Source organism: Streptomyces sp. NPDC059454, from assembly GCF_042749965.1.
Taxonomy (GTDB): domain Bacteria; phylum Actinomycetota; class Actinomycetes; order Streptomycetales; family Streptomycetaceae; genus Streptomyces.
In genome coordinates this window covers 110,769-155,517 of the sequence record NZ_JBHYVC010000012.1, presented here as the reverse complement: position 1 = coordinate 155,517, position 44,749 = coordinate 110,769, and the positions used below count along the sequence as shown (strand labels likewise).

Genomic DNA, 44,749 nt, shown 5'->3' with positions numbered 1-44,749 from the left:
TCCGACGGGGCCCCGCCCCATGTGCGCTTCCCTCACTCCGTGCGCAGCGCCCCGGCCATCTTCGCCAGCTGGCCGAACGATCCCGTGCCGGTCACCACCGTGGTCGAGCCCCCGGTGCCCTCCAGCACCAGCGCGTCGTAGTGGTCGCCCTCGTAGCGCGTCCAGGTCTGCCCGTCGATCCGCTGCGTGGTCTCCGTCTTCGCGGCGCCCTGCGTCTTGTCCTCGATGAACGCCGACCGCTTGCCCGCGGACTGCTCGACCGCCACGTACTCCCCGTCGGGGGCGCGGAAGCCGAGGTGCCAGGCCTCGGAGTCGGTGCCCCGGTAGCGGACGGAGGTGGGCTTCCACGTCTCGGACAGGCCCTCGGGCGCGGCCACGGGGTAGGAGGCCGCCCGGCGGGCCGTGAGCAGGTCGACCCGGTAGTCGACCCGCTTGATGTCGGGTTCGCCGTCCTCGTGCGGGATGAACAGCCAGACCACTCCCGCGACGAGCCCGATGAGGGCCAGGGAGAGGATCATGTCCCGGGCCGTTTTCTGCACGCTGTTCGTTCCTGCCACGTCCCCTATCGTCGCAGGTGCCCGGTGCGCTCATCCGTGGGGGGCCCTGCTCATTCTGTCGGACTGGCGATAGAGTCGTGCCCCACACCCTCATCCGGCCGTCGTCGTACAGAAAGGTGCGCTCCGATGACCGAACACCATCACTTGCCGTCCGAGCTCGATGTCCCCTCCGAGGCCCCCGACCGCAACCTCGCCCTGGAGCTCGTACGGGTCACCGAGGCCGCGGCCATGGCCGCCGGCCGCTGGGTAGGGCGCGGTGACAAGAACGGCGCCGACGGCGCCGCGGTGCGTGCCATGCGCACCCTCGTCTCCACCGTCTCGATGAACGGCGTCGTCGTCATCGGCGAGGGCGAGAAGGACGAGGCCCCGATGCTCTTCAACGGGGAGCGGGTGGGCGACGGGACCGGTCCCGAGTGCGACATCGCCGTCGACCCGATCGACGGTACGACGCTGACCGCCAAGGGCATGACGAACGCCATCGCGGTGCTGGCCGCCGCCGAGCGCGGCTCGATGTTCGACCCGTCGGCCGTGTTCTACATGGACAAGCTGGTCACCGGGCCGGAGGCCGCCGACTTCGTCGACATCAACGCGCCGGTGAACGTGAACATCCGCCGGGTCGCCAAGGCCAAGCGGGTCACTCCCGAGGACGTCACCGTGGTGATCCTCGACCGGCCGCGGCACGAGGGCATCATCAAGGAGATCCGGGAGACCGGGGCGCGCATCAAGCTGATCTCCGACGGCGACGTGGCCGGCTCGATCCTCGCGCTGCGCGAGGGCACGGGCATCGACCTGCTGCTCGGCGTCGGCGGCACCCCCGAGGGCATCATCTCGGCCTGCGCGGTGAAGTGCCTGGGCGGGACCATCCAGGGCAAGCTGTGGCCCAAGGACGACGAGGAGCGGCAGCGGGCGGTCGACGCGGGGCACGACCTCGACCGGGTGCTGACCACGGAGGACCTGGTCACCGGGGACAACGTGTTCTTCGTGGCGACGGGCATCACCGACGGTGAGCTGCTGCGCGGGGTGCGGTACCGGTCGGAGACGGCCACGACCGATTCCATCGTGATGCGGTCCAAGTCGGGGACGGTGCGGAGGATCGACTCCGAGCACCGGCTCTCGAAGCTGCGGGCCTACAGCGCGGTCGACTTCGACCGGGCCAAGTGAAACGTCACTTCGGTGCGCAGGGCCTGCGGCGCGGCACGGGGGTGAGTGCGGGTGCGTGGGGGGCTGGTCGCGCAGTTCCCCGCGCCCCTGGGTGAGTCGCCCTGCCCGGCGTGAAGAGGCGCCCTCTGTGCGGGGGGAGCGCCCACGCGGTGGGGCCGCACATGCCACGACCCCGTACCTGAAAGAGCGCTCCCCGTGCGGGGGGAGCGCCCACGCGGTGGGGCCGCACATGCCACAGCCCCGCGCCTGAAAGGGCGTCCCCTGTGCGGCGGTTTCCAGGGGACGCCTCTTTCTCCTTGCGCGCGTGCGTATCAGCCCGCCGCCGCGACGCGGTCCGGGCGAGGGGCCTTCTTCAGTTCCATTTCGCGGCGCCTGCGGCGGGCCAGGACCACTCGGCGTTCGGCGGCGGTGAGGCCGCCCCAGACGCCGTAGGGCTCGGGCTGGAGCAGGGCATGCTCGCGGCACTCGACCATCACCGGGCAGCGGGCGCAGACGCGCTTGGCCGCCTCCTCGCGGGAGAGCCGGGCGGCGGTGGGCTCCTTCGAGGGCGCGAAGAACAGCCCCGCCTCGTCGCGCCGGCACACCGCCTCGGTGTGCCAGGGGGCGTCCTGGTCCCTGTCCCGCGCTGCCGCTCGCCGGTCCGGAACGGCGGCTATCTGCAGGGACGAATGCGGCGGTTGCAGCACGGTCTACTCCTGACGACGGCTTCGCAAGCGAGACACGATGCAGCAAGGCTTACCCGATGTACGCGCGCCTATGCACTGAGTCCCGAACCGTACGTCAGTGGCCCAGATGTTTGCGCATGCTCCTGTCGACCTTGCGCTGCACCCGGTCGAGGATGTCCGCCACGAGCTTGCCGCGCTTGGGCCGCGCCTCGACGCTGCCCAGCACCGCCCAGCCGTCGACGTAGACAACCGGGGCCTCGTCGTCGGTCGCGTCGAGCGTGTCCACCTCGAAGGAGCCGAGCACGCCGCCGCCCATGCCGCGCAGCGACACGTTCTCCGGGACGAGGACCTCGACGCTGCCGAAGACGGAGAACGCCTTGATCATGACCTGCTGGTGGTCGAACAGCGCCTCGCTGAGGTCGATCTCGACGCTGCCGAAGACCGCGTACGCGTGAATACGGCGGCCGGTGCGCCAGCGGCCCTTGCGGGCGGCGGCGCTGAACACCGCGACCACGTTGTCATCGGGGTCCACCGGGATCGCGCCGGTGGTGGGGCGGCTGGGGGCGGAGGCGTGCGCCGCGCGCCGTTGGTGGGCTATGGGCAGGTCCTGGAGGAACACCTCCAGCTCCCCGACCGTCTTGGCGGCCAGCACGCCCTCGACGCGCTCCGCGTGCTCGTCGGCGGTGAGGCGGCCCTCGGCGAGGGCCTCGCGCAGGAGGTCGACGGTACGGTCCCGGTCGGCGTCGGAGGCGCGCAGCTCGGCCGTCCGCGGTGCCGTGTCCGGCTGCTGGGCGTGCTTCTGAAGGTCCACGGCGCCAGCGTACCGAAACGCGATAGATCGCGACTACCCCTCGGCGGGGACAACTGAGGACAACCTCACAGGCTCACCACGAAAAGCAGGTCCTACGCTGGTGAGCGCCCGCCAACGTCGGCGGGCGGCCGTCTGTCGAGTGAGGAATGGGCGAGATGCCTGAGTTCGAGTACGCCGATCTGCTCCCCATGGGAGAGGACACCACCCCCTACCGGCTGGTGACCTCCGAAGGTGTCTCCACCTTCGAGGCCGACGGGCGGACGTTCCTCAAGGTGGAGCCGGAGGCGCTGCGCAAACTCGCCGAGGAGGCCGTCCACGACATCCAGCACTATCTGCGCCCGGCCCACCTGGCGCAGCTGCGCCGCATCATCGACGACCCCGAGGCGTCGGGCAACGACAAGTTCGTCGCCCTGGACCTGCTGAAGAACGCGAACATCGCGGCCGCGGGCGTGCTGCCGATGTGCCAGGACACCGGCACGGCGATCGTCATGGGCAAGCGCGGGCAGAACGTGCTGACGTCGGGGCGTGACGAGGAGGCCCTGAGCAAGGGCATCTACGACGCCTACAAGAACCTGAACCTGCGCTACTCGCAGATGGCTCCGCTCACCATGTGGGAGGAGAAGAACACCGGTTCCAACCTCCCGGCGCAGATCGAGCTGTACGCGACGGACGGCGGCGCGTACAAGTTCCTGTTCATGGCCAAGGGCGGCGGGTCGGCCAACAAGTCGTTCCTCTACCAGGAGACCAAGGCCGTCCTGAACGAGGCCTCCATGATGAAGTTCCTGGAGGAGAAGATCCGTTCGCTGGGTACGGCCGCCTGTCCGCCGTACCACCTGGCGATCGTCGTCGGCGGCACGTCGGCCGAGTACGCGCTGAAGACCGCGAAGTACGCCTCCGCGCACTACCTGGACGAGATTCCGTCCGAGGGGTCCCCGCTGGGCCACGGCTTCCGGGACAAGGAGCTGGAGGAGAAGGTCTTCGAGCTGACGCAGAGGATCGGGATCGGGGCGCAGTTCGGCGGCAAGTACTTCTGCCACGACGTGCGGGTGGTGCGGCTGCCGCGGCACGGGGCGTCGTGCCCGGTCGCGATCGCCGTCTCCTGCTCCGCCGACCGCCAGGCGGTCGCGAAGATCACCGCCGAGGGCGTGTTCCTGGAGCAGCTGGAGACGGACCCGGCCCGTTTCCTCCCGGAGACGACGGACGAGCAGCTCGAGTCGGAGGGCGACGTCGTCAGGATCGACCTCAACCAGCCGATGGACGAGATCCTCGCCGAGCTGACCAAGTACCCGGTGAAGACCCGGCTCTCGCTGACCGGCCCGCTGGTGGTGGCCCGCGACATCGCGCACGCGAAGATCAAGGAGCGGCTGGACGCGGGCGAGGAGATGCCGCAGTACCTGAAGGACCATCCGGTGTACTACGCGGGGCCCGCGAAGACGCCGGAGGGGTACGCGTCGGGATCCTTCGGGCCGACGACGGCCGGGCGCATGGACTCGTACGTGGAGCAGTTCCAGGCGGCGGGCGGGTCCAGGGTGATGCTGGCGAAGGGGAACCGGAGCAAGCAGGTCACGGACGCGTGCGACGCGCACGGGGGGTTCTACCTCGGGTCGATCGGCGGGCCGGCGGCCCGGCTCGCGCAGGACTGCATCAAGAAGGTCGAGGTCGTCGAGTACGAGGAGCTCGGGATGGAGGCGGTGTGGAGGATCGAGGTGGAGGACTTCCCCGCGTTCATCGTCGTCGACGACAAGGGGAACGACTTCTTCCAGGATCCTTCGCCGCAGCAGCCGACGTTCACGTCGATTCCGGTGCGGGGGCCCGGGCAGGCGTAGTTCCGCGGGGGCGGGGGTGAGGTTCTCCGCCCCCGCCGCCCCTTCCCGGGGGCGCCGCCCCCGGATCCCCGCTCCTCAAGTCCCCCCAAGGGACTGACTGCACGCCGTCCGATTATCGGGCGGCGTGTTCTTTTTTTGGACAACCTGCCCGTTCGGGCGCCCACCCCGTTGACTGGCTCAACCATCACTGTGAGTCTTCTCGCCACTCCGACATGCTCATGCCATGTCAATCCTGTGTGGCTCACCCCACAGCCACCTCCCGGAGGAGACAAGGTGAAACGAAGATTCGCCGTGGCGGGCTTCTCGCTCGCTGTCGTGCTCGGCTGCGGCACACTCCCCGCCGCGGCCGCCGGCTCCGTGCCCGCCGCGGACACCCTCGCCGCGCCCGACGTCGACGTGAACAAGGTGAAGGCGCATCTGAACGAGTTCAGCGCCATCGCCGGCCGGAACGGCGGCAACCGCCGCGCCACCGGCCAGGGTTACCGCGACTCCGTCACCTACGTGAAGGGCAGGCTGCAAGCCGCCGGATACACCGTCACCGAGCAGCCGTGCACCTCCGGCTGCACCAGCGGGGCCGGACCCAACCTGATCGCCGAGTGGCCGCACGGCGACGCCGCCAACGTGACCATGTTCGGCGCCCACCTCGACGGCGTCTCGGCGGGCCCCGGCATGAACGACAACGGCTCCGGTTCGGCCGCCCTCCTCGAGAACGCCCTGACGCTCGCCCAGCAGAACCCGGCCATGCGCAACCGGGTCCGCTTCGCCTGGTGGACCGACGAGGAGCAGGGCCTCAACGGGTCCGACTTCTACGTGCGTTCGCTGTCGTCGACCGAGCGCGCGAGGATCAAGGCGTACTACAACTTCGACATGGTCGCCTCCGTCAACGGCGGCTACTTCATCAACCACATCACCTCCTCGGCCGCCGCGCCGATGAAGGCGTACTGGGACTCGCTGGGCCTGCAGCCCGAGGAGAACACCGAGGGCGCGGGGCGCAGCGACGACTACTCCTTCGAGCAGTACGGCATCCCCACCTCCGGTTACGCGATGGGCGCCAGTGCCCGCAAGACCTCCGCGCAGGCCGCCAAGTGGGGCGGCACGGCGAGCAGGGCGTACGACCCCTGCTACCACTCTTCCTGCGACACCCTCACCAACATCAACACCACCGGCCTGGACCGCGCGTCCGACGGCATCGCGTACACGCTCTGGCAGCGGGCCGTGGACACCGGCACCGGCGGCAGCTGTGACCCCGCCGGAGTGGTCGCGAACGGCGGGTTCGAGAGCGGGACCTCGCCGTGGACCGGGACCACCGGAGCCATCGGCGCCCACTCGGGCCGGTCGGCCCACAGCGGGAGCCGGTTCGCCTGGCTCGCGGGGAACGGGTCCGCAGGTACCGAGTCGATCAGCCAGACGGTGACCGTGCCGCCCGGGTGCTCCCAGGCGTCACTGACCTACTGGCTGCACATCGACACCGACGAGTCCGGCTCGACCGCGTACGACCGGTTCACCGTCAAGGCCGGCAGCACCACGCTCGTCACCCTGTCCAACGCCAACGCCGGCAGCGGCTACGTACAGCGGTCGGTCGATCTGTCGGCGTACGCCGGGCAGACGGTGGCCCTGACCTTCACCGCCAGCGAGGACTACAGCCTGCAGACCAGCTTCGTCCTGGACGACGTGACCCTGCAGAGCGGCTGACCCTCCCCCCACGGGACTTCCCCCCACGGGACCTCCGCCCCGCCGCGCTCCTCCTGCGGCGGGGCGGAGGCCGCTCACGGGAATACGCTCGTCGGACACCGCTGCTGTGAATCTTCGGAGGTACGACGATGACGACCACGGACGACGACCGGCGCCACCGCATCGAGCACGACTCCATGGGGGAGGTGAAGGTACCGGCCGACGCCAAGTGGCGCGCCCAGACCCAGCGCGCCGTGGAGAACTTCCCGGTCTCCGGGCAGCGCCTGGAGCGCGCCCACATCGAGGCCCTGGCCCGGATCAAGGGCGCCGCGGCCGAGGTGAACGCCCGGCTCGGGGTGCTGGACAAGGACATCGCCGAGGCGATCCGGGAGGCGGCCGGTGAGGTCGCCGAGGGGCGGTGGGACGAGCACTTCCCCGTCGACGTGTTCCAGACCGGGTCCGGGACCTCGTCCAACATGAACACCAACGAGGTTCTCGCCACGCTCGCCACCGAGCGGCTGGGGCGGGACGTGCACCCCAACGACCACGTCAACGCCTCCCAGTCGTCCAACGACGTCTTCCCGTCGTCCATCCACATCGCCGCCACGGCCGCCGTCACCCGCGACCTGATCCCGGCGCTCGGCCACCTCGCCGCGTCCCTGGAGCGCAAGGCCGAGGAGTTCGCCGACGTGGTGAAGTCCGGGCGGACCCACCTGATGGACGCCACGCCGGTGACGCTGGGCCAGGAGTTCGGCGGGTACGCGGCCCAGGTGCGGTACGGGATCGAGCGGCTGAACGCCTCCCTGCCGCGCCTCGCCGAGCTGCCGCTGGGCGGGACCGCCGTCGGCACCGGCATCAACACCCCGCCGGGGTTCTCCGCCGCCGTCATCGAGGAGGTCGCCCGCGCGACCGGGCTGCCGCTGACCGAGGCGCGCGACCACTTCGAGGCGCAGGGCGCCCGGGACGGCATCGTGGAGACCAGCGGGCAGCTGCGGACCATCGCCGTCGGGCTGACGAAGATCGCCAACGATCTGCGGTGGATGTCGTCCGGCCCGCGCACCGGCCTCGCGGAGATCAGCCTGCCCGACCTCCAGCCCGGCTCCTCGATCATGCCCGGCAAGGTCAACCCGGTCGTCCCGGAGGCCGTGCTCATGGTGTGCGCGCAGGTCACCGGCAACGACGCGACCGTCGCCACCGCGGGCGCCTCCGGCAACTTCGAGCTCAACGTCATGCTTCCGGTCATCGCGAAGAACGTGCTGGAGTCGGTGCGGCTGCTCGCGAACGTCTCCCGGCTGCTCGCCGACCGCACGGTCGACGGGATCGTCGCGCACCGTGAACGGGCCCGGGAGTACGCCGAGTCCTCGCCGTCCGTGGTCACCCCGCTCAACAAGTACATCGGTTACGAGGAGGCCGCCAAGGTCGCCAAGAAGTCCCTGGCCGAGCGGAAGACCGTCCGGCAGGTGGTTCTGGAGGGCGGTTACGTCGAGCGCGGCGACCTCACCGTCGAGCAGCTCGACGAGGCGCTGGACGTCCTGCGGATGACACGGCCGTAAAGCCTCGCGCGCCGGGCGTGAACCGTGACGGGGGGTTGCGGCGTCGTACGGCCGTGGCACCTACTATCTGGCCATGGCGGAGGGCGGAGCGACGATGCGCGAGGACGCGGGCAGGGCGGCCGGACACTGGGCGCCCGGGACACAGATCCTGTGGCGGTACCGGGAGAACGGTGGCGCACGCATTCACATCGCGCGCCCCGTCACGGTCGTACGCGACGGCCCGGAGCTGCTCGCGGTGTGGCTGGCGCCCGGTACCGAGTGCGTGAAGCCGGTGCTCGCCGACGGTACGCCGGTGCATCAGGAGCCGCTCGGCACCCGGTACACCAAGCCGCGCGCGGTGGTGCGGGGCCGCTGGTCCGGCACCGGTGTGCTGAAGCTGGCGCGGCCCGGTGAGCCCTGGTCGGTGTGGCTGTTCTGGGGTCCGGGCCGGAGGTTCAAGAACTGGTACGTGAACCTGGAGGAACCGCTGGCCCGTTGGGCCGGCGGGGTGGACTCCGAGGATCACTTCCTGGACATCTCCGTGCACCCGGACCGGACCTGGCGCTGGCTGGACGAGGACGAGTTCGCACAGGCCCGGCGGGACGGTCTGGTGGACTCCGCACTGGCCACAAGGGTGCGGGCGGCCGGGCGGGCCGCGGTGGAGGTGATCGAGGCCTGGGGTCCGCCGTTCACGGACGGGTGGGAGAACTGGCGCCCGGATCCGTCGTGGACGGTACCGTCACTGCCACAGGACTGGGACCGCACTCCGGCGCATGTGTCCTCGTGAGACCCTTGCCGCGCCCCCGGGCGGGAAACGTAGGATCGTCCTCCGCAAGGGTGCGGGGCAGCAACCACCGGAACGCGCACCGGGCTTGACCGATCGTCACCGAGGGGCGGCAGGACGTGAGCGAGGGGTACGGAAACACCGGTGCCGGCCGGGAACGGCCGGCCAACGGCACAGGAACAACCTCTGACCACGCGGGAATTCCGTTCCGGGGGCACATATTCCGGGTATCGGAGTTTCGGCGGGACGAACCGCGCGCACGGCGTGCGCCGGACGGATGGACTCGACACGCGTGACGGAGCAGCCGACCTCCTTCGAGCGCCCGCAGCCGGGCGCGGACCCCGCGGATCCCCGCGGGGCGCTCCTGCGTTCCCCGTCACCGGCGCGTGTGCCGGGCACGGGGGCCGCCTTACCCGTTCAGAGCCGCTCCGGCGGTGAGCCTCCCGCGTCCGGGGCCGCGTCCCCGGGGTCGTCGGGGGCGGCGGCGCCGGGCACGGTGACGCCCGGCGGCACAGGGCAGGACCCGGTGACGGATCCCGGTTCCGAGCACTCGCAGCCGGGGGCCGGGCAGGCCGCCGGGCCGGACACACACCGGCCGCGTCCCGCGTCCGAGGGCATCCCGGTGCAGCCGGCCGCGGGTCCCGACGGCGCGGAGCGGCGTACCGGGCAGGTCGCCCAGCCCGGGCGGCCCACGCCGATGCGCCGGGACGGGGACCGGCTGCGGTTCGTCGGCGCCGCGACCCGGCGGATCGCCCGCGGCATCGACCTGGACGAGATCGTGATGGGGCTGTGCCGGGCCACCGTGCCCACCTTCTCCGACGCGATCCTGGTCTACCTGCGCGATCCGCTGCCGGTCGGCGACGAGCGGCCCACCGGCCCGCTGGTGCTGCGGCTGCGCCGCAGCGACCGGATCCCGGCCGAGCGGGACACCGAGGGCGGGTTCACGCCGGTCGCCCCGCCGGAGCCGTCCGAGCTGGACTCGGTCGGCGCGGAGCTGTGCACGGTACGGCCCGGCAGCGCGCTCGCCGAGGTGCTGCGCGGCGTACGGCCGGTGTTCACGGACGCGCCCGCGGCCCGCGCCGCGCTGCCCGAGCTGCTCGGCGAGGAGGGCGCGTCGGCCGTACCGGACGGGCAGCGGGCGATCCTCGCGCCGCTGCGCGGCCGGCGGCGGGTGATCGGCGCGGCGCTGTTCCTGCGCCGCCCGGAGCGCATCCCGTTCGAGGCCGACGACCTGCTGGTCGCCGCGCAGCTCGCCACGCACAGCGCGCTGGGCATCGACAAGGCGGTGCTGTACGGGCGGGAGGCGTACATCGCGGACGAGCTGCAGCGCACGATGCTGCCGGAGACCCTGCCGCGCTGCACCGGCGTACGGCTGGCGACCCGGTACCTGCCGGCCGCGGAGACCGCGCGGGTCGGCGGCGACTGGTACGACGCCATCCCTCTGCCGGGCAGCCGGGTCGCGCTGGTGGTCGGTGACGTCATGGGGCATTCCATGACGTCCGCCGCGATCATGGGCCAGCTGCGCACCACCGCGCAGACCCTCGCCGGGCTCGACCTGCCCCCGCAGGAGGTGCTGCACCACCTCGACGAGCAGGCGCAGCGGCTCGGCGTGGACCGCATGGCGACCTGCCTCTACGCGGTGTACGACCCGGTATCGCACCGCATCACCATCGCCAACGCCGGCCATCCGCCGCCCGTCCTGCTGGAGCTGGGCGGCCGGGCCGAGGTGCTGCGGGTGCCCGCGGGCGCCCCGATCGGCGTGGGCGGGGTGGACTTCGAGGCCGTGGAGCTGGACGCGCCCGCCGGGGCGACCCTGCTGCTGTACACCGACGGCCTGGTGGAGTCCCGGCTGCGGGACGTGTGGACCGGTATCGAGCAGCTGCGGGAGAAGCTCGCCGCGACCGCGCAGCTCACCGGGCCCGATCATCCGCCGCCCCTTGAGGCGCTGTGCGACGAGGTGCTCGACATGCTCGGTCCGGGCGACCGGGACGACGACATCGCGCTGCTCGCCGCCCGCTTCGACGGGATCGCGCCGAGCGACGTGGCGTACTGGTTCCTGGAGCCGGAGGACGCCGCCCCCGGCCGGGCCCGTCGCCTGGCCCGGCGCGCCCTGTCCCGCTGGGGCATGGAGGAGCTGAGCGACTCGGTGGAGCTGCTGGTCAGCGAGGTGGTGACGAACGCCGTGCGGTACGCCACGCGGCCGGTCACCCTGCGGCTGCTGCGCACCGACGTGCTGCGCTGCGAGGTCGGTGACGACGTGCCGCAGCTGCCGCGGCTGCGGCAGGCGCGGGCCACGGACGAGGGCGGGCGCGGGCTGTACCTGGTGAACCGGCTGGCCCGGCGCTGGGGCGCGACCCGGCTGAGCACGGGCAAGGTGGTGTGGTTCGAGCTGAACAGCGGCTGAGGCGTCGTACGACGAGGGGCGCCCGGTGTGGTCACCGGGCGCCCCTCGTGTTTCCCGTCTACTGCTCCTCGTCGTCCCCCGGGTCCTCCGGGCCCCCCGGGAGTTCGAACGTCGGCGGTGCGGAGGTGGTCGGGTCCGCCGGCGGCTCCGACGTCGGCGGCCGGCTGCTCGGCGGCGCGGACGTCGGCGGCGCGGAGGTGGTCGGCGGTGCGGAGGTGGTCGGCTCCTCGGTCGTCGGCTCGTCGCTCGGGCTCTGCGACGGAGACTGCGAGACCGACGGCGATTTGCTCGGCTTCACCGCGTTGCCCTGCTTGGTGTCCAGGTCGAACTCGGTGACCTCGTCCATGACGCCGAAGGTGTAGGCGGCCCAGATCTCCGCCGGGGGGCCACCGCCGTTGACGCGGTAGTCGACGCCGGCCGCCCGGTACATCGGGACCTGCTTGCCGCTCTTCGCGTCCTCGCCGAACAGGCCGACCGAGGTGACCAGTCCGGGGGTGAAGCCGGTGAACCAGGCCGACTTGTTGTTGTCGGACGTACCCGTCTTGCCGGCGACCTGCTGGCCGTCGCGCAGCGGGTTCTCCCGCACGGACGTCTTGGCCGTACCGTCGTCGACCACACCGGTCAGCACGGAGGTCACCGTGTCGGCGGCCTCGCGGCTGATGACCTGCTCACCGATCGGCTCGGGGAACTCGACCCGGCGGTCCTTGTGCTCGACCGACTTCACGATCGCCGGGGTGACCTTCTTGCCGTGGTTGTCGAGGGTGGCGTAGACGCCGGCCATCTCCAGCGGGCTGGCGCCCATGCTGCCCAGGGTCTGGGCGGGCACGGCCTCCATGCCCTCGGTCTCCATGCCGAGTTCGCCCGCGGTCTCCACCACCTCGGTCATGCCGACGTCGATGCCCATCTGCGCGAAGACCGAGTTGACGGACTTGTTCATCGCCTCCTGGACGGTGATGTCGCCGTAACTCCGGTCGTCCTCGTTGGGGGGCGCGAAACCGACCTCCTTGCCACCGCTCGTCACGGGGCGCTCGCTCGTGCCGTCGTACAGCGTGTTCGCCGTGATCGGCACGCCGTCCTGGGTCTCGGCGTCCTGGTCCACGGCCGCGGCGAGGATCAGCGGCTTGAAGGTGGAGGCGGGCTGGTAGTCGTCGCGGGTGGCGTTGTTCCGGTAGTGCTTCACGTAGTCCACGCCGCCGTACATCGCCACGACCGCGCCCGTCTTCGGGTTCACGGAGACGGCGCCGGCCTGGACGTCGGCGTCGACCTCGCGCTTGTCGGGGTCGAGCTTGCTGGTGAGCTCGGTCTTGACCGACTCCTCCAGCGCCTTCTGCTTCTTCTTGTCGATGTTCAGCGTGATGGTGTAGCCGCCGAGGTCCAGCATGGCGTCGGCCTGCTTCATGTCCTCGGCGGTGCCCTGGGCGACGAGCTGCTGCTTGACCGCGGTGTTGGCCGCCTCGACCAGGTACCCGGTCTGGCCCTCCATCCCGGGGGCGGCCTTGGGTTCCTCGGGCACCGGGAATTTCATGCCCTGGCGGTCGGCCCGGTCCAGCCACTCCTGCTCGACCATGTTGTCCAGGACGTAGTTCCAGCGCTCCTGGGCGAGCTTCTTGCCGGTGTCGCTGGCGATCGCCCAGTCGTACTGGTTCGGCGCCTGGAGCAGTGCGGCGAGGTACGCGCCCTGCTCGACGGTGAGGTCCTCGGCGTCGACGCGGTAGTAGGCCTGCGCGGCGGCCTGGATGCCGTAGGCGCCGCGGCCGTAGTAGCTGGTGTTGATGTAGCCGGCGAGGATGTAGTCCTTGGACTTCTCCCGGTCCAGCTTCAGGGAGATGACCAGTTCCTTCAGCTTGCGGGTGACGGTCTGTTCCTGGGTCAGGTAGTAGTTCTTGACGTACTGCTGGGTGATCGTCGAACCGCCCTGCGCGCCCTTGCCGGAGACCGTGTTGAGCACGCCGCGCGCGGTGCCCCTGAGGTCGACGCCGGAGTCCTTGTAGAAGGTCTTGTTCTCGGCGGCGACGAAGGCGCGCTGGACGTCCTTGGGCACCTTGGCGAGGTCGACGATCTCGCGGTTGTAGCCCCTGCGGGCCATGATCGAGCCGTCGCTGTACTCGTAGACGTTGCCCTGCAGCTCGGCGTCGGCGTTCCCCTCGGGGATGTCGATCACCATGTACAGCACGATGAAGGCGCCCATGCCGAGCAGGCAGAGGCCGAAGAACGTGCCGAGGATCTTCTTCCAGGTGAAGAGGCGGCGTATGCCGCTGCGCCCGGCCGCGCCCGACGAACGGCGGCCCTTGGGTGCCGCACGGCGCCCACCGCGCTGTCGTGCGCGTCTTTCTTCCGCTCGTCCCATGCGTCCGTTCCGCTCCGCTTCGTTCGTGTGTGCTCGGCAGCCACACCAGTTCGCCGCTCAGGTCAGCTCAGAAAGCTAACACCGGAAGCTGTGACAAAGGGCGGCCGATCCGGCCTTTACGGGCGTGACAATCAGCACCTGCTCCAACGGAACCGACGTACGAGAGAGGTGCGAGGTTGCCGTGACGGGGTAAAGTGATATCACTTAGCTAGACAGGCGCTAGCCGCTCGGCGAGCGCCCGGAGGAACGGGGGATCACCCATGTCCACACACGACACGCAGGTCACGGCCGATGTGCCCGAGATGCCGGCCCCGCGCGTGCGGGAGTTCGCGGCGCACAGCATCGGCGGCGGGCTGGCGCTGCTGCTCGGCCTCGTCGGCCTGCTGGCCGGCACCGCGCTGATCATCACCGCCACGGCGGTCACCGGGGACGGAGCCAAGGCCGTACTGATCATCGCCGGCATCCTCGTCGCCATCGCCGCGTTCCTCGCGATGTGCGGGCTGAACATGGTGGCGCCGGGCGAGGCGCGGGTGGTGCAGCTCTTCGGCCGCTACCGGGGCACGATCCGGCAGGACGGGCTGCGCTGGGTGAACCCCCTGACCTCGCGCAGGAAGATATCGACGCGGGTCCGCAACCACGAGACGGCCGTGCTGAAGGTGAACGACGCCTACGGCAACCCGATCGAGCTGGCCGCGGTCGTGGTGTGGCGGGTGGAGGACACCGCGCAGGCCACCTTCGAGGTCGACGACTACATCGAGTTCGTCTCCACCCAGACCGAGGCGGCCGTCCGGCACATCGCCATCGAGTACCCCTACGACGCCCACGACGAGGACGGCCTCTCGCTGCGCGGCAACGCGGAGGAGATCACCGAGAAGCTCGCCGTCGAGCTGCACGCGCGCGTGGAGGCGGCCGGTGTGCAGATCATCGAGTCCCGCTTCACGCACCTCGCCTACGCCCCCGAGATCGCCTCGGCGATGCTCCAGCGGCAGCAGGCGGGTGCCGTCGTGGCGGCGCGGCAGAAGATCGTGGAGGGCGCCGTGGGCATGGTGGAGTCGGCGCTGGCCCGGATCGCCGAGCAGGACATCGTGGAACTGGACCCCGAGCGGAAGGCGGCGATGGTGTCCAATCTGATGGTGGTGCTGTGCGGTGACCGCTCCGCGCAGCCGGTCCTCAACACGGGGACGCTCTACCAGTGACGACTCCGTCCGGGGGTTCGGCCCCCCAGGGCCGGCCGCGGCGCAAGCAGGTGCTGCTGCGGCTGGACCCGTCGGTGCACGAGGCGCTGGCGCGCTGGGCCAACGACGAGCTGCGCTCGGCCAATGCGCAGATCGAGTTCCTGCTCCGGCGTGCGCTGGCCGAGGCGGGGAGGCTGCCGGGTGACACCGGCCCCCTTCCCCGCCGGGGCCGTCCCCCCGGGGGCGGAGCCCCCGGATCCCCGTCGGCCTGAACGGCCTCGTCCTCGAACTCCCCCGGGCGGGCCGCCGACGCCCCGCCCGTCCCAGTGGCGGAACCGTGACAATCGGCTCCCACCAGCGCACTCCTACGCCCCGCCATGGCCCGCACACTCCGCGTATACACATCGCGTATACACCGTGTGTAGAGTGCTCCGCATGTCCATCGGTCACACCCTCCTGGGACTCCTGGAGTCCGGCCCGCGTCACGGTTACGACCTGAAGCGGGCCTTCGACGAGAAGTTCGGTCACGACCGGCCGCTGCACTACGGCCAGGTCTACTCGACGATGTCCCGCCTGCTGAAGAACGGGCTCGTCGAAGTCGACGGCATCGAGGCCGGCGGCGGCCCCGAGCGGAAGCGGTACGCGATCACCGAGGCCGGCATCACCGATGTCGAGCGCTGGCTCGCCACACCGGAGAAGCCGGAGCCGTACCTCCAGTCGACGCTCTACACCAAGGTCGTCCTCGCCCTGCTCACCAGCCGGGACGCCGCCGACATCCTCGACACGCAGCGCTCGGAGCATCTGCGCGGCATGCGGATCCTCACCGACCGCAAGCGCAAGGGCGACCTCGCCGACCAGCTCATCTGCGACCACGCCCTGTTCCACCTCGAGGCCGACCTGCGCTGGCTGGAGCTGACCGCGGCGCGTCTCGACAAGCTCCGTGCGGCGGTGACCCGGTGACCACGCCCTCTCCCCCCGGCTCCCTGCTCGTCGCGCAGGACCTGCGCAAGGCCTACGGCCCCACCACCGCGCTCGACGGCGCCGCCTTCTCCATCCACCCCGGCGAGGTCGTCGCCGTGATGGGACCCTCCGGCTCGGGCAAGTCGACACTGCTGCACTGCCTCGCCGGGATCGTCACCCCCGACTCCGGGTCGATCACGTACGACGGCCGTGAGCTGACCGCGATGAGCGACGCCGAGCGCAGCGCGCTGCGGCGCTCGGAGTTCGGCTTCGTCTTCCAGTTCGGGCAGCTCGTGCCGGAGCTCACCTGCGTGGAGAACGTCGCCCTGCCGCTGCGGCTGAACGGCACGCCCCGCAAGGAGGCCGAGCGGGCCGCACTCACCTGGATGGAGCGCCTGGAGGTCGACGACGTCCGCAAGAAGCGGCCCGGCGAGGTGTCCGGCGGCCAGGGCCAACGGGTCGCCGTGGCCCGGTCACTGGTCACCGGCCCCCGGCTGCTGTTCGCCGACGAGCCGACCGGCGCGCTCGACTCCCTCAACGGCGAGCGGGTGATGGAGCTGCTCACCGACGCCGCCCGGTCCGCCAACGCCGCCGTCGTCCTGGTCACGCACGAGGCGCGGGTGGCCGCGTACTCCGACCGCGAGGTCGTCGTGCGCGACGGCAGGTCCCGGGACATGGAGCGCGTCATATGAGTGCGCGTCAGTGGGCGCGCGATCTCGGCATGGGGCTGCGGTTCGCCTTCGCCGGCGGACGCGAGGGCTGGATCCGGGCGCTGCTCACCGCCGTCGGCGTCGGACTGGGCGTGGCGCTGCTGCTGCTCACCACCGCACTGCCCAGTGCGCTGGCGGAGCGGCACCGGCGGGAGGAGGCGCGGCTCAACTTCACCTACGGCGAGCAGATCGAGCGCGCCGACGACACCCTGATGACCGCGGACACCAACACGGAGTTCGACGGCCGGGACGTCCGCGGCCGGCTGCTGGAGCCGGAGGGCGCCAAGGCCCCGCTGCCGCCCGGCCTGCGGGGGTTCCCCGCGCCGGGCGACATGGTGGTCTCCCCCGCACTGCAGGAACTCCTCGACTCGGACGGCGGCGAACTGCTGCGGGAGCGGCTGCCGTACGACATCACGGGGACGATCGGCGAGCAGGGGCTGATCGGCTCGCAGGAGCTCGCCTACTACGCGGGCGCCGAGGGCCTCGCGGCGCGGGCCGGCGACGGGGTGGTGGGTCGCATCGACTTCTTCGGGAACCCCGACCCGGTGGAGGAGGAGACGGACCCGGTCCTCGTGCTGCTGGTCCTGGTCGTCTTCGTGGTGCTGCTGATGCCGGTCGCCGTGTTCATCGCCGCGGCCGTACGGTTCGGCGGTGAGCGGCGCGACCGCAGGCTGGCCGCGCTGCGGCTGGTCGGCTCCGACGGCGGCATGACGCGGCGGATCGCCGCGGGCGAGGCGCTCGGCGGAGCGCTGCTGGGGCTGGCGTTCGGTACCGGGTTCTTCCTGGCGGGGCGTGAGTTCGCGGCGTCCGTCGAGGTGTTCCGGATCAGTGTCTTCCCGAGCTATCTGAACCCCTCGCCGCTGCTGGCGCTGCTGGTCGCGGTGGCGGTTCCGGGGGCCGCGGTGCTGGTGACCCTGCTGGCGCTGCGCGGGGTGGTCATCGAGCCGCTGGGCGTGGTGCGTACGACACGGCCGGCCCGCCGCCGGCTGTGGTGGCGGCTGCTGCTGCCGCTGGCCGGAATCGGCATGCTGCTCCCCATGATGGGCCAGGGCCGGGAGAACGGGGACTTCAACCAGTACCTGGTCACCGGCGGTGTCATCTGCCTGCTGGTCGGGGTCACCGCGCTGCTGCCGTGGATCGTGGAGACGGTCGTCGGCCGGCTCGGCCCCGGCAGTGTGTCCTGGCAACTGGCGGTACGCCGACTGCAGTTGAGCAGCGGCGCGGCGGCCCGCATGGTCAACGGCATCGCGGTGGCCGTGGCCGGCGCGATCGCGCTGCAGATGCTGTTCGCCGGAGTGGAGGGCGACTACACCAAGGAAACCGGCTATGACGTTTCGCTGGCGCAGATGCAGGTACGGGTGCCGGAGGGCACCGAGCTCGCCGCGGCTGCCACGAAGCTCGAGGAGACCGAGGGCGTCCGCAAGGTCTACCCGTTGTCCGAGGGGTACTTCGCCGACCGGCCCTGGCAGAAGGAGCCGCAGCGCAGCGCCCAGCTGACCATCGGTGACTGCGCGACCCTGCGCGAGGTGGCGAAACTGCCCTCGTGCGCGGACGGCGACGTGTTCGCGGTCCGGGGCGGCGAGTACGACACCGACACCCCGTCGCTGAGCAGGCCGGGCCAGAAGCTGTACCTGGAGAAGTCCACCGGCGACGGCAGGACGGAGGACGTCCTCTGGACCCTCCCCGAGGGGGTGAAGCAGGCCGACTCCATCGAGGACCCGACCGGGGCCAGGCGCGGCGGCTTCCTCGTGACCCCGGCCGCGATGCCCGCGGACATGGCGGAGGCGGTCACCGGCCAGCTGTATCTGTCGGTCGACGACTCGGTGCCGTACGCCCGCGAGCACGTGCGCAACGCGGCGGCCGCGATCGACCCGCTGGCCGATCCGACGACGTGGAACTCCACCGAGCGTTCCGAGCGCTACGACAGCATCCGCACAGGCCTGTTCGTCGGCGCCGCCGCCGTACTGGCGCTGATCGGGGCGAGTCTGCTGGTCTCCCAGCTGGAGCAGCTGCGGGAACGCCGCAAGCTGCTGTCCGCCCTGATCGCCTTCGGCACCCGGCGGCGCACGCTGAGCCTGTCGGTGCTGTGGCAGACGGCGATCCCGATCGGCCTGGGCCTGCTGCTGGCCTCGGTGGTGGGCATGACCCTGGGCGCGGTGCTGCTGAAGATGACCTCGACACCGGTCGGCGTGGACTGGCCGAGCGTGTTGCAGATGACCGGCATGGGCGCGGGGGTGGTCCTCGTGGTGACCCTGCTGAGCCTGCCCCCGCTGCTGCGCATGATGCGCCCGGACGGCCTGCGCACGGAGTGAACACGGCACGGCCCATGGGGGTACGGGCCGTAGTAGGGGCACGACCCATGGGGGCACGACCCATGTAGGGCGCGCTCAGCTCCCCACTATCCGTACCGGAAGGTCCCGCATCGCCGTTCGCAGGGCCGCCGCCAGTTCCTTGTGCTCCGCCGCCCTCGCCGTGCCCGTGCGCATGGCGAGGGCGATGCGGCGGCTGGGGGCCGGGGCGGTGAAGCAGGCGGTGAGCAGCCGGTTGGAGCGGGCGGTCTCGACCTGGACGGCGGTGCGCGGCAGCAGGGTCACCCCGAGGCCGCCCGCGACCAGCTGGACGAGTGTGGCCAGTCCGGCCGCCGTCGTCGTGGCCGGGACGTCGGCCCGCCCGGCCTCCCGGCAGATGTCCAGGGCCTGGTCGCGCAGGCAGTGGCCCTCGTCGAGCAGCAGCAGGTTCAGCTCGCGCAACACCGCGCGGGGGATGCCCTCCCGGCCGCCGAGCCGGTGACCGAGCGGGGTGACCAGCACGAAGTCCTCGTCGAAGAGGGGGATTTCGGTCACTCCGGGAACGCCGAGGGGCACGGCGAGCAGCAGCAGGTCGAGCCGGCCGCCGGCCAGTCCGTCCAGCAGGCTCGCGGTCTGCTCCTCGTGCACCTGGAGGTCGAGGAGCGGATAGCGGCCGCGGACCAGCCGCAGGATCGTCGGCAGCAGATAGGGCGCGACGGTCGGGATGACGCCGAGCCGCAACACCCCGGTGAACGGCGCCCGCAGCGCGTCCGCCTCCTCCATCAGCGCGCCGACTTCGCCGAGTACGGCCTTGGCACGGACGGCGAGCCGCTCACCGGCCGGCGAGAGCAGTACCTTGCGCGTCGTACGCTCCACCAGGGTGACACCGAGTGTCTCCTCCAGCGCCGACACGGCGCCCGACAGCGCCGGCTGGCTCATCCCGATCGCCGAGGCGGCGTCCCGGAAGTGCAGATGCTCGGCCACCGCGGCGAACGCGCGGAGCTGCGCGAAGCTGGGCTGCCTACGCCTCTTGCCCACGGTCACTGATAAGTACCTCCGATCAACACGACCGAGTGTATCTATTTCACTAATCAATACACGGTGTGCCAACATCAACAAGGTCCAACCCATGGGAAATGCCCGCGATCCGGGTATTTCTTCGCTGCAAGGAGAGCCTGTGCTCACTGTCGGTGACAAGTTCCCCGAGTTCGAACTGACCGCCTGCGTCTCGCTGGAGAAGGGCAAGGAGTTCGAGACGATCGACCACAAGACCTACGAGGGCAAGTGGAAGATCGTGTTCGCGTGGCCCAAGGACTTCACCTTCGTGTGCCCGACCGAGATCGCCGCCTTCGGCAAGCTGAACGACGAGTTCGCCGACCGTGACGCCCAGGTCCTCGGCTTCTCCGGCGACTCCGAGTTCGTCCACCACGCCTGGCGCAAGGACCACGACGACCTGCGCGACCTGCCGTTCCCGATGATGGCGGACTCCAAGCACGAGCTGATGCGCGACCTCGGCATCGAGGGCGAGGACGGCTTCGCCAAGCGCGCCGTGTTCATCGTGGACCAGAACAACGAGATCCAGTTCTCCATGGTGACCGCCGGCTCCGTCGGCCGTAACCCCAAGGAGGTCCTGCGGGTCCTCGACGCCCTGCAGACCGACGAGCTCTGCCCGTGCAACTGGTCCAAGGGCGACGAGACCCTGGACCCGGTCGCGCTGCTGTCGGGGGAGTGACCTGACATGTCGCTCGACTCCCTGAAGTCCCGTATACCGGACTACGCCAAGGACCTGAAGCTCAACCTGGGCTCGGTCATCGGCAACTCCGACCTGTCGGCCCAGCAGCTGTGGGGCACGGTGCTGTCGACGGCGATCGCCTCACGCTCGGCGATCGTGCTGCGCGAGCTGGAGCCGGAGGCGAAGGCGAACCTGTCGCCGGAGGCGTACACGGCCGCCAAGGCCGCCGCCGCGGTGATGGCGATGAACAACGTCTTCTACCGCACCCGTCACCTGCTGTCGGACCACGAGTACGGCAACCTGCGCGCCGGTCTGCGGATGAACGTCATCGGCAACCCGGGCGTCGACAAGGTCGACTTCGAGTTCTGGTCCTTCGCGGTCTCCGCGATCAACGGCTGCGGCATGTGCCTCGACTCCCACGAGCAGGTGCTGCGCAAGGCCGGCGTGGAGCGTGAGGTCATCCAGGAGGCCTTCAAGATCGCCGCGGTGGTCCAGGCGGTCGCCGCCACGCTGGACGCGGAGGCGGTCCTCGCGGAGTAATACGGAGTAGTTCCGCCCCGCCACGCGCATCGGGCCCGCCCACCCCAACCGGTGGACGGGCCCGACACGTACACCCCGCACCCGCACCCCACGGCTCCGCACTCCGCGGGCAGTCGTGCCTCCCCCAGTGCCTGAAGGGCCTGGGAGGTGCCCCAGGGCGGCACGGGTGGGCGGTGGGGTACCCCCTCCGGGGCACCCCGCAAGCACCGGGCCGCGCGAACACCCCCGTCCCGCCCCCACACCGCTCACCGGCACTCGCCGGGTGCCTCCCGGGCCCTTGACGGCACGGGGAAAAGCGCGACTGTCCACAGAGCCGCACGGCGGGGCTGCCCCGCCTACTCCTCGTCGGCGCCCCCCGGCCGCTTCTCGCTCCCCGGCGCCGGAGGCCGACCCACCGGCGCCGCCGGCAGCGGGGCACCCGGCTCGGACATCGCCGTGGCACCACGCGGCCGGGGGGCCTGGATCGCGGCCGTCTCATGGGAGTACGCGCGCAGATAGCCGACGACGGTGTTGGTGACCGCGACCAGCGGCACGGCCACCACCGCCCCGCCGATGCCGGCCACCATGCCGCCCGAGGCGACCGCCAGTACCACTGCGAGCGGATGGACCCGGACCGCGCGGCCCAGGATGAACGGCTGGAGGATGTGTCCCTCGATCTGCTGCACCGCCAGCACCACCACCAGCACCATGACGCCCGTGAACACGCCCTGCGTGACGAGCCCGACGACCACCGCGAGCGCCCCCGACACCACCGCACCCACCAGCGGGATGAACGAGAACAGGAAAATGAACACGGCGAGCGGCACCGCCATCGGCACATCGAGGAAGTAGATGCCGAGGCCGATGAAGATCGCGTCGATCAGAGCCACTATCACCGTGCCGCGCACATACGCCGTCAGCGTCCGCCACGCCGCCGGACCCGCCCCGGCGACACCCGGACGGGCCGCCGCCGGAACAAGCTTCAGCGACCACTCCCAGATCCGCTTGCCGTCGTAGAGCAGGAACAGCGTCGAGAAGACCGCCAGCAGGATGCCGGTGAGCGCCTCGACCACGACGGTCACGCCCTCCAGGCCCGCCGAGGTGATCTGCTCGGTGTTGGCGCCGACCGCTTCCCGCAGGTTCTTGGCGATCTCGTTGATCTGCTTGTCGGTGACGTGGAAGGGGCTGTTCAGCAACCAGTTGCGCAGCTCATCGATGCCGTCCTGGATCTGGTCGGAGAGGTGGTCGATGTTCTCCATGACCTGCCAGGTCACGAACCAGCCGATGAGGCCGATGACGACGAACCCGAACAACGCCGTCAGCGCGGTGGCCGGCCCGCGCGGCACGCCGAGCCGCCTCATCCGCGCCACCGTCGGCTGCAGCAGCGCGGTGATCAGCAGTGAGGCCACGAACGCCAGCACCACCAGCTGTACGGCGCTGATGATCCGCATGAGCACCCAGACCGTGCCGGCCAGCACCAGCAGCCGCCAGCCGGCCTCGGCCGCGACCCGTACCCCCCAGGGCACGGCCTGCGCCGGGTCGGGGCGCGCCGGGACGACGGTGGCCCTGTACTCGATCGGCGGCTCGGGGCCGGAGCCCGGGCTCTCCACCCGTTCGGGTTCGGGCCCAGGGTCGTCGGCGTCCGGCCGGCGGTCCCGCTCCACCTCGGCGCGGCGCTCCTCCAACCGCTTGCTGACCTTGGTCAGTCCGGCTCCGACCCGGCCGAGCCATCCTGGCACTCGCGACATGATCCGTCCTCTTCCCCCGTTTCTCCCCACCACTCACCCCTGGAGTCGTCGGTCAGACCGTACATGGCGACAGCCCCGCACCGTAGGACGGTGCGGGGCTGTGCCGTGGTTGAGCGGGGCCGGAACCGAAGGGCTCCCGGTCCTTCTAGTACCAGTTGTTGGCCTGCCAGAAGTCCCAGGCGCCGCAGGGGCTGCCGTAGCGGTCGTTCATGTAGCCCAGGCCCCACTTGATCTGCGTGGCCGGGTTCGTCGCCCAGTCGGCGCCGGCGGAGGACATCTTGGAACCGGGGAGCGCCTGCACCAGGCCGTAGGCGTCGGAGGTGGGGTTGTCGGCCTGGTAGTTCCAGCTGGACTCGTGGTCCACGATGTTGCTGAAGCACTGGAACTGGTCCGCCGGCACGAGCTGCCGGGCCATCGCCTGCACTTCGGCGATCGTGTAGGACGACTGGACCGCGAAGCTGGACGCGTCGCGGACCGCGGAACGGCTGGCGGCGGCCTTGGCCTCCGCGCGCTCCTTGGCCTCCTGCTTCGCCTGCTCCGCCTTCTCGGCCGCTTCCTTCTTCTTCGCGACCGCGGTCTCGGCGGCGGCCTTGCGGGCGGCCTCCTCGGCGTCCTTCTTGGCGCTCGCGTCCGCGGCGATGGCCATCGTCTCGGCCTGCTGCGTCAGGGACGCGGTCTGCACCTGGGCCTGCTGCCCCGCGGGAATGTCCGCGAGCAGCGTGGTGCCGCTTGCCGTCGCTTCGGCGTCGTTGTTCTGCGCGACGCTGCCCGAGGCAACACCGACGACGCTTCCGACAGCGGTGACCGCCGTGGCCGAGGCCACTGCGAATCCCCGGACCGACATCCGGCTCACACGGTTTCCTTCCAGCATCGCCCGCTTCGGTGACCCTCGCGGACGCAATCGTGCCCCTGGCACTGGCCTCCCCAACTACAGGTCACGGAAGGCGCGGGCCCGGTGGGCAACTCCTGCGAAGGAGCGCCGCGTAGTGCTCGGGCGGCATACGACGACGCTATGGAGTTGAAACTGCGGTGCCGTACCTCCCCCACTGCCTCAACGGCGTGGGCGGTACCTCCAGGGATACAGATGTGTCGTATGCGGGGCCTGACAGGAGTGAGACTCTGCCGTAATCCGACGGCGCAAGGCAATTCTCCGTCGCGTGTGAAAGCTCACATCCCGTTTGCCCCCGGGGAATCCCGGAAATCCGCACACACGCCGACGCCGCCCGGCTAGGCTCTACGCCTTTCCGGACGGCGCCAACTACCGCGTAACCGGCCCTTGTTGGAACGCGCGGGTCAGATCTGCCCGTCTTCGAGCATTTCGGTCACAAGCGCGGCGATCTGGGACCTCTCGGACCGCGTCAGGGTGACGTGTGCGAACAGCGGATGCCCCTTCAGCTTCTCGACGACGGCGACCACACCGTCGTACCGACCGACCCTCAGATTGTCCCGCTGGGCGACATCATGGGTCAGGACGACCCGCGAATTGGCCCCGATACGGGACAGAACGGTCAGCAGGACGTTCCGTTCCAGCGACTGCGCCTCGTCGACGATCACGAACGCGTCGTGCAGCGAGCGGCCCCGGATGTGGGTGAGCGGCAGGACCTCCAGCATGCCGCGCGCGGTGATCTCCTCGATGACCTCCCGGCTGGTGACCGCCGACAGCGTGTCGAACACCGCCTGCGCCCAGGGGCTCATCTTCTCCGCCTCGGAACCCGGCAGATAGCCGAGCTCCTGCCCGCCCACCGCGTACAGCGGGCGGAAGACCATCACCTTCTGGTGCTGACGGCGCTCCAGCACCGCCTCCAGACCGGCGCACAGGGCCAGCGCCGACTTGCCGGTGCCGGCCCGGCCGCCCATGGACACGATCCCGACGTCCGGGTCGAGCAGCAGGTCGAGCGCGATCCGCTGCTCGGCACTGCGGCCCTTGATGCCGAACGCCTCCCGGTCGCCGCGCACCAGACGGACGTTGCCCTCGGCGGTGACCCGCCCCAGCGCCTTGCCGCGCTCGGACTGGACGGTCAGCCCGGTGTGCACGGGCAGGTCCGAGGCCTCGGGCACGTACACGTGCCCCTCCTCGAAGAGGACGTCCACCTGCTCGCCCGGCAGGGTCAGTTCGGACATTCCGGTCCAGCCGGAGGAGTCCGTGATGGCGAGCTCCGCGCGGTACTCCTCGGCGAGGAGACCGACGGAGGACGCCTTGATCCTGAGCGGGAGGTCCTTCGACACGACCGTGACGTCGAACCCCTCGGCCTGCAGGTTGCGGGCGACCGCGAGGATGCGGGAGTCGTTGTCCCCCAGGCGGTAGCCACTGGGCAGCACGCTGGGGTCCGAGTGGTTGAGCTCGACCCGCACGGTCCCGCCGAGGTCCCCGGTCGGGATGGGGGCGTCGAGGCGGCCGTACCGCACCCGGTAGTCGTCCAGCAGACGCAGCGCCTGCCGGGCGAAATAGCCGAGTTCGGGATGGTTCCGCTTGGCCTCCAGTTCGGTCACCACGACGATGGGGAGCACGACCTCGTGCTCGTCGAAGCGGCTCAGGGCGCCTGGATCGGCCAGCAGGACACTGGTGTCGAGAACATAGGTGCGCCGGTCGGGCTTGTGGCGCTTTACGCTGGTCACCACGGAAGGACGTACCCCCTCGGATGAGGTCGGGGAGCGACGGGGCGGAGCTGGACCGGTCGACGGCCCTCATGCACAGCGGGCCGAGAACCGGCCCTCCGCCGCTTCGTCCGTGTCGTGACCACACGGTCGGGCTGGTGCAAAGGGCCTCCCGGGCGGACGGCGTCTGTGCCGCCCGCTGAGATCCGACACCCGTGGTTCGGGTGTCGACCTGTCTGGGTTATGCCCTCGAACGAGCGCCGCCATGCCATGGCATATGACGGCGTGCCGGTGAACTCCGTGTGACGTGCGGTGTCCGCGCGGGATGTTCAGCCGCCGTAGCGCCGGTGGCGGGCGGCGTAGTCGCGCATCGCACGCAGGAAGTCGACCTTGCGGAAGGCCGGCCAGAACACGTCGCAGAAGTAGTACTCCGAATGCGCGGTCTGCCAGAGCATGAATCCGGACAGCCGCTGCTCACCGCTGGTGCGGATGACGAGGTCCGGGTCGGGCTGGGCGCGGGTGTAGAGGTGACGCCCGATCATGTCGATGTCGACGGCCTCGGCGAGCTCGTCCATCGACGTGCCCTGCTCGTGGGCGTCCAGCAGCATGGACCGCACCGCGTCGGCGATCTCCTGGCGACCGCCGTATCCGATGGCGACGTTGACCACTATCCCGTCGACGTCCGCAGTGACCTGCTCGGCCTCCTTCAGGGTGGTCTGCATCCCGGAGGGCAGCAGGTCGCGCGTGCCGACGTGGTGCACCCGCCAGCGTCCGTCGGCGGCGAGGTCGCGCACCACGTCCTCGATGATGCCGAGGAGCGGGACGAGTTCCTCCTTCGGCCGGTCGAAGTTGTCCGTCGACAGCAGCCAGAGGGTGACGACCTCGACGTCCGTCTCGCTGCACCAGCCGAGGAACTCCCCGATCTTGTCCGCGCCGGCCCGGTGGCCGTGGACGGTGCTGGAACCCGCGGCCTTCGCCCAGCGGCGGTTGCCGTCCATGATGACGCCGATGTGCTTGGGCACCTGAGCGGTGTCCAGGTGACCTTCCACCCGGCGTGCGTACAGCCTGACCAGCAGGCCCCGCAGCTTGTCGCGCAGGTTCACGTGATCGTCAGCCCCTCCGTGCGGATCGGACAGGCGCGGCACTCCCGCCGCGTCGGGCGGCAAGCGGCCCGGTCTCGGCCGCGGGCGACCCCTGTCCGTATGGCGGTCCCCGAAGGCGAAGCGTACCCCTGCCGGGGCGGGGGTCCCCAAAGTCCGGGGTGTCCGGGGTGGCCGCGCCGGCCGGCCGCACGGCGGCGGCGCGCGGTTCGCCGCTTGCCCTTGCGCGGGCACCGCGTGCGCCCCTGTACGGGCACCGCGTGCGCCCCTGTACGGGCACCACATGCGTCCCTGTACGGGCACCACATGCGTCCCTGTACGGGCACCGCATGCGCGCCCCCCCTGTACGGGCACCACATGCGTCCCCGTACGGGTCCCGCATGCGGTTTGCCCGCCGCCCCGGACCCTCGCCCTGCCGGGCGCTCGCCCCGGGCCAAGAAAAAACGGGCCGGTCCGTGGGGGGGAGACGGACCGGCCCGAGGGGGGGTTTCCACCATAACCCTTCGTAAGTGATGCTGCGTACATCGGCGCGCCACAACTACTCTCCGAAACCGTCCGGCAACGCGCAGACGGTCCCGGAAGGCGCTTTCCAGGGCTTCAAGATGGCCGAAACCCAGCGAAATCGCGTGAAAATCGATCGGCGAGGGGACTTTGTGCCGAATGTGACACCATCCGGCAACAGGGTGACCACACTTTCGGCCATCCCTCCGACGGGCGACCCGGGCGCGGACACCGGATTGACCGAGGAGGCCGACTCGGGCACCGCGCGGCCCCCTCCGCTGCGCGGTACCGCCACCCCGCGCAGCTTTGCCGGCGCGCATCACCTTGGTCCGAACCTATGCGATCCCCTGCTTCGCGGACCAGCCGCCCCCATGACGATGCGGGAACTCACGAGTACGAGACGCGGCCTGCTCCGCCCTTGCGGGCATGGAAGAGATGCCGGGTGCTGTGGGCCACGAAGACCCCCTCGGTCCCGATCCGCTCGTGCAGGGCGCGCAACTGCGGCAGATACGCCTCGACGGTGAACCCCGGAACCATCCAGATCACCTTCCGCAGGAAATGCACGACGGCGGCGATGTCGTGGAACTCGACGCGCAGCCGTTCGGCCCGCAGATCGACGATCTCCAGCCCGGCGGCCTCGGCCGCGCGCCGCTCACGGTCCGGATGCCGCGCGTTGCGCTGCTCGTCCGGCTGCGCCCCGAGGAAGTACTCGACGAGCTCGTAGACGCTGCTGGGCCCGACATGCTGGGCGAAGTAGACGCCACCGTCCTCGAGGACCCGCGCGATCTCCTCCCACGGGGCCTCGACGGGATGCCGGCTGACGACGAGGCCGAAGGCCCCGTCCGCGAAGGGCAGCGGCGCGTCCTCGGGCGAGGCCACGACGGCGACACCGCGCGACCGGAGCAGGGCGGTGGCCTTGGCGACGTTGGGCGGCCAGCCCTCGGTGGCGACGGCGAGCCGGGGCGCCCGAGGAGCATGGGCGAGAGCGAAGTCCAGCACCTCCCCTCCCCCGGTCTGGACGTCGAGCACGGCGTCGGCCCGGCCCAGCCACCCGGCCATCGCCCTGGCATACCCCCACGAGGGCCGGTTCTCACTGGCCCGCCCCTCGAACCAGGAGAAGTCCCACCCCTCGGTGGGCACGGAGGCGCCTTCCGCGATCAGCTCTTCGAAGGTACGGCGGCTTGCCCTGTCCGTCATATACCGATCATGCGCAGATCATGCACCGAGGAACCACCACCTGCCCTCTGGCTTACGGCACCAACGGCCGCACCTCCTCCGCCACGAACCGCACGAAGCCCTCCGGGTCCGGCTCGTCACTGGTCGGCTGAAGGATCACCGAGTCGGCCCCGGCCTCGGCGAGCCGCTGTACGGCCTTGGCGACGGCCCCCGCGTCCCCGGCGACCCCGACTTCCGCTTCCCCGTCGACCCCCTCGGCGACCAGATCGGCCCGCACCCGCTCACCGGCACCGACTCCCGTGGCGGCGAGCAGATAAACGACAACCTTGTGCGGCTCGTGGACACGCCCCGCCGCGGCCCGCCCCTCCTCGATGAGCCGGCGCGCCTGCCGCACCCCCTCGGGCGAGGTGTCGGCGGTGAGGATGGTTCCGTCGGCGGCCTCACCGGTGAGCCGCACGGTACGGGGCCCGGTGGCACCGGCGAGCACCTCCACCGGCCCCTGCGGCGGCCAGTCGAGAGCGACGTCGTCAAGCCTGACGTACCGCCCCTCGGTGGTGACCCGCTCCCCTCCCAGCAGGGCCCGCAGCGCGACGAGATGTTCCCGCAACAGGGTGAGCGGCGACTCGGCCCGCGCCCCGACCTGCCCCATCCAGTCCTGCACCCCGTGCCCGACGCCGAGGATCGCGCGCCCCGGGAACATCCGGTGGAGACTGGCGGCCTCCATGGCCGTCATGGCGACGTTCCGCAACGGCACGGGCAGCAACCCGACCCCGACCCGCACCCGCTCGGTCCACGCCAGCGCGGCAGCGGCGGTCGAGATCCCACCCTCCCGAAAACAGTCCTCCCACAACCAGAGCTCCTCGAGCCCGACCTCATCGGCAAGCTCGGCAACGGCACGGAGACGTTCGGGGGCGAGCTGGGGGCGGAAGACTGCACCTAGTGTGGTCATGGGTGGGTCCTACCCACCGGCGCCCACTCGATCAAACGCAGGGCTCCGGAAGATACTCGACGCTGCCGGGCCGACTACGGCTGTTCAAGGGACGCCGGCAAGCTTTCGCCCTCCGGTTCCAGGTCCCAGATCCGAATCAGCATCACGCGTGTCAGCTGCTCGATGTCCTTGGCGGCCCGCACGACCTGGGCAATGTCATCCGTAGCGGTCCACAGGACCGTGTCCGCGCCGACGGCATCATTGCGCAAGGCGTACCTCAGTCCGGCCAGTACATCCGGGGCGTCGCCCTGACGCACGTACCGGAGCGCGCGCAAGCCCTCTCCAAGGTCCTGAGTTCCGTACCTCTCGACGACCGGGTGCTCGACCGCCTCCGGGTCATCGGCACAGACCAGAGCACGCAGCCTCGCCTCGCGTTCTCCCTCCGCCGGATGCACAGCAACGAAGACGGGCAAAGGCATGGTCGCCGGCGAGGCGACGTGCAGCAGAACGCGCGTGTCGAATCGCTCCGGTGAGAAGGCGTCCGCGTACCGCCGCAAAGTGGACGCGAGCAATGGAATGCCCGACTGCCCCGGATCCTGAGCGTGCGACTGCCACAACAGTGCAGCGGATTCACTCGCCCATGAGTCGATCTCCTGCCACGACTCCTCGTCCCACCGGGGCGGAATCTCAAGCCACAAGCTCGGGTCGTAGTCGATAACAAGGTCGAACTCGTGGTCCAGATCCACCCAGTTCTCTGTCATGCCCAACTCCAGCGAAAAGTCGCCATCAATGCATCGAACCACTCGACGAGCGCCTCAGCAAGGTCGTCCCGTGGGTCTCCGCCACCGATCGTGGAGAAGGCAGCCATGAACCAGAGTCCTGGCTCGCCGGGCACGGAGACCAGGTAGTCCACCCTTCGGCTGTCCATCTCGGCTCCACGACCAGGGTCGGCAGCCATGACCTGATCCCGCCGTACTGCGAGAGCGCCATCGACCTCCCCACTGCTCAAATCCACGCCGGTGCCAGGCGTTTTGGACAGCAAGCGTGCAGCGACCTCAACCGGGTCGGTGACCACTACGTCAGGACCGTCGGCCGCAGACCGTGAAGGCAGCCGAGCCTCCGAGACAACGATCGACGCTCCGAGATTCCTCTCGCCCGCCAGCCGCACAGGAAGGTAGATCTCCAGGGCATTGGTCCTGTGAGCATCGGCTACCACTGCCCGGAGTCTGCGTTCGACCTCGAGCCGGAGTGGTGTCAGCTTGTCGCGCGGTACGTCACCAGGTGCCCGTGCGAACACTTCGGCGGCGACTGCTCGCTCGATCTCTGCTGTTGTGCCTTGCCGCAGCGGAATCTGTAGCCAGTCCGAAGGTAGAAGCAAACGATAGCCAGCGGGGACGGAAGCGACCTCAGCCATGGTTTTCATTCTGTTTGTTTGTGTATCGGATACCAATGAATACCGAGAAGCTGAAGAGCACTGCGGGCCAAAGCTGCCAGCGCCCATCGAGCAAAGCAAAGGGAAGGGCGTAAACGAGGTAGAAGCCACTGAAGAACTTCAGATGTGTCTCCAGTTGGAAAACACTTCGCCGTCTTTCCGCATCCCGGTAGCGGAGGAGAACCAGCAGAGGGGTGAGAGCGGCCACGTCCCACTCCCAGGTGGGCAACGGAAGAAGTGGCTCTCCCCGGATCCTTTGCGTGGCCATGGACAGGCCGATCCGTGCGAACGTCAGCATGCAGACGGCCAGAAGGGCGTATCGGTATCGGTCACCAAGGGCATCCACAGCCTCATCGGCTCCGGAGGAGTGGTCCTGTGGCGTGCTCGGGACCGCCTCATGTCTGTAAGTCGCGTCCTGAGCGGCCCGGGCGGAACGGATCGCCCGGGCGGAAAGACGTGACATCTGCTGACCAGGCGCTCTGACGCGCGCTTGACGCATCGCGCGCGGTCGACGCTGCGGTGCCGCATCTGATTCGTCTGTCACCGTTGCCCTCACCACTGCGATCCGACAGGCGCGGAGATCCGCGCCTTCGTGCGATCGTATGCGTCGGAGGTCCACGGCAGGGAGCTCGCCAGTTTGTCGCCGGCGTCCAGGCCACTCCCCACAATCCATGACCCCTGATAAGAACTGAGGTGCTTACTCGCCGCGTCCGCGCTCTTGTTCAGCGCCTCACTGCCGGGGAATTGATCGCGCCAGAGACGGATGTCCTTCACCTGCTTGATGATCGCCTTGTCACCGAAAACGCTGGCGGACTCACGCAAGATCGCTTGAGGCAGTTCCGCCTGCCTGACATGGCGAGCAGCACTCTTGGCTTTCTGAAAATCCGCAGCCCTGTGGAGGCGGCCGACTCTGCCACCGGCGCGTCGTGCCCCCGCACTCACCCGCTGCGCCTCTTGCTTGGCCTTCTTCTTGGCGAGACCCTCCGCAACTTCGCGAGCACCACTCTGCAATCCCTTGATTGCCTTGGCCGCTTTAATTCCGTTACGCGCCATCTTGAGTGCACCGATATCCATCACGACGTCGAACCACGAACCGTTTCCGGTAAGCGCCTGAACCAGGTGGATCGCGGCGACAGCACCAGTCAACGCCAGGGCCAGGACGCCGACAGCCGGAAAGAAGATAGCAAGGATGGAGAACCCCGTTGCGACCCAGCTCAACGCCTCCGCCAGTCCGTCCAGCCAGTCGGCGTCGCCAACCCAAGCCTTGACGTCATTCCACCAACTGTCTTCCATGTCATCGTCGATCGACTTGGCGATCTCACGAGCACATTCACCAGCATGTTCCTTATAGAAGGAAACTGCCGAGTTCAGCCTTGTGTGAGCGTCCTCCAGGTCTTGCTTCGCCTGCTTGACCACAGGATCGTCATCCTCTGAACCGGAATCTCCCTCCTTCGATCCGCCTTTCTTTCCCTTGCCCTCGATTTTACGACTCTCCAGAACCCTCTGAGCCTCCTTCGCGTCCTGTAACGCGCGATCTGCCTTTTTCTGGGCTTCCTCCATGCCCTCCGCCCAACCGCTGAGGTGCCCTTTCACCTCCCTGTAGCGGTCCTCGACCAGATCAAGCCTTTTGGACAGCCCTCGCGCCTTCTCGCCGATCTCGTCCGCGTACTTACCCTTGAGTCCATCACTGTCGGCAATCGCCTGCATAGCTGCAGCCTGGTCGCGGAGCTTTTTTGCGATCTTCTTCATGTGCTTCACCTCGCCCCGAATCCCATTCGGATCACCCGGAACCGGATCCACTTCAGCGAGCGGTGCCCAATCAGTCGGCCTTGCCATGGATTCCCCTCCGCGAGAGGCTGTCGGCATCATCGGTCAGTACGCACTCAAAGGTTTACCTTTTCTTACCATTAGCCGCTTGGGCCAAATCTTCATCGAGGCCCTGGAAGGCGTCCCGTGTCTCCTCGACCATCTTCCCCACTTCCTCGATCTCCTTGACAAGGCGTTTACGGTTCCGGTCCCAATTGTCCACGAAATCGCCTACGGCCTTCTGGACGCGCGCGTCACCGACCACTACCTTGACGTCCTCCTGCCACTCGTCCAAGCCATCGAACTCCTTACGGATTTCATCAAGCTGCTTCGCGCTACTGGTCAGCAGGTCAAAGTCGACCGTCAGGTCGGATTTCTTGGACACTCTTGTTCCTCTCAGTAGTCACCGGTTGACGGCTTGGATCGCGTCGGTGATAGACATGCGCAGCGGGAGGATCAGGCGGCAGCAGAAAAAATCAGAACTGTGATCCCCAAGGCAACCAGCAGGTTTTTGTTGCGCATTACGGCTGACACTTGCTGCTCCCTCTCTGAGATGTCAGGCGCTCGGTGACCCACACATCGCTCTTGTTCTTGCGCAGGGTGCCTGCATAGATGACGTAGGAATCCTTCGTCACCGGCGTGATGTCCGTCTTGCCGGTCTTCAGGAACTTGTTGAACGCCTTGCCCTGGTCCTCGCAATACACCAGAGCAGCGGTTCCGTCATCATTGATAGTCACGCTTTCGTTGTAGTAGCGGGTCAAACCCGTCGTGCGCGCCTTGTGATCGATGAATTCTTGGATGTACTTCTGGCTTTCCGCGGCAGCCGTGCCCTCGGAATAGAAGCGGTAGGCCCCATGCAACGGATCCTGTTCGGCAATGGCCATGTCCACAGCCCTGATCCGCTGCTCGGCGTCGTTGAGCACTGCGTCCTTCGCCGAGTCGCCTGTCTTCTTCCACTGGAACTCGTACGCGACGTCGGACGGCAGCTCGATCGTCGGGCGGTCTGCCGAGGCGGAGGCCGAGTTGCTCGGGGACGTCGACTTCTCTCCACCCGTGTCCGCGCCCGTAATCTTGTCGCTGTCCTCGGCGGTGCTGTCCTCATCACTTCCGCAAGCGGACAGCGGCAGGGCCGTGGTAGCGGTCAGCGCGAGCGCTGCGAGCAGGGTGGAACGGCGGTTCACAGTCGGCTCCCGGTGGGGCGAGGCTTGGTTTGAGTGAACCCACGCTATCCAGCGCTGTAAGGCCACACCAGGGTGAAACTTGTCAACCCCGGGGTAACTGAAAACAAATCAGTTGCCCCGAACTCGCTGCCTGAGAGGTCACCGCCCGCGCCACTGGTGCCGGTCCAGTGGATCTCTACCGAAACCGTCCCTGGAGCGGGAGCGTCCCTCATCCGAGAGGCTCAGGCACTTCACCCGCTCGGAGGCGTCTCGTCCGCCTTGACCTTCTCGTACGGCTCACCGATACAGCCGTCGTTGACTCTACGGCTGACACGTCTCGCTTCCTCTGTTCGAAACGACATCGGTGGTACGCCAAATTCCGTCGGTCATCAGGGTCAGACTCGTGTTGTACAGCACGTACGCGTTAGCCGTGGCCGGCGATCTGTCGACCTTCTTCGTCTGCTTGTTCTTGATGTAGGACCTGCTCTCGTCGGAGCAGTAGGTGACGTAGGCTTTCTTGGCTCCAGAGAGCGTCACCTTGTAGTTGAAGTACCGGGTCTTCCCGACCCACGTCTCGCCATCGTCGATGTACTTCCGCACGTAAGTGATGTACGCGCTCAAAGCTTTGTCCGTATTGTAGAAGCCGAGCGCCTTGGTGTCCGTGCTGCCCTGAAGGATCGCCTCATCGACGGAGTTGACACTCAGCGTGCTGTCCGCGAGGGCTGCGTCCTTCGCCGTGTTGCCTGTCTTCTCGTACTCGAAGACGCTCTTCGCGCCGGAAGGGAAGGTGATCTTCGGACGTCCGTTGGCCTCCGAAGCGCTGGGGCTCGGGGAGGCCGACTTCTCACCGTCCGTGTCAGCGCCCGCGACCTTGTCGCTGTTCTTGGCGGCGCTGTTTTCGTCGCTTCCGCAGGCGGACAGCGTCAACGCCGCGGCGGCGGTCAGCGCGAACGCTGCGAGCAGGGTGGAGCGGCGGTTCACAGTCGGCTCCCGGTAGGGCGAGGCTTGGCTTCAGCGCACTACGGCTGGCACGCCTTGTTCCCTCGGTTTGACGAGATGTCGGTGGTCTGCCAGACGCCGTCGGCGTTCTTCGCGAGCTTGGTGTTGTAAAGGACGTAAGAGTTCGCTGTTGCCGGCGTGTTCTCGACCTTTCCGGTCACCTTGTCCTTGATGAACGCCTTGCTCTCATCTGAGCAGTAGGTGACGTATGCCTCGTCGTCCCCGGACAGGCGAACCTTGTAACGGAAGTACCGAGTCTCGCCGACCCACGTGTCCTTGTTGTTGATGTACCGGAGCGCATATGTGATCGAGGCGCTCAGGGCCGACTCGGTGTTGTAGAAGCCGAGTGCCTTGGTGTCCGTGCTGCCCTCGAAGATCGCCTCATCGACGGAGTTGACACTCAGCGTGCTGTCCGCGAGGGCCGCGTCCTTCGCTGCGTTGCCTGTCTTCTCATACTCGAAGACGTTCTTCGCGCCGGAAGGGAAGGTGATCTTCGGGCGTCCGTCGGCCTCCGACGGACTGGGACTCGGTGAGGCCGACTTCTCTGCGGCTTCACCAGTTCCGGCAACTTCGTCGCTGTCCTTGGCTGCGGTGCTGTCGTCGTCGCTTCCGCAGGCGGACAGCGTCAAGGTCGCGGTGGCGGTCAGCGCGAGCGCTGCGAGCAGGGTGAGGCGGCGGTGCACAGTCGGCTCCTGGTAGGACGAAGCTTGGGGTCAGCGGTTGATGGCCTGGATTTCCTGGACCACGACGTCCTGCGTCGCTCCGAACTCGCCGTTGGGGAGGTCGCCGCCCGCGCCGCCGGTGCCGGTCCAATGGATCTCCCATGTGACTGTCGCCTGGAGCGGGAACGTGTCGTCACCCGAGGAGCGCAGGTACTTCACCCCGCAGGGAGGCGTCTCGTCCGCCTTGCCCTTTGCGTACGGCTCGCCGATACGGCCGTCGTTGATTTCGCAGACGCCCGAGGACGGGTAGGTCTCCGCGTCCGGCGTGCCCGCCTTGATTTCCAGTGAGACCGGCTCCGCCGTGGCCGTCGCCTGGAGGCCGATTGCCGGGACGGACGCAGTGACCGAGACCGGCTTGAACTCCGCGCCGTCCAGCCACGCCCACGTCGGGAGGTTCACCTTGGTCGCCTCCGCGGGGGCCAGCGTCACCTCCGTACCCGGGACGCGGATCTCCGCGTAGGCGAGTTCGGCGAGGATTTCAGGGGTGATGGCGTTCTCGATGTTCGCGGGCGGCGCGTCGCCCGTGTCCACCCAGAAGTAGTCCTCGTCGCAGGAGTCCCAGCCCGGCGGGTAGCTCTTGTCGACGTACGAGCCCCACCAGTAGCCTTCGCCGGTCTTGTCCTTGTTGAAGCCCTTCTTCTCGTCATCGGCGTTGTACTTCTCCCGCTGCTTGGCGTCCCACTCGTAGCCCGTCGAGCCGGCTTCCCAGATCGGTTCCAGGTACTTCTGCAGCTGCTCGGGGGTGTACTTGGGGGCGTACCAGCAGGGGGGCGGGCTCCACGACGTGGACGACGTCAACGCTCCCGCGGAGTCGCCGCTGCCGTTCTTCGAACGGTCGAAAACGACGCCGCCGACGGTGACGGAGACGGTTCCATCGTCGCCGGTCTTGGCGCTCTGCTCTCCACCCAGGGTTTCGTCGCCCAACTTGTCATCCGCATGAGCAATGCCAGGCAAAGCCAAAAGGGACACGATCAGGCCGAAAGTGGCGAGTCTCCAAAAAGAACGTGTCACGGCTGGCACTTGGCACTCCCACTCTGCGAGACGATCTTCTGAATCATCCATACGCCGTCGCTGTTCTTCTTCAGCGATGTGTGATAGATCACGTAACTCTTGGCGGTGACCTCAGTCTTCTTGACCTTGTTGCTCTCCAGGTATTTCACATACGCCTTGCCCTGGTCCTCGCAGTAACTGAAGGACGCAGTGCCGTCTTTACCAACGGCCACTTCAGGAGCGTAGAAGCGGTAGGATCCCGTAAGGCCAGCCTTATGGTCCACATAATTCTGGATGAACTGTTCCGTCCGGGCCGCCGCCTCGCCCTCGTAGTAGTAGAGGTACGCCTTGTCCAGTGCGTCCTGGTTGACGATCGCCAGGTCAACAGCCTTGATGGACTGCTCGCCGTCCGCCAGGACCGCGTCCTTCTCCTCGTCGCCCGTCTTCGGCCAGTCGAAGGCGTAGGAGAGGTCGGACGGCAGCTCGATCTTCGGGCGGTCTGCCGAGGCGGAGGCCGACCCGCTTGGTGAGGGGGACTTCTTGTCCCCGGTGTCTGCGCCCGCGATCTTGTCGTTGTCCTTGGGCTTGGTGTCGTCGTCGCTTCCGCATGCGGACAGCGTCAGGGCCGCGGTGGCGGTCAGCGCGAGCGCTGCGAGCAGGGTGGGGCGGCGGTTCACAGTCGGCTCCCGGTGGGGCGAGGCTTGGCTTCAGCGAAGCCAAAGCTATCGGGTGCGCAAGTCGAGGCACCAGAGTGGATGGGGTCAACTTGCGGGCTCCAGTGGTTCCGTGAGCGGGTGACCGGTGATCAGGGCCGTGAGGATCAGGGGCGTCGCCGTCGGACTGGTTGAGGGAGAGGGCGGCCCAACGGTTCGGTGGCAGTGGGCCCCAGAACTTCAGGTCGCCGTAGCAGGCCTTGGTGGAGAGGGTGTGGAAGGGCTCGGGGAACTGTTTGCCGGATCCGCGTCGGAGGAGGAGGGCGCGCATGGTCAGCGTGTGGTGGGGCCCCAGCGGGTGTCCGGGTGAGCCGTCAGGTTGGTCAGGTGCGACTCCGCCCGTGTCTCCGCCCCGTTCCATTCGCGGCCGTACACGCCCGTGAGGGGGCGCTTCGCCAGAGGGGGAGGAGGAACTGCGGAGTTCCGCCTGCGAGTGCGGCGATCAGCCCGGCCCAGCTGCCGGCTCCGCCTCGCCAGGTGCGGCGGGCCGGCCACCAGCCGAGGGCTCCGGGAGCGGCGGCGTACGCCACCCGGGCGAGCAGTGCGCCGTTCACCGCGTCGAACGACATGGCCGTGAGGAGCAGCCCCGGGCCGCCGAGCACCGTGCACGCGAACAGCGCGTGCACGAGCAGCAGGGCCCGGGACAGGGGCCGGGGCATGTCCCGCCGCCCTCCCCCGTCGTGCCCGGGTGCGCCCCGGGCCACCCCCGACTCCGTTCCTCCCCCGTTCGAGGCCGTCCCCGCCCCTCCTCAAGCCCCCCGGTTCGCAACCGTGTTCGAGTCACGGCACGGGCCGAGGGCAGGGAGGGGTGGTTGTCGGGGGGGATGGGCCCGTGGGCCCAAAGCAGCGCCCAACCAAGGTCGCTTTTCAACCTTGCGGACAGATGACAGCAGACCTACGCGGCGTCTTCGAAGGCGAGTGTGTTGCTCCCGTCAGTCATCACACGCAGGTCCACTTCAACGCGCAGGGCTGCCGCCAACCGTACGAGGAGGTCAGCGGTGACGGGCAGCATTCCTCCCAGTTCCACCGTTTCCACCTCGTCGGCAGTCATGGCGAGGCGCTCACCCAGCCCCGCCTGCGACAGGTCCAGGGCGACCCGTCGTTCGTACACAAGCTGACCCAAGTGCTGCGCCAGGCGAATCTGCTCACGCTCGGCGACCACCTCGGGAGGCTCCGTACAGCCCTGTGCCGCCTTCCGCTCCCTGGCCGGCTTCCATCGGGCGTGCTTCATCGTTCCTCCCGGAAGTCGCGAGTGAACTCCTCGTGCGCCGGGCCATGCTCCGCCTCGCACAGCAGCTTGGCCTGCTTGGCGCGCTTGACCTCTGCTTCTTCTCGCATCCGAGTCTTCCTGAAGACCGTAAGCAGGACGATCCTCCGGTCAGTGGCCAACCAGTAGCTCACCCGAACGGCATTCCCGTCCAAAACGAACCGCAGCTCGCGTACGCCCTCTCCAAGGCCACGCGAGTGCGGCTCGTCCAGCGTGGTGGGCACCGAGGCAAGCAGCTCAGCCTTCTCCTCTGACCCGCCTGTAACGCCGAGGAGTCAGCGTTTCGAGCCACAGCCTCACTTCAGGCTCCAGTTCGATCACGAAGGGTGTGGTCACCTGCGTGAACGTAGGAGCTCGCATGAGTCTGTGTCCGCTGATCCTGTTCTGTTCACCCGTGCATGTCGAAGCACCACCGCCCGGGCCGCCGTCGTTGTCAGTCCGGCCCACTAGGGTCCTGGATCACCGTCACCACCGCGTGGCGACGTCGACTGACGTTTCGTCATAACCTGGAGTACTCATGGGCTTTGAGGCCACCTACGCCGACTTTTCCGTCGATCCGACCCTGCTGGCGAACTCCGACGTCAGGCTTCACGGGGCCCGGTTCGCCGGGTCGCACGTGGCGTTGAGCGCGGGCGGGAGCGTGACGCTGGACTTCGAGGTGGAGGACCCGGAGGACGTCCCCCAGGCGACGCTCACCGTCACGGCCCTCGTCTCCAAGCTCGGCTCCGACCTCGGGTACGCGCCGATGGACGTACTGGTCCAGGGTGAGGTGCTGGCCGAGGACCTCACCGTGCCCGGTGGCGGCGACCTTCCGCAGGACAACGTTTTCGCGGTGCCCGGGCGCCTGCTGAAGCCCGGCACCAACACCCTGGAGATACGCTCCTCGGCCAAGGCCGGCAGCATGCTCTGGCTGTACCGGATCACCCTGGACCCCGTCTGGGAGCGTGGCCGCTCCGAGCGTGCGCGGGTCGCCGAGGCCGCCCGCGACTCGGTCTTCGCCTACCATACGGAGCTCCGCCCCGCCCACGCCGCCTCCGCCCCCTGGCGGGCGGCACCGCGGCTGCTCTTCCACATCGACCGGGACGAGCACTCCCTGCCCGCCCAGCTCGGCTGGCGCGGTGAGGACGGCGCCGAGTCCGCCATCAGCTTCCAGTCCAACATGTCCGACTTCCATGGCGTGTACCGCGCCGCGGACGGTACGACGTACGAGTACCGGGGGCGGCTCACCGACCGCCGGCCGTTCTCGGACGAGACCGAGAACCTCTCGGCGTCCCCCCTGCACCGCTTCCACACGGAGGAGGGGTGGGGCGGTCGCTGGCACACCTCGCACGAACTGCGGCTGCTGGTCGACGACGGCGGGGCGCCCGTCGAGCGGGTGACCTGGCGCGACCAGCGGGGGAACTCCGGCGTGGCCGTGCTGCACGCCGCCGCCTCCGAGGTCGAGGTGACCGGTGTCGAGGCGAGCGACGAGTTCGACGACGGGGGCGAGGGGGCCGACAACCTCCTCGAGGACCAGCGCAGCAAGTGGCTGACGTTCGAGGAGACCGCCCACCTCGACTTCACCCTCGCCCGCCCCACCGCCGTCACCTCGTACTCCCTGACGTCGGCGAACGACTTCGCCGAGCGCGACCCCCGTGACTGGACGCTCCTCGGCTCGCACGACGGCCACACGTGGACGCCGCTGGACACGCGCAGCGGTGAGAAGTTCACCGAGCGGTTCCAGACCCGCGAGTTCCACCTCCGCTCCACCGCCCGGGCCTACCGCCACTACCGTCTCGACATCACCCGCAACGCGGGCGGGAGTGAGGTCCAGCTCGCCCAGGTCCGGTTCGCGGAGGCCCCCACCGGGCAGGCGTTCACCGGCTACTACCAGCGCTGGAACGAGGGCCCCATCGGCTACCGCGGCACGCCGGTCGCCGTCACGTCCGCCGCCCTTCCCACGGCTCCCCTGGTCGCCTCGGAGCTGCAGGCCGCCGTCGCGAGCCTGTCCGAGACGGCCCAGACACTGGCCGCGCTGGCGGCGCAGCTCCGCAAGCACTGATTTCGGGGGCGTGCGGAGACACGTTCGGAGCGGACGGTCGGGGGTGTCGCGCGATCCGTCACGAGGACGTTTCCGTCGGCCGGGAGAGTTCCGGCCCGTCCCCCGGGGGGCGGGCCCTGGAGCTCGCTCGCCATCTGCGGGTCGGACCACGCCTCGGGTGGAACGCCAGGAGGCGAGACTGTGTGCGAACGGCAGCAGGAGACCCGTGTCGGCGCCCGCCAGCAGTCCGTGTACACAGGTGTGCCGCTCGTGCTCGGGCAGGCAGTGCGACCACGGCAGCTCTTCGGCCAGGACCTCCTCGGCCGGCGGCCGGTGCGGGTCGGCCAGGACGGCCAGCGGCCGTGCGGCCAGGCGCGTGCCGCTGAGGGGCGCTTCGAACCGCTCTTCCCCCATCAGTACGAGGTTGTCCTCGTCACGGCGTTCCAGTACGACGTCGGCGGGGTCCAGCAAGGGCAACACCTGGGTCGGGCCGCGAAGTAAGGAGCTGTACGGGGAGCTGCGGACAGATACGTCCACCATGACGTCTGAACTGCTTCGGATACGTCGGGTCGGCGGAGGCGTGGTGCAAGGTTTTGGAAAAGCGGGAGCATCTCCGCCTCCAGTGTTCACGTTCTGCTCATTTGAGTGCGTAAGTGGCATTCGCCCGCCGGATGCTCACTCTTTTCGCAGAGTGGAGGGGTCATGCGCCCTTGGGGCGCCCTGGGGATACGTTCGGTGTGGACGTCGTGACCGGTCGGTGGTGGAGGGGGTCAGTCGAGGATGGGGCGCTGGCGGGACGGGTGTGGGGAGCTGACCGTACGAGGGAACGGCGAGAGGGCGCCGGTACGTGTTCCGCTGGAGACAGCCACCTCCTATCGGGCCCGTACCAGAGGGTTGCTGGGGCGGGACTCCCTGGACGGGGCTCTGCTGCTCTCCCCCGCCAACAGCGTGCACACCTTCCGTATGCGCATGCCCATCGACGTCGCCTATCTCGACCGGCGGCTCCGGGTCATCGCCGTCCGCACCATGCCGCCGGGGCGGCTCGGCCTGCCCCGGCTCCGGGCACGGCATGTGCTGGAAGCCGAGGCCGGGGCGATGGAGGGGTGGGGGCTTCGGGCCGGGTCCCAGGTGGAAGTGGAAGTGGACCTTTAGGGCGCCGCCGCCTCCGTGTACGTGCGTGCGCCTTCCCTGGGCAGGACCGCCCACATGCGGGTTCCTCCGCCCGGTTCCCTCGCGTCGCCGAAGCCCCAGTCGCCGGCGCAGGCTCTCACCACGCAGGCCAGGACGCGGAGCGCGGCTCGGCGGCGGGTGTCGCAGGCAGTGGCGAGGCGGGGGTGCGTGTGGCGGGGGTGGGCGTCGTAGAGGGTGACGCGGAGGGCGTTGTCGCGGTAGCGGAGTGAGACGTACAACTCCGTGGTGGGGGCCAGACGGTAGGCGCAGGCGGTGAGTTCGCCCAGCGCCTGGACCGCCGCGTCCGTCATGTCCTCCAGGCCGTGGGCCCGCAGGATCGTCCGGGCCGCGGCGCGTGCGATCGCGGGGCTCTGCGGGGCAGCGGGCAGCGTGAAGCCGCAGGAGAGGGCGTCGGGGGCCGGCGGGGCGGCGGCAGGTCGGCGGGGGCGGCGATCGGGCAGAGGTCGGCGGTCGCGGGCATGGGCAACTCCTGACGGCAGCGGGTTGTTTGTGACTCCGCCCGGTGGCTCGTCTCCCTGGGCGCGAGCACACCCCTCCCAGGGCAGGAGAGTGCGGGCGGGCTCGCGTGATGCCGTTCCGGGACGGTACGGGTCGTAGTCGATCTGTCGCTGACGGTAGAATCCCCAGAGGGGTAATGTCCATTCAATTCCAATACTTACCCCCTTTCGAGTTGGACCCGGAACACCACCCACCGGCAGACTGAGGGAGCACAACGAGGGGAAGGGAGCGGCATGGGGACGAGAAGCACGCCAACGGAGCGGCAGAAGCGGCTTGGCGCAGAGATGCGCAAGATGCGGCTGGCTGCGGGCGTCACCACGGAGTACGCGGCCGGACTGCTGAACATCGACCGGACCAGGCTGTCCAATATGGAGTCGGGCATCCGCCCCCTTTCAGCCGAGAAGATTCGCACCCTTGCCTGCAACTACGCCTGCACCGACATCAGCTACATCGACGAACTGACGGCCATGGCGGAGAACAGGAAGCGCGGCTGGTGGGAGCAGTACCGGGGTGCGCTGCCCGCCGGGCTGCTGGACGTCGCTGAGCTGGAATGGTTCTCAACACGCTTGCGCAGCCTGCAAACGGTGCACATTCCTGGCCTGCTACAGCTGAGCGGCTACGCACGCGCCGTCTTCGACTCGGCGTTGCCCCCACTGCCGAAGTCGGAGATCGAACTTCGGGTGGCGCTACGCATGCAACGGCAGAAGGTGCTTGAGCGAGAAGACGCTGTCGAGTACATGGCCTACGTGCACGAGTGCGCCCTGCGCATGCAATTCGGTGGTCGTCGGAACGCACGGGAGCAGCTTGAGCATCTGTGCGAGATGTCCGAGCGGGAGAACATCGACTTGCGCGTCCTCCCAGTTGAGGTCGGCGCGTTCCCAGGAGCCGGTCACGCAGTTTTGTACGCACACGGCCGTGTGTCTCAACTGGACACGGTGCAACTGGACTCGGCACATGGCGGAGAGTTCACTCACGCCGAGGCTCAGCTCACGAAGTACCTTGCACACATGGATTGGTGGCACGGCAAGTCACTTGACCAGCGAGCCTCCCGGGACTTCATCCTGTCTCTCGCACACCAACTCTGAGGAGCGGCATCATGACCGACATCAACTGGGAAGAACCGTTCTGCGCGGAAGGCAACAACTGCTTCCGCATAGGCACCGACCACGACGGCAACGCCTACATCGCCGTCGCCGGGCAGGAAGACACCCCGCTCACCGACAGCAGAGAGGCCCTGCGCACCCTCATCCTGGAGATCAAAGCGGGCAAGGCCGACCACCTGCTCTAGAAGCTGCGGGACGATCGGTGCGGAGACAGGCGCCGGAAGGGAAGTGGAACCGTGTGGCCACGGGTGAACGGCATGCGTGCCCTGGAGCTCGGCACCATCGGTGAGATGCGGGAGCGGCTCAACGCTCTCGTCCTGGCCGGAAGGAAAACCGCCACCACCGGGCTGCTGGCCGAGTACGTCGAGGAGACGGAGGGCCTGGAGTTCGAGGGTGAGCGCCTGGCTCTTCTCGGGAACGACGGAGACTGCGTCGCCACGATCGAGATCACCGACGTCGAGCTGACTCCCTTCGGCGGTGTCACGTGGGAACACGCCGCCGCCGAAGGAGAGGGCGACCGGTCGCTGGACGAGTGGCGGACCGGACACAGACGCTTCTGGGAAGGCATCGGCGCTCCGGTGGACGAGGACACGCCGCTGGTGTGCCTGCGGTTCCGGCTCAGCTCCCCGTACGCGGGAACGTGATCTCGACCCTGCGGTTCTTCTTGCGGCCGGCCTCCGTGGAGTTGTCGGCGATCGGATACTGCTCGCCGTAGCCGCGCACCTCGTAGGTGAGGTTCGCGTCGCTCAGCTCCTGGCCCAGGACGGCCTGTACGGCGTTGGCCCGCTGACGGGACAGGACGTCGCCGTGGGCGGACGAGCCCAGGTTGTCGGTGAAGCCGAAGACGCGGACCTTCGTCGCGTTCTGCGTCTTGATCTCGCCCGCGATCGTGGCGATACGGGCCTTCGCCTCCGCGCCGAGCTTCGCGCTGTCCTTGCCGAACAGCACCTCGGCCTGGAGCGCGAACGTCACGTCGGAGTTGGTGTCCTCGCGGCGCTCGTCGCCGCTCTTGTCCTCCACGATCTGCTTGATGTCCAGGACCTTGGGCTCGGTGAGGGTGGCGCCCTCCGGGAGCTTGAGGTCGGGGTCGTTCGGGTCGACTTCGACGGGGGCGGACGCGGACGCCTCGGTACCTGGGGGAACGCTGGGGCCGTCGTCCGCGTGGGCCACCACCGCGCCGTACAGGTGGGTGGCTGCCATGACCGTGGCGACCGAGAGGATCAGGGCGAGGCGGGGCGGTGCCGGGCGGGTTGGGGTACGCGTCATGGTCGGCCTCACCCGGAGATCTTGATCGTGCCGCTGGTGAACGTCGGCAGCTGGATACTCACGTCGGCCGTGTCGGCCGGTGGGGCGGGGAACTGCATGAAAACGGGGAGGGCCTGACCTGCGTCGAGGGTGGTGAGACCCGTCGTCGTCAGCGGGCGGCCGTCCGTGTCCCGCAGCACGTAATAGCGTTTCTTTCCCTTCGAGTCCACGAGGGTGGCACCGCCGAGCGACGGACCGTGCTTGACGACCTCGGTCTCGTCACCGCTCGCCTGGGGCGGGACGGCCACTGATTCCGCGCCGTCGTTCTTGAGATTCCCGCTCACGGTGACGAAGCCGCCGGAATCCCGTACGGCAGAGGTGATCTGCAGGAGCAGCCCGTCTGTGCCTTTGAG

The 44,749-nt window shown here is 69.0% G+C and carries 45 protein-coding genes and 1 pseudogene (1 of these 46 running past the window's edge); 19 read left to right on the top strand and 27 right to left on the bottom strand.

The window, feature by feature from the left end; translation table 11 throughout:
* Positions 1–32: 32 nt before the first annotated feature.
* Positions 33–557: a DUF4245 domain-containing protein gene (locus ACFXAE_RS11995; RefSeq protein WP_384711901.1), complete on the bottom strand. Its 525-nt coding sequence runs from the start codon at positions 555–557 to the stop codon at positions 33–35.
* Positions 558–683: 126 nt separating this feature from the next.
* Between ACFXAE_RS11995 and glpX the strand changes: the two genes are divergently transcribed.
* Positions 684–1,718, top strand: coding sequence for a class II fructose-bisphosphatase (glpX, locus tag ACFXAE_RS11990; RefSeq protein ID WP_384711898.1), 1,035 nt, complete (start codon positions 684–686; stop codon positions 1,716–1,718).
* A gap of 311 nt (positions 1,719–2,029) precedes the next feature.
* On the opposite strand, the gene ACFXAE_RS11985 is transcribed toward glpX, so the two are convergent.
* Both ACFXAE_RS11985 and ACFXAE_RS11980 read right to left on the bottom strand, forming a co-directional pair.
* The gene (locus ACFXAE_RS11985) at positions 2,030–2,404 is read right to left on the bottom strand and encodes a WhiB family transcriptional regulator (RefSeq protein ID WP_384711896.1); all 375 of its coding nucleotides are present in this window, start codon (positions 2,402–2,404) and stop codon (positions 2,030–2,032) included.
* 94 nt (positions 2,405–2,498) lie between these two features.
* On the bottom strand, positions 2,499–3,194 hold the full coding sequence (locus ACFXAE_RS11980; protein WP_384711893.1) for a DUF1707 domain-containing protein: 696 nt from the start codon (positions 3,192–3,194) through the stop codon (positions 2,499–2,501).
* Positions 3,195–3,340: 146 nt separating this feature from the next.
* Here ACFXAE_RS11980 and ACFXAE_RS11975 point away from each other — a divergent pair, with 146 nt between their 5' ends.
* The 5 genes from ACFXAE_RS11975 to ACFXAE_RS11955 all read left to right on the top strand — a co-directional run bounded on the left by ACFXAE_RS11975 (position 3,341) and on the right by ACFXAE_RS11955 (position 11,411).
* Positions 3,341–5,020, top strand: coding sequence for a fumarate hydratase (locus ACFXAE_RS11975; protein ID WP_384711890.1), 1,680 nt, complete (start codon positions 3,341–3,343; stop codon positions 5,018–5,020).
* 273 nt (positions 5,021–5,293) lie between these two features.
* Entirely contained in the window at positions 5,294–6,712 is a 1,419-nt protein-coding gene (locus ACFXAE_RS11970; protein WP_384711887.1) for a M28 family peptidase, read from the top strand.
* A 128-nt stretch (positions 6,713–6,840) separates the two neighbouring features.
* Positions 6,841–8,244 carry a class II fumarate hydratase gene (locus ACFXAE_RS11965; RefSeq protein ID WP_384711883.1) on the top strand — a complete coding sequence of 468 codons (1,404 nt, stop codon included), beginning with the start codon at positions 6,841–6,843 and terminating at the stop codon, positions 8,242–8,244.
* 73 nt (positions 8,245–8,317) lie between these two features.
* Positions 8,318–9,010, top strand: coding sequence for a DUF402 domain-containing protein (locus ACFXAE_RS11960; protein ID WP_384711880.1), 693 nt, complete (start codon positions 8,318–8,320; stop codon positions 9,008–9,010).
* 274 nt (positions 9,011–9,284) lie between these two features.
* On the top strand, positions 9,285–11,411 hold the full coding sequence (locus ACFXAE_RS11955; protein WP_384711877.1) for a SpoIIE family protein phosphatase: 2,127 nt from the start codon (positions 9,285–9,287) through the stop codon (positions 11,409–11,411).
* A gap of 58 nt (positions 11,412–11,469) precedes the next feature.
* On the opposite strand, the gene ACFXAE_RS11950 is transcribed toward ACFXAE_RS11955, so the two are convergent.
* Complete coding sequence (locus tag ACFXAE_RS11950; protein WP_384711874.1) at positions 11,470–13,758, bottom strand: transglycosylase domain-containing protein; 2,289 nt, start codon at positions 13,756–13,758, stop codon at positions 11,470–11,472.
* A 260-nt stretch (positions 13,759–14,018) separates the two neighbouring features.
* Between ACFXAE_RS11950 and ACFXAE_RS11945 the strand changes: the two genes are divergently transcribed.
* The 5 genes from ACFXAE_RS11945 (at position 14,019) to ACFXAE_RS11925 (ending at position 18,915) form a co-directional block, all read left to right on the top strand.
* Positions 14,019–14,954, top strand: a complete 936-nt coding sequence (locus ACFXAE_RS11945; RefSeq protein WP_384711871.1) for an SPFH domain-containing protein — start codon at positions 14,019–14,021, stop codon at positions 14,952–14,954.
* Positions 14,951–15,205 (top strand): hypothetical protein, encoded by a 255-nt coding sequence (locus ACFXAE_RS11940; protein ID WP_384711868.1) that lies wholly within the window; start codon positions 14,951–14,953, stop codon positions 15,203–15,205. Before ACFXAE_RS11945 ends, ACFXAE_RS11940 begins: the two co-directional genes overlap by 4 nt.
* Before the next feature lie 163 nt (positions 15,206–15,368).
* On the top strand, positions 15,369–15,893 hold the full coding sequence (locus ACFXAE_RS11935) for a PadR family transcriptional regulator (RefSeq protein WP_037939462.1): 525 nt from the start codon (positions 15,369–15,371) through the stop codon (positions 15,891–15,893).
* Positions 15,890–16,585, top strand: a complete 696-nt coding sequence (locus tag ACFXAE_RS11930) for an ABC transporter ATP-binding protein (protein ID WP_384711865.1) — start codon at positions 15,890–15,892, stop codon at positions 16,583–16,585. The genes ACFXAE_RS11935 and ACFXAE_RS11930 overlap by 4 nt, the downstream gene beginning before the upstream one ends.
* Positions 16,582–18,915 carry an ABC transporter permease gene (locus ACFXAE_RS11925; RefSeq protein ID WP_384711862.1) on the top strand — a complete coding sequence of 778 codons (2,334 nt, stop codon included), beginning with the start codon at positions 16,582–16,584 and terminating at the stop codon, positions 18,913–18,915. The genes ACFXAE_RS11930 and ACFXAE_RS11925 overlap by 4 nt, the downstream gene beginning before the upstream one ends.
* Before the next feature lie 75 nt (positions 18,916–18,990).
* Here ACFXAE_RS11925 and ACFXAE_RS11920 read toward each other — a convergent pair whose 3' ends face one another.
* A complete protein-coding gene (locus ACFXAE_RS11920; protein ID WP_384711858.1) occupies positions 18,991–19,935 on the bottom strand; it encodes a LysR substrate-binding domain-containing protein in 945 nt (314 codons plus the stop codon).
* A gap of 133 nt (positions 19,936–20,068) precedes the next feature.
* Between ACFXAE_RS11920 and ACFXAE_RS11915 the strand changes: the two genes are divergently transcribed.
* Positions 20,069–20,623, top strand: a complete 555-nt coding sequence (locus tag ACFXAE_RS11915) for a peroxiredoxin (RefSeq protein WP_383350229.1) — start codon at positions 20,069–20,071, stop codon at positions 20,621–20,623.
* A 6-nt stretch (positions 20,624–20,629) separates the two neighbouring features.
* Positions 20,630–21,163, top strand: a complete 534-nt coding sequence (locus tag ACFXAE_RS11910; protein ID WP_384711854.1) for an alkyl hydroperoxide reductase — start codon at positions 20,630–20,632, stop codon at positions 21,161–21,163.
* A gap of 335 nt (positions 21,164–21,498) precedes the next feature.
* Here the strand turns inward: ACFXAE_RS11910 and ACFXAE_RS11905 are convergent, their stop codons facing one another.
* From ACFXAE_RS11905 to ACFXAE_RS11815, 19 genes and pseudogenes are all read right to left on the bottom strand, one after another.
* Positions 21,499–22,890: an AI-2E family transporter gene (locus ACFXAE_RS11905; protein ID WP_384711851.1), complete on the bottom strand. Its 1,392-nt coding sequence runs from the start codon at positions 22,888–22,890 to the stop codon at positions 21,499–21,501.
* A gap of 145 nt (positions 22,891–23,035) precedes the next feature.
* Positions 23,036–23,761, bottom strand: coding sequence for a transglycosylase SLT domain-containing protein (locus ACFXAE_RS11900; protein WP_384711848.1), 726 nt, complete (start codon positions 23,759–23,761; stop codon positions 23,036–23,038).
* Positions 23,762–24,183: 422 nt separating this feature from the next.
* On the bottom strand, positions 24,184–25,509 hold the full coding sequence (locus ACFXAE_RS11895) for a PhoH family protein (RefSeq protein ID WP_384711844.1): 1,326 nt from the start codon (positions 25,507–25,509) through the stop codon (positions 24,184–24,186).
* 305 nt (positions 25,510–25,814) lie between these two features.
* Entirely contained in the window at positions 25,815–26,588 is a 774-nt protein-coding gene (locus tag ACFXAE_RS11890) for an isoprenyl transferase (protein WP_384711841.1), read from the bottom strand.
* An 885-nt stretch (positions 26,589–27,473) separates the two neighbouring features.
* On the bottom strand, positions 27,474–28,283 hold the full coding sequence (locus ACFXAE_RS11885) for a methyltransferase domain-containing protein (RefSeq protein WP_384711838.1): 810 nt from the start codon (positions 28,281–28,283) through the stop codon (positions 27,474–27,476).
* A gap of 52 nt (positions 28,284–28,335) precedes the next feature.
* Positions 28,336–29,211: an LLM class flavin-dependent oxidoreductase gene (locus ACFXAE_RS11880; RefSeq protein ID WP_384711835.1), complete on the bottom strand. Its 876-nt coding sequence runs from the start codon at positions 29,209–29,211 to the stop codon at positions 28,336–28,338.
* A 74-nt stretch (positions 29,212–29,285) separates the two neighbouring features.
* A complete protein-coding gene (locus ACFXAE_RS11875) occupies positions 29,286–29,951 on the bottom strand; it encodes a hypothetical protein (protein WP_384711832.1) in 666 nt (221 codons plus the stop codon).
* Positions 29,948–30,604 (bottom strand): hypothetical protein, encoded by a 657-nt coding sequence (locus ACFXAE_RS11870; protein WP_384711829.1) that lies wholly within the window; start codon positions 30,602–30,604, stop codon positions 29,948–29,950. The genes ACFXAE_RS11875 and ACFXAE_RS11870 overlap by 4 nt, the downstream gene beginning before the upstream one ends.
* On the bottom strand, positions 30,597–30,830 hold the full coding sequence (locus ACFXAE_RS11865) for a hypothetical protein (RefSeq protein WP_384711826.1): 234 nt from the start codon (positions 30,828–30,830) through the stop codon (positions 30,597–30,599). The genes ACFXAE_RS11870 and ACFXAE_RS11865 overlap by 8 nt, the downstream gene beginning before the upstream one ends.
* A gap of 344 nt (positions 30,831–31,174) precedes the next feature.
* Positions 31,175–32,458 carry a putative T7SS-secreted protein gene (locus ACFXAE_RS11860; protein ID WP_384711823.1) on the bottom strand — a complete coding sequence of 428 codons (1,284 nt, stop codon included), beginning with the start codon at positions 32,456–32,458 and terminating at the stop codon, positions 31,175–31,177.
* Between the two features lie 55 nt (positions 32,459–32,513).
* Positions 32,514–32,813 (bottom strand): hypothetical protein, encoded by a 300-nt coding sequence (locus tag ACFXAE_RS11855; protein WP_384711820.1) that lies wholly within the window; start codon positions 32,811–32,813, stop codon positions 32,514–32,516.
* A 136-nt stretch (positions 32,814–32,949) separates the two neighbouring features.
* Positions 32,950–33,609: a hypothetical protein gene (locus ACFXAE_RS11850; RefSeq protein WP_384711817.1), complete on the bottom strand. Its 660-nt coding sequence runs from the start codon at positions 33,607–33,609 to the stop codon at positions 32,950–32,952.
* Positions 33,610–33,909: 300 nt separating this feature from the next.
* The gene (locus ACFXAE_RS11845) at positions 33,910–34,569 is read right to left on the bottom strand and encodes a hypothetical protein (RefSeq protein ID WP_384711814.1); all 660 of its coding nucleotides are present in this window, start codon (positions 34,567–34,569) and stop codon (positions 33,910–33,912) included.
* A gap of 38 nt (positions 34,570–34,607) precedes the next feature.
* Entirely contained in the window at positions 34,608–35,270 is a 663-nt protein-coding gene (locus tag ACFXAE_RS11840; protein ID WP_384711811.1) for a hypothetical protein, read from the bottom strand.
* 30 nt (positions 35,271–35,300) lie between these two features.
* A complete protein-coding gene (locus ACFXAE_RS11835) occupies positions 35,301–36,329 on the bottom strand; it encodes a hypothetical protein (protein WP_384711808.1) in 1,029 nt (342 codons plus the stop codon).
* Positions 36,317–36,976 carry a hypothetical protein gene (locus ACFXAE_RS11830; RefSeq protein ID WP_384711805.1) on the bottom strand — a complete coding sequence of 220 codons (660 nt, stop codon included), beginning with the start codon at positions 36,974–36,976 and terminating at the stop codon, positions 36,317–36,319. The genes ACFXAE_RS11835 and ACFXAE_RS11830 overlap by 13 nt, the downstream gene beginning before the upstream one ends.
* Before the next feature lie 359 nt (positions 36,977–37,335).
* Entirely contained in the window at positions 37,336–37,671 is a 336-nt protein-coding gene (locus ACFXAE_RS11825; protein ID WP_384711802.1) for a hypothetical protein, read from the bottom strand.
* A 236-nt stretch (positions 37,672–37,907) separates the two neighbouring features.
* Positions 37,908–38,174 carry an XRE family transcriptional regulator gene (locus ACFXAE_RS11820; protein WP_384711799.1) on the bottom strand — a complete coding sequence of 89 codons (267 nt, stop codon included), beginning with the start codon at positions 38,172–38,174 and terminating at the stop codon, positions 37,908–37,910.
* A 200-nt stretch (positions 38,175–38,374) separates the two neighbouring features.
* Positions 38,375–38,503, bottom strand: a pseudogene (locus ACFXAE_RS11815) (type II toxin-antitoxin system RelE/ParE family toxin); the annotation flags it as partial.
* A gap of 293 nt (positions 38,504–38,796) precedes the next feature.
* Between ACFXAE_RS11815 and ACFXAE_RS11810 the strand changes: the two are divergent.
* The 3 genes from ACFXAE_RS11810 to ACFXAE_RS11800 all read left to right on the top strand — a co-directional run bounded on the left by ACFXAE_RS11810 (position 38,797) and on the right by ACFXAE_RS11800 (position 41,451).
* Complete coding sequence (locus ACFXAE_RS11810; protein WP_384711795.1) at positions 38,797–40,320, top strand: discoidin domain-containing protein; 1,524 nt, start codon at positions 38,797–38,799, stop codon at positions 40,318–40,320.
* Positions 40,321–40,500: 180 nt separating this feature from the next.
* Positions 40,501–40,800, top strand: coding sequence for a hypothetical protein (locus ACFXAE_RS11805; protein ID WP_384711792.1), 300 nt, complete (start codon positions 40,501–40,503; stop codon positions 40,798–40,800).
* A 279-nt stretch (positions 40,801–41,079) separates the two neighbouring features.
* Entirely contained in the window at positions 41,080–41,451 is a 372-nt protein-coding gene (locus ACFXAE_RS11800) for a DUF192 domain-containing protein (protein ID WP_384711789.1), read from the top strand.
* Here ACFXAE_RS11800 and ACFXAE_RS11795 read toward each other — a convergent pair.
* Entirely contained in the window at positions 41,448–41,780 is a 333-nt protein-coding gene (locus tag ACFXAE_RS11795) for a hypothetical protein (protein ID WP_384711786.1), read from the bottom strand. The two genes, ACFXAE_RS11800 and ACFXAE_RS11795, sit on opposite strands and share 4 nt — an antisense overlap.
* 441 nt (positions 41,781–42,221) lie before the next feature.
* Between ACFXAE_RS11795 and ACFXAE_RS11790 the strand changes: the two genes are divergently transcribed.
* The 3 genes from ACFXAE_RS11790 (at position 42,222) to ACFXAE_RS11780 (ending at position 43,735) form a co-directional block, all read left to right on the top strand.
* A complete protein-coding gene (locus ACFXAE_RS11790; protein WP_384711783.1) occupies positions 42,222–43,073 on the top strand; it encodes a helix-turn-helix transcriptional regulator in 852 nt (283 codons plus the stop codon).
* An 11-nt stretch (positions 43,074–43,084) separates the two neighbouring features.
* A complete protein-coding gene (locus tag ACFXAE_RS11785) occupies positions 43,085–43,276 on the top strand; it encodes a hypothetical protein (protein WP_384711780.1) in 192 nt (63 codons plus the stop codon).
* A 72-nt stretch (positions 43,277–43,348) separates the two neighbouring features.
* Positions 43,349–43,735 carry an ASCH domain-containing protein gene (locus tag ACFXAE_RS11780; RefSeq protein WP_384711777.1) on the top strand — a complete coding sequence of 129 codons (387 nt, stop codon included), beginning with the start codon at positions 43,349–43,351 and terminating at the stop codon, positions 43,733–43,735.
* On the opposite strand, the gene ACFXAE_RS11775 is transcribed toward ACFXAE_RS11780, so the two are convergent.
* Positions 43,710–44,357, bottom strand: coding sequence for an OmpA family protein (locus tag ACFXAE_RS11775; protein WP_384711774.1), 648 nt, complete (start codon positions 44,355–44,357; stop codon positions 43,710–43,712). The genes ACFXAE_RS11780 and ACFXAE_RS11775 overlap by 26 nt on opposite strands.
* An 8-nt stretch (positions 44,358–44,365) precedes the next feature.
* Positions 44,366–44,749, bottom strand: the 3' portion of a protein-coding gene (locus ACFXAE_RS11770; RefSeq protein ID WP_384711771.1) for a hypothetical protein. Its footprint extends 195 nt past the window's final position; 384 of the gene's 579 nt are visible here — the last part of the coding sequence; the start codon falls outside the window, past its right edge — the gene reads right to left on this strand; the stop codon is at positions 44,366–44,368.

Coding starts and splice junctions, on each gene's coding strand:
- ACFXAE_RS11885 (WP_384711838.1), bottom strand. CDS start 28,283: ATGACGGACAGGGCAAGCCGCCGTACCTTCGAAGAGCTGATCGCGGAA.
- ACFXAE_RS11900 (WP_384711848.1), bottom strand. CDS start 23,761: ATGCTGGAAGGAAACCGTGTGAGCCGGATGTCGGTCCGGGGATTCGCA.
- glpX (WP_384711898.1), top strand. CDS start 684: ATGACCGAACACCATCACTTGCCGTCCGAGCTCGATGTCCCCTCCGAG.
- ACFXAE_RS11785 (WP_384711780.1), top strand. CDS start 43,085: ATGACCGACATCAACTGGGAAGAACCGTTCTGCGCGGAAGGCAACAAC.
- ACFXAE_RS11960 (WP_384711880.1), top strand. CDS start 8,318: ATGGCGGAGGGCGGAGCGACGATGCGCGAGGACGCGGGCAGGGCGGCC.
- ACFXAE_RS11935 (WP_037939462.1), top strand. CDS start 15,369: ATGTCCATCGGTCACACCCTCCTGGGACTCCTGGAGTCCGGCCCGCGT.
- ACFXAE_RS11925 (WP_384711862.1), top strand. CDS start 16,582: ATGAGTGCGCGTCAGTGGGCGCGCGATCTCGGCATGGGGCTGCGGTTC.
- ACFXAE_RS11880 (WP_384711835.1), bottom strand. CDS start 29,211: ATGACCACACTAGGTGCAGTCTTCCGCCCCCAGCTCGCCCCCGAACGT.
- ACFXAE_RS11775 (WP_384711774.1), bottom strand. CDS start 44,357: ATGACGCGTACCCCAACCCGCCCGGCACCGCCCCGCCTCGCCCTGATC.
- ACFXAE_RS11905 (WP_384711851.1), bottom strand. CDS start 22,890: ATGTCGCGAGTGCCAGGATGGCTCGGCCGGGTCGGAGCCGGACTGACC.
- ACFXAE_RS11910 (WP_384711854.1), top strand. CDS start 20,630: ATGTCGCTCGACTCCCTGAAGTCCCGTATACCGGACTACGCCAAGGAC.
- ACFXAE_RS11795 (WP_384711786.1), bottom strand. CDS start 41,780: ATGACGGACGCGGCGGTCCAGGCGCTGGGCGAACTCACCGCCTGCGCC.
- ACFXAE_RS11875 (WP_384711832.1), bottom strand. CDS start 29,951: ATGACAGAGAACTGGGTGGATCTGGACCACGAGTTCGACCTTGTTATC.
- ACFXAE_RS11870 (WP_384711829.1), bottom strand. CDS start 30,604: ATGGCTGAGGTCGCTTCCGTCCCCGCTGGCTATCGTTTGCTTCTACCT.
- ACFXAE_RS11945 (WP_384711871.1), top strand. CDS start 14,019: ATGTCCACACACGACACGCAGGTCACGGCCGATGTGCCCGAGATGCCG.
- ACFXAE_RS11950 (WP_384711874.1), bottom strand. CDS start 13,758: ATGGGACGAGCGGAAGAAAGACGCGCACGACAGCGCGGTGGGCGCCGT.
- ACFXAE_RS11860 (WP_384711823.1), bottom strand. CDS start 32,458: ATGGCAAGGCCGACTGATTGGGCACCGCTCGCTGAAGTGGATCCGGTT.
- ACFXAE_RS11965 (WP_384711883.1), top strand. CDS start 6,841: ATGACGACCACGGACGACGACCGGCGCCACCGCATCGAGCACGACTCC.
- ACFXAE_RS11810 (WP_384711795.1), top strand. CDS start 38,797: ATGGGCTTTGAGGCCACCTACGCCGACTTTTCCGTCGATCCGACCCTG.
- ACFXAE_RS11790 (WP_384711783.1), top strand. CDS start 42,222: ATGGGGACGAGAAGCACGCCAACGGAGCGGCAGAAGCGGCTTGGCGCA.
- ACFXAE_RS11975 (WP_384711890.1), top strand. CDS start 3,341: ATGGGCGAGATGCCTGAGTTCGAGTACGCCGATCTGCTCCCCATGGGA.
- ACFXAE_RS11955 (WP_384711877.1), top strand. CDS start 9,285: ATGGACTCGACACGCGTGACGGAGCAGCCGACCTCCTTCGAGCGCCCG.
- ACFXAE_RS11800 (WP_384711789.1), top strand. CDS start 41,080: ATGGGGCGCTGGCGGGACGGGTGTGGGGAGCTGACCGTACGAGGGAAC.
- ACFXAE_RS11825 (WP_384711802.1), bottom strand. CDS start 37,671: ATGCCCCGGCCCCTGTCCCGGGCCCTGCTGCTCGTGCACGCGCTGTTC.
- ACFXAE_RS11780 (WP_384711777.1), top strand. CDS start 43,349: ATGCGTGCCCTGGAGCTCGGCACCATCGGTGAGATGCGGGAGCGGCTC.